Source organism: Bradyrhizobium sp. S3.12.5 (assembly GCF_040548225.1).
Classification (GTDB): Bacteria; Pseudomonadota; Alphaproteobacteria; order Rhizobiales; family Xanthobacteraceae; genus Bradyrhizobium; species Bradyrhizobium cytisi.
On record NZ_JBEPRF010000001.1, the window covers coordinates 168,268 to 224,148 of the forward strand.

Annotated in this window: 52 protein-coding genes, 1 tRNA gene and 1 pseudogene (2 of these 54 cut by a window edge); 29 read left to right on the forward strand and 25 right to left on the reverse strand. The window is 64.1% G+C overall.

The annotated features are described in order from the left end of the window. Positions 1-489 carry the start of an AAA family ATPase gene (locus tag ABIC09_RS00780; protein ID WP_354108112.1) on the reverse strand. It extends 1,830 nt beyond the left edge of the window, so 489 of the gene's 2,319 nt are visible here — the first part of the coding sequence; its start codon is at positions 487-489; the stop codon falls past the left edge of the window. Positions 490-716: 227 nt separating this feature from the next. Next, positions 717-1,022, reverse strand: a complete 306-nt coding sequence (rpmB, locus tag ABIC09_RS00785) for a 50S ribosomal protein L28 (protein WP_148751926.1) — start codon at positions 1,020-1,022, stop codon at positions 717-719. A 579-nt stretch (positions 1,023-1,601) separates the two neighbouring features. On the opposite strand from rpmB, the gene ABIC09_RS00790 reads away from it, so the two are divergent. The 5 genes and pseudogenes from ABIC09_RS00790 (at position 1,602) to ABIC09_RS00810 (ending at position 8,326) form a co-directional block, all read left to right on the forward strand. Next, positions 1,602-2,411, forward strand: a complete 810-nt coding sequence (locus tag ABIC09_RS00790; protein ID WP_354108257.1) for a DUF3108 domain-containing protein — start codon at positions 1,602-1,604, stop codon at positions 2,409-2,411. A 584-nt stretch (positions 2,412-2,995) separates the two neighbouring features. Further along, the gene (locus ABIC09_RS00795) at positions 2,996-6,388 is read left to right on the forward strand and encodes a helicase-related protein (RefSeq protein ID WP_354108113.1); all 3,393 of its coding nucleotides are present in this window, start codon (positions 2,996-2,998) and stop codon (positions 6,386-6,388) included. A 10-nt stretch (positions 6,389-6,398) separates the two neighbouring features. Continuing rightward, positions 6,399-6,665, forward strand: a pseudogene (locus tag ABIC09_RS00800) (RNA-binding S4 domain-containing protein); the annotation flags it as partial. A 136-nt stretch (positions 6,666-6,801) separates the two neighbouring features. Next, positions 6,802-7,140: a ferredoxin FdxA gene (gene fdxA, locus ABIC09_RS00805; RefSeq protein WP_148751923.1), complete on the forward strand. Its 339-nt coding sequence runs from the start codon at positions 6,802-6,804 to the stop codon at positions 7,138-7,140. A gap of 349 nt (positions 7,141-7,489) precedes the next feature. After that, positions 7,490-8,326 carry a CarD family transcriptional regulator gene (locus ABIC09_RS00810; protein WP_354108114.1) on the forward strand — a complete coding sequence of 279 codons (837 nt, stop codon included), beginning with the start codon at positions 7,490-7,492 and terminating at the stop codon, positions 8,324-8,326. A 119-nt stretch (positions 8,327-8,445) separates the two neighbouring features. Here ABIC09_RS00810 and ABIC09_RS00815 read toward each other — a convergent pair whose 3' ends face one another. From ABIC09_RS00815 to cyoA, 7 genes are read right to left on the reverse strand one after another with little or no spacing between them, the layout of a single operon-like run. After that, positions 8,446-8,979 carry a response regulator transcription factor gene (locus ABIC09_RS00815; RefSeq protein WP_354108115.1) on the reverse strand — a complete coding sequence of 178 codons (534 nt, stop codon included), beginning with the start codon at positions 8,977-8,979 and terminating at the stop codon, positions 8,446-8,448. Next, on the reverse strand, positions 8,969-10,354 hold the full coding sequence (locus ABIC09_RS00820) for an ATP-binding protein (protein WP_354108116.1): 1,386 nt from the start codon (positions 10,352-10,354) through the stop codon (positions 8,969-8,971). Before ABIC09_RS00820 ends, ABIC09_RS00815 begins: the two co-directional genes overlap by 11 nt. Continuing rightward, entirely contained in the window at positions 10,326-11,162 is an 837-nt protein-coding gene (locus ABIC09_RS00825; RefSeq protein ID WP_354085992.1) for an SURF1 family protein, read from the reverse strand. The genes ABIC09_RS00820 and ABIC09_RS00825 overlap by 29 nt, the downstream gene beginning before the upstream one ends. An 8-nt stretch (positions 11,163-11,170) precedes the next feature. Next, on the reverse strand, positions 11,171-11,551 hold the full coding sequence (gene cyoD / locus ABIC09_RS00830; protein WP_148751918.1) for a cytochrome o ubiquinol oxidase subunit IV: 381 nt from the start codon (positions 11,549-11,551) through the stop codon (positions 11,171-11,173). Next, entirely contained in the window at positions 11,548-12,177 is a 630-nt protein-coding gene (gene cyoC / locus ABIC09_RS00835; protein WP_200470509.1) for a cytochrome o ubiquinol oxidase subunit III, read from the reverse strand. Before cyoC ends, cyoD begins: the two co-directional genes overlap by 4 nt. After that, on the reverse strand, positions 12,178-14,175 hold the full coding sequence (gene cyoB / locus ABIC09_RS00840) for a cytochrome o ubiquinol oxidase subunit I (protein ID WP_354036419.1): 1,998 nt from the start codon (positions 14,173-14,175) through the stop codon (positions 12,178-12,180). Between the two features lie 25 nt (positions 14,176-14,200). Next, positions 14,201-15,361 carry a ubiquinol oxidase subunit II gene (gene cyoA / locus ABIC09_RS00845; RefSeq protein WP_354108117.1) on the reverse strand — a complete coding sequence of 387 codons (1,161 nt, stop codon included), beginning with the start codon at positions 15,359-15,361 and terminating at the stop codon, positions 14,201-14,203. 181 nt (positions 15,362-15,542) lie between these two features. On the opposite strand from cyoA, the gene ABIC09_RS00850 reads away from it, so the two are divergent. Beyond that, complete coding sequence (locus tag ABIC09_RS00850; RefSeq protein ID WP_148751914.1) at positions 15,543-16,871, forward strand: MFS transporter; 1,329 nt, start codon at positions 15,543-15,545, stop codon at positions 16,869-16,871. Positions 16,872-16,993: 122 nt separating this feature from the next. Here ABIC09_RS00850 and ABIC09_RS00855 read toward each other — a convergent pair whose 3' ends face one another. Beyond that, complete coding sequence (locus ABIC09_RS00855) at positions 16,994-18,493, reverse strand: M48 family metalloprotease (protein ID WP_488226223.1); 1,500 nt, start codon at positions 18,491-18,493, stop codon at positions 16,994-16,996. A 26-nt stretch (positions 18,494-18,519) separates the two neighbouring features. Next, positions 18,520-19,371 (reverse strand): thermonuclease family protein, encoded by an 852-nt coding sequence (locus tag ABIC09_RS00860; protein ID WP_148751971.1) that lies wholly within the window; start codon positions 19,369-19,371, stop codon positions 18,520-18,522. 259 nt (positions 19,372-19,630) lie between these two features. On the opposite strand from ABIC09_RS00860, the gene ABIC09_RS00865 reads away from it, so the two are divergent. From ABIC09_RS00865 to ABIC09_RS00875, 3 genes are all read left to right on the forward strand, one after another. Continuing rightward, entirely contained in the window at positions 19,631-20,836 is a 1,206-nt protein-coding gene (locus ABIC09_RS00865; RefSeq protein ID WP_148751913.1) for an ABC transporter substrate-binding protein, read from the forward strand. 138 nt (positions 20,837-20,974) lie between these two features. Next, positions 20,975-21,763: an enoyl-CoA hydratase gene (locus tag ABIC09_RS00870; protein WP_148751912.1), complete on the forward strand. Its 789-nt coding sequence runs from the start codon at positions 20,975-20,977 to the stop codon at positions 21,761-21,763. A gap of 2 nt (positions 21,764-21,765) precedes the next feature. Continuing rightward, positions 21,766-22,512, forward strand: a complete 747-nt coding sequence (locus tag ABIC09_RS00875; protein WP_354108118.1) for a VOC family protein — start codon at positions 21,766-21,768, stop codon at positions 22,510-22,512. A 57-nt stretch (positions 22,513-22,569) separates the two neighbouring features. Here the strand turns inward: ABIC09_RS00875 and ABIC09_RS00880 are convergent, their stop codons facing one another. From ABIC09_RS00880 to ABIC09_RS00890, 3 genes are read right to left on the reverse strand one after another with little or no spacing between them, the layout of a single operon-like run. Continuing rightward, positions 22,570-23,388 carry an enoyl-CoA hydratase/isomerase family protein gene (locus ABIC09_RS00880; protein ID WP_148751910.1) on the reverse strand — a complete coding sequence of 273 codons (819 nt, stop codon included), beginning with the start codon at positions 23,386-23,388 and terminating at the stop codon, positions 22,570-22,572. Positions 23,389-23,405: 17 nt separating this feature from the next. Next, complete coding sequence (locus tag ABIC09_RS00885; protein WP_354108119.1) at positions 23,406-24,566, reverse strand: acyl-CoA dehydrogenase family protein; 1,161 nt, start codon at positions 24,564-24,566, stop codon at positions 23,406-23,408. 16 nt (positions 24,567-24,582) lie between these two features. After that, positions 24,583-25,647 (reverse strand): acyl-CoA dehydrogenase family protein, encoded by a 1,065-nt coding sequence (locus tag ABIC09_RS00890; protein WP_354108120.1) that lies wholly within the window; start codon positions 25,645-25,647, stop codon positions 24,583-24,585. A 248-nt stretch (positions 25,648-25,895) separates the two neighbouring features. Between ABIC09_RS00890 and ABIC09_RS00895 the strand changes: the two genes are divergently transcribed. Next, positions 25,896-26,681 (forward strand): SDR family NAD(P)-dependent oxidoreductase, encoded by a 786-nt coding sequence (locus ABIC09_RS00895; RefSeq protein ID WP_354108121.1) that lies wholly within the window; start codon positions 25,896-25,898, stop codon positions 26,679-26,681. A gap of 123 nt (positions 26,682-26,804) precedes the next feature. Here ABIC09_RS00895 and ABIC09_RS00900 read toward each other — a convergent pair whose 3' ends face one another. Then, positions 26,805-27,077, reverse strand: coding sequence for a GlsB/YeaQ/YmgE family stress response membrane protein (locus ABIC09_RS00900; protein WP_187434924.1), 273 nt, complete (start codon positions 27,075-27,077; stop codon positions 26,805-26,807). A gap of 28 nt (positions 27,078-27,105) precedes the next feature. Then, positions 27,106-27,714: a YidB family protein gene (locus ABIC09_RS00905; protein WP_148751906.1), complete on the reverse strand. Its 609-nt coding sequence runs from the start codon at positions 27,712-27,714 to the stop codon at positions 27,106-27,108. A gap of 143 nt (positions 27,715-27,857) precedes the next feature. Here ABIC09_RS00905 and ABIC09_RS00910 point away from each other — a divergent pair, with 143 nt between their 5' ends. After that, complete coding sequence (locus tag ABIC09_RS00910; protein WP_354108122.1) at positions 27,858-28,862, forward strand: 2-dehydropantoate 2-reductase; 1,005 nt, start codon at positions 27,858-27,860, stop codon at positions 28,860-28,862. A gap of 371 nt (positions 28,863-29,233) precedes the next feature. Here the strand turns inward: ABIC09_RS00910 and ABIC09_RS00915 are convergent, their stop codons facing one another. Next, positions 29,234-29,842, reverse strand: a complete 609-nt coding sequence (locus tag ABIC09_RS00915) for a hypothetical protein (RefSeq protein WP_354108123.1) — start codon at positions 29,840-29,842, stop codon at positions 29,234-29,236. A gap of 209 nt (positions 29,843-30,051) precedes the next feature. On the opposite strand from ABIC09_RS00915, the gene ABIC09_RS00920 reads away from it, so the two are divergent. Both ABIC09_RS00920 and ABIC09_RS00925 read left to right on the forward strand, forming a co-directional pair. Then, a complete protein-coding gene (locus ABIC09_RS00920) occupies positions 30,052-31,080 on the forward strand; it encodes an alpha/beta hydrolase (RefSeq protein ID WP_354036435.1) in 1,029 nt (342 codons plus the stop codon). Between the two features lie 111 nt (positions 31,081-31,191). Beyond that, on the forward strand, positions 31,192-32,718 hold the full coding sequence (locus ABIC09_RS00925; protein WP_354108124.1) for an AMP-binding protein: 1,527 nt from the start codon (positions 31,192-31,194) through the stop codon (positions 32,716-32,718). Positions 32,719-32,845: 127 nt separating this feature from the next. Here the strand turns inward: ABIC09_RS00925 and ABIC09_RS00930 are convergent, their stop codons facing one another. Beyond that, entirely contained in the window at positions 32,846-33,196 is a 351-nt protein-coding gene (locus ABIC09_RS00930; RefSeq protein ID WP_354036409.1) for a VOC family protein, read from the reverse strand. Between the two features lie 161 nt (positions 33,197-33,357). Between ABIC09_RS00930 and ABIC09_RS00935 the strand changes: the two genes are divergently transcribed. The 3 genes from ABIC09_RS00935 (at position 33,358) to ABIC09_RS00945 (ending at position 35,535) form a co-directional block, all read left to right on the forward strand. Beyond that, positions 33,358-33,434, forward strand: a tRNA-Arg gene (locus ABIC09_RS00935). A gap of 133 nt (positions 33,435-33,567) precedes the next feature. Then, a complete protein-coding gene (locus ABIC09_RS00940; RefSeq protein ID WP_354108125.1) occupies positions 33,568-34,302 on the forward strand; it encodes a DUF2569 family protein in 735 nt (244 codons plus the stop codon). A gap of 93 nt (positions 34,303-34,395) precedes the next feature. Then, positions 34,396-35,535, forward strand: coding sequence for an amidohydrolase/deacetylase family metallohydrolase (locus tag ABIC09_RS00945; protein WP_148751899.1), 1,140 nt, complete (start codon positions 34,396-34,398; stop codon positions 35,533-35,535). Between the two features lie 36 nt (positions 35,536-35,571). On the opposite strand, the gene ABIC09_RS00950 is transcribed toward ABIC09_RS00945, so the two are convergent. Together ABIC09_RS00950 and ABIC09_RS00955 are read right to left on the reverse strand one after the other, a co-directional pair. Next, complete coding sequence (locus ABIC09_RS00950; protein ID WP_354108126.1) at positions 35,572-37,182, reverse strand: ABC transporter substrate-binding protein; 1,611 nt, start codon at positions 37,180-37,182, stop codon at positions 35,572-35,574. A gap of 195 nt (positions 37,183-37,377) precedes the next feature. Continuing rightward, entirely contained in the window at positions 37,378-38,103 is a 726-nt protein-coding gene (locus ABIC09_RS00955) for an alpha/beta hydrolase (RefSeq protein WP_354108127.1), read from the reverse strand. 158 nt (positions 38,104-38,261) lie between these two features. On the opposite strand from ABIC09_RS00955, the gene ABIC09_RS00960 reads away from it, so the two are divergent. The 5 genes from ABIC09_RS00960 (at position 38,262) to ABIC09_RS00980 (ending at position 43,361) form a co-directional block, all read left to right on the forward strand. Further along, a complete protein-coding gene (locus ABIC09_RS00960) occupies positions 38,262-39,242 on the forward strand; it encodes a helix-turn-helix domain-containing protein (protein ID WP_354108128.1) in 981 nt (326 codons plus the stop codon). Between the two features lie 279 nt (positions 39,243-39,521). Beyond that, positions 39,522-40,739 (forward strand): ABC transporter substrate-binding protein, encoded by a 1,218-nt coding sequence (locus ABIC09_RS00965; protein WP_354108129.1) that lies wholly within the window; start codon positions 39,522-39,524, stop codon positions 40,737-40,739. A gap of 114 nt (positions 40,740-40,853) precedes the next feature. Next, positions 40,854-41,465, forward strand: coding sequence for a helix-turn-helix domain-containing protein (locus tag ABIC09_RS00970; protein WP_354108130.1), 612 nt, complete (start codon positions 40,854-40,856; stop codon positions 41,463-41,465). A gap of 128 nt (positions 41,466-41,593) precedes the next feature. After that, positions 41,594-42,694 carry an Ldh family oxidoreductase gene (locus ABIC09_RS00975; RefSeq protein WP_354108131.1) on the forward strand — a complete coding sequence of 367 codons (1,101 nt, stop codon included), beginning with the start codon at positions 41,594-41,596 and terminating at the stop codon, positions 42,692-42,694. A gap of 10 nt (positions 42,695-42,704) precedes the next feature. Next, positions 42,705-43,361 carry a pyridoxamine 5'-phosphate oxidase family protein gene (locus ABIC09_RS00980; RefSeq protein ID WP_354108132.1) on the forward strand — a complete coding sequence of 219 codons (657 nt, stop codon included), beginning with the start codon at positions 42,705-42,707 and terminating at the stop codon, positions 43,359-43,361. A gap of 4 nt (positions 43,362-43,365) precedes the next feature. On the opposite strand, the gene ABIC09_RS00985 is transcribed toward ABIC09_RS00980, so the two are convergent. Next, entirely contained in the window at positions 43,366-44,511 is a 1,146-nt protein-coding gene (locus ABIC09_RS00985; protein WP_354086011.1) for an acyl-CoA dehydrogenase family protein, read from the reverse strand. 134 nt (positions 44,512-44,645) lie between these two features. Continuing rightward, positions 44,646-45,590 (reverse strand): SDR family NAD(P)-dependent oxidoreductase, encoded by a 945-nt coding sequence (locus ABIC09_RS00990; RefSeq protein WP_354086012.1) that lies wholly within the window; start codon positions 45,588-45,590, stop codon positions 44,646-44,648. 74 nt (positions 45,591-45,664) lie between these two features. On the opposite strand from ABIC09_RS00990, the gene ABIC09_RS00995 reads away from it, so the two are divergent. Both ABIC09_RS00995 and ABIC09_RS01000 read left to right on the forward strand, forming a co-directional pair. Further along, a complete protein-coding gene (locus tag ABIC09_RS00995; protein WP_354108133.1) occupies positions 45,665-46,321 on the forward strand; it encodes a TetR/AcrR family transcriptional regulator in 657 nt (218 codons plus the stop codon). 25 nt (positions 46,322-46,346) lie between these two features. Then, positions 46,347-47,024 carry an alpha/beta hydrolase family protein gene (locus tag ABIC09_RS01000; protein WP_354108134.1) on the forward strand — a complete coding sequence of 226 codons (678 nt, stop codon included), beginning with the start codon at positions 46,347-46,349 and terminating at the stop codon, positions 47,022-47,024. 3 nt (positions 47,025-47,027) lie between these two features. On the opposite strand, the gene ABIC09_RS01005 is transcribed toward ABIC09_RS01000, so the two are convergent. Further along, a complete protein-coding gene (locus ABIC09_RS01005) occupies positions 47,028-48,002 on the reverse strand; it encodes a ketopantoate reductase family protein (RefSeq protein WP_148751888.1) in 975 nt (324 codons plus the stop codon). A 171-nt stretch (positions 48,003-48,173) separates the two neighbouring features. Here ABIC09_RS01005 and ABIC09_RS01010 point away from each other — a divergent pair, with 171 nt between their 5' ends. Further along, the gene (locus ABIC09_RS01010) at positions 48,174-48,977 is read left to right on the forward strand and encodes an enoyl-CoA hydratase-related protein (protein WP_354108135.1); all 804 of its coding nucleotides are present in this window, start codon (positions 48,174-48,176) and stop codon (positions 48,975-48,977) included. A 17-nt stretch (positions 48,978-48,994) separates the two neighbouring features. Here the strand turns inward: ABIC09_RS01010 and ABIC09_RS01015 are convergent, their stop codons facing one another. After that, on the reverse strand, positions 48,995-49,879 hold the full coding sequence (locus ABIC09_RS01015; protein ID WP_148751886.1) for a LysR family transcriptional regulator: 885 nt from the start codon (positions 49,877-49,879) through the stop codon (positions 48,995-48,997). Between the two features lie 112 nt (positions 49,880-49,991). Here ABIC09_RS01015 and ABIC09_RS01020 point away from each other — a divergent pair, with 112 nt between their 5' ends. From ABIC09_RS01020 to ABIC09_RS01035, 4 genes are read left to right on the forward strand one after another with little or no spacing between them, the layout of a single operon-like run. Next, positions 49,992-51,356: an FAD-dependent oxidoreductase gene (locus tag ABIC09_RS01020; protein WP_148751885.1), complete on the forward strand. Its 1,365-nt coding sequence runs from the start codon at positions 49,992-49,994 to the stop codon at positions 51,354-51,356. A 33-nt stretch (positions 51,357-51,389) separates the two neighbouring features. After that, positions 51,390-52,394: an ABC transporter substrate-binding protein gene (locus tag ABIC09_RS01025; protein WP_148751884.1), complete on the forward strand. Its 1,005-nt coding sequence runs from the start codon at positions 51,390-51,392 to the stop codon at positions 52,392-52,394. Between the two features lie 16 nt (positions 52,395-52,410). After that, on the forward strand, positions 52,411-53,184 hold the full coding sequence (locus ABIC09_RS01030) for an ABC transporter ATP-binding protein (RefSeq protein WP_148751883.1): 774 nt from the start codon (positions 52,411-52,413) through the stop codon (positions 53,182-53,184). Continuing rightward, positions 53,177-53,998 carry an ABC transporter permease gene (locus tag ABIC09_RS01035; protein WP_187434919.1) on the forward strand — a complete coding sequence of 274 codons (822 nt, stop codon included), beginning with the start codon at positions 53,177-53,179 and terminating at the stop codon, positions 53,996-53,998. The genes ABIC09_RS01030 and ABIC09_RS01035 overlap by 8 nt, the downstream gene beginning before the upstream one ends. A 114-nt stretch (positions 53,999-54,112) precedes the next feature. On the opposite strand, the gene gtdA is transcribed toward ABIC09_RS01035, so the two are convergent. Continuing rightward, positions 54,113-55,153: a gentisate 1,2-dioxygenase gene (gene gtdA / locus ABIC09_RS01040; RefSeq protein ID WP_354108136.1), complete on the reverse strand. Its 1,041-nt coding sequence runs from the start codon at positions 55,151-55,153 to the stop codon at positions 54,113-54,115. A 139-nt stretch (positions 55,154-55,292) separates the two neighbouring features. On the opposite strand from gtdA, the gene maiA reads away from it, so the two are divergent. Then, positions 55,293-55,881 carry the 5' portion of a maleylacetoacetate isomerase gene (maiA, locus tag ABIC09_RS01045; protein ID WP_354108137.1) on the forward strand. Its footprint extends 44 nt past the window's final position, so the window shows 589 of its 633 coding nt (coding positions 1-589); it begins with the start codon at positions 55,293-55,295; the stop codon falls past the right edge of the window.

Below are 55,881 nucleotides of genomic sequence, written 5' to 3' on the forward strand. Positions count from 1 at the left end.
GTCAGGCTCGCTAGTTACTTCACCCCTTTTTGCCTTCTCCGCATCTGCGCGAGCGGAAAGGTACTCGCGTTGTAACTCTACCGCATCCTTGGGTTCAAAGCGTAGCCGCACGCCGAGCTGCCCGCCCTCCCAATCCAACGTGGGCAAGATTTTTTGGACATAGTGTACTTCATCGCTCTCAACATGGAGCCAGACGTCGAGCGTTGGAAGAAAATCGTTCCAGTTAGGCTCAGGAAGTGCCTCGTTGGCAGCTTCGGCCTTTTCCCAACTCGCGCCCATCGTCACGAGCGACGGCCAGTGAGAAACGGTGAAGTCGTTCAGTGTGAAGCTGGTTCGTTCGTGAGATACGAGGAAATATCGTAGTGCGACCATGGCGGAAGTCTTGCCGCTGTTGTTCGCGCCGACGAAGACTGTTTTGTCTCGTGCAAAGCTAACCCGAGTAGAACGAAGCTTCCGAAAGTTGGCAATTTCAATCGAATCAATATGCATCGGTTATCCTTTGACCGACACAAACAGATTCACACTAGGGCCGCAACTAAGGGCTGCACAATCGAGCGTACTCCCTTGTGCTAAGGAGCGCTCCAGTTTCGCTACTAGCCTACCGCACCAACAAAAAACGGCCGGATCTTCCGACCCGGCCGCAAACGCAAAACTCTACTTGGCTAAGCCTACGCCACGCGACGCAACCTAGCCCCCGCCCAACTCAAAAAATTCGCTTAGCTGGCCTTCTTGACCGGCGCGTCGCCGACCTTTTTCTGGATGGCGCGCTTCAGCTCGAGGGCGCGCGGCGACAGCACGTCGGCCTTGGCCTTGAGCAGGAAGGCATCTAAGCCGCCATTGTGGTCGACGCTCTTCACCGCGTTGGTGGAGACGCGCAGGCGCACGTTGCGCTCCAGGGCTTCGCTGATGAAGGTCACGTTGACCAGGTTCGGCAGGAAGCGGCGCTTGGTCTTGATGTTGGAGTGGCTGACCTTGTGGCCGACGAGGGGGCCCTTGGCCGTCAGTTCGCAGCGGCGAGACATGTCACTAATCCTCAGTTTCGAGCCCCCAACGAGTTGCGGCCGCCATCCGGGGCGCCACGGGGGCAAATTCTCTGTCCTTGCAGGGAGCGGCGGACGTATAGGGGGGAAGGCGCGGGTAGTCAAGGCGACGGGCCGTTTTGGGCCCGTCGTCCCGGGGCGGGCGGGAGCCCGAACCCGGGATCTCGATCGGCATATTCAGGTGTCATCGCCCGCGAAGGCGGGCGATCCAGTATTCCACCGGCAGCGCGGCTGGACCAGAGAGGCTGCGGCGTACTGGATGCCCCGGTCGAGCCGGGGCATGACAGCTGAGTGCGCAGGGCGAGGTGTGCGCCCCTGACGCATCCTCAATCACCAAAACGGCAATGTTTGAAAAGCCTTACCATCACATAAAGGGCGTATTCACCGCCGAAGAGTCCGGTGAGTTCCCGGCTTATCGTGCCCGGATACATTGCTTGCGGCCGTAACAGGCTTAAGTAACACCCACTCGCGTCCCGATTGGATCGTCTCGTGCACACCTCGCCCCTCTTTCTGCCCCGGCTGCAGTCGGCCGGCAGGCTGGCCTTTGTCGCCCGGCTGGCGCTGGCCGCTGTCGGCGTGCTGGTGCTGGTGTGGGCGGCGGAGCCTGCGGCGGCGCAGGGCAAGCTCGAGGCGCAGTATGAGGCGACGCTGTCGGGCATTCCGGTCGGACGCGGCGCCTGGAACATCGATATCCAGGACGACGTGTTTTCCGCGGCGGCCTCCGGCGGCACCACCGGCATCCTGAAATCGTTCGCGGGCGGGTCCGGCACCGGCGCCTCGCAGGGGCGCGTCGTCAACGGCGCGCTGGTCGCATCGGCCTACCAGGCCTCCACCACGACCTCGAAGAAGACCGAAGAGATCCACATCACCCTCGACAAGGGCAATGTGAAGGATTTCGGCATCATTCCGGAGCCGCCTGTCGATGCCGACCGCATCGTCGTCACCGACGCGCATCGCCGCGGCGTGTTCGATCCGATGACAGCCTCGCTGGTGCGCGTATCAGGTACCGGCGATCCCGTGTCGCCCGAAGCCTGCCACGGCAGCGCGCCCGTGTTCGACGGCCGCATGCGTTACGAGCTGAAGCTCGATTTCAAGCGCATGGAGACGGTGAAAGCCGAGAAGGGCTATCGCGGCCCGGTCGTGGTCTGCGCGCTGTATTTCGTGCCTGTCGCCGGCTACATCCCCGACCGCCCCGTGATCAAATACCTCGCCGCCCAGCGCAACATCGAGATCGCCTTCGCGCCGGTGGCGGGCACGCGGATCCTGGTGCCGTTCTGGCTGAAAGTGCCGACGCCGCTGGGCCCGGCGATGCTGGAGGCGACCAGCTTCATCACCACCGCCCAGCCGCCAAGGGTGGCAAAGACGCAGTAGCCGCCGCTGCGACGCTCCCCCTAATCATAACAATGACTTAGCTACTGTGCATGGGGTTGTTTTCGCGAAAATGAGGTGGGGGTCATCGTTTTCGGGAATCCATTTGACTCCTCCCCGATTCTGATTCGACTCCGCGCCATCCCCAACTTAACGAAATCCGCCACCACATCGTCGCTTGTGCGACAGCCCAAAACTCCATCTAGTGCGATGGAAACAAGCGTCCCGCGACATGTTGCGTGAACGGAACAGGACTCACCGGGGAGTCAGCGATTCGGCCGCGATTCGTTCTGGAGTCGTTCCGAAGCTTAAGGCCACAGGGAAAAGCGTCGCAAAGTGAGACAGTTGCGCGGGATTTTGGGAAGCTGCTCCCACACGATCGGTGTCATCGCCCGGCTTGACCGGGCGATCCAGTACGCCGAGGCGGTTGTGGTGGAGCGGACAGGCCGCGGCGTACTGGATGCCCCGGTCAAGCCGGGGCATGACAGCGGAGAATTTGGCCGCGTTCGGAGACATGGCTGACAGCACCTCGCCGCCCCAAACAGCACTGACATTCGCCCCAATCGCCACTACCTAATCATTCAGACATGGCCTTTTCCTCTTCCCCCTTCGCCTCCGAGCGCGCGCTTTCCGATCGCGTGCCTGGCGCCGGCGTCACTGCGGTGCTCGGGCCGACCAACACCGGCAAGACCCATCTCGCCATCGAACGGATGCTCGCGCATTCCTCGGGCATGATCGGCCTGCCGCTGCGGCTGCTCGCGCGCGAGGTCTATAACAAGATCGTCGGCCGCGTTGGCCCCGAGGCCGTGGCGCTGATCACCGGCGAGGAGAAGATCAAGCCGAAGAACCCGCGTTACTGGGTGTCGACGGTCGAGGCGATGCCGCGCGACCTCGACGTCTCCTTCTTCGCCGTCGACGAGATCCAGATTGCGTCCGATCTGGAACGCGGCCACGTCTTCACCGACCGCATCCTCAACCGCCGCGGCCGCGACGAGACGCTGCTGCTCGGCGCCGCCACCATGCGCCCGATCATCGAGCGGCTGCTGCCCGGCGTTTCCATGATCACCCGTCCCAGGCTGTCGCAGCTGGAATTCGCCGGCGATCGCAAGATCACGCGCCAGCCGCGCCGCACCGCGATTGTCGCGTTCTCGGCCGACGAGGTCTACGCCATCGCCGAGCTGATCAGGCGCCAGCATGGCGGCGCCGCCGTGGTGCTGGGATCGCTCAGCCCGCGCACCAGGAACGCCCAAGTCGAGATGTTCCAGAACGGCGACGTCGACTACCTCGTCGCCACCGACGCCGTCGGCATGGGCCTCAATCTCGACGTCGACCACGTCGCCTTTGCCTCCGACCGCAAGTTCGACGGCTACCAGTTCCGCCGCCTGACGCCGGCCGAGTTCGCGCAGGTCGCCGGCCGCGCCGGCCGCGCCACCCGCAACGGCACCTTTGGGACGACGGGACGCTGCGGCCCGTTCGAGCCCGAGCTGGTGAATGCGCTCCAGAACCACATCTTCGACCCCGTGAAGATGCTGCAATGGCGCAACGCGAAGCTGGATTTCTCCTCGCTCGGCGCGCTCCAGGTCTCGCTGAACCTCGGCCCCGGCCATGAGGTGCTGACGCGGGCACCCATTGCCGAGGACATGCGCGTGCTCGACCACGCCGCCCGCGACGTCGAGGTGCGCGATATCGCGCATGGCAAGGCCGCCGTGGAACGTCTGTGGGAGGTCTGCCAGGTCCCGGACTACCGAAAGCTGTCGCCGGCCGCCCATGCCGAGCTCGTCACCACGCTCTACGGCTTCCTGATGCAGAAGGGCTGCATCCCCGATTCCTGGTTCGCCGCCCAGGTCGACCAGGCCGACCGCATCGATGGCGACATCGACACGCTGTCGGCCCGGATCGCGCAGATTCGCACCTGGACCTTCGTCGCCAACCGCCCGGACTGGCTGAAGGACCCCGAACGCTGGCAGGGGATCGCGCGGGAGGTCGAAAATAAATTATCGGATGCGCTCCATGAACGCTTGACTGAGCGTTTCGTTGATCGCCGGACCAGTGTATTGATGCGCCGCCTGCGGGAGAACACGAGCTTGAATACGGAAATCGGCAAGACCGGCGAAGTCATCGTCGAAGGCCATGTCATCGGCCGCCTCGATGGCTTCACCTTTGCACCGGATGCGGCGGAAGCCGGCTCCGATGCGAAAGCCTTGCAGGCTGCTGCGCAAGCGGTGCTCGCCGGCGAGATCAACACGCGCGCCGAAAAGCTCGGCAATGCGCCGGACGATCAGTTCGTGCTGACCTCGGACGGCACCATCCGCTGGACCGGCGATGCGGTGGCGCGGCTGACCGCCGCAGACGAGGCGCTGCACCCGCGCATCCGCATCATCTCGGACGAGCGGCTGACAGGTAGCCCCCGCGAGAAGGTGCAGGCGCGGCTCGACCTCTGGCTCAAGACGCACATCGAAAAGCTGCTCGGGCCGATGTTCGAGCTGTCGAAGGCCGAAGACGTCACCGGCATTGCCCGCGGCATCGCCTACCAGCTCGTCGAGGCGCTCGGCGTGCTGGAGCGTCCCAAGATCGCCAACGAGCTGAAGGATCTCGACCAGCCCTCGCGCGCGACCTTGCGCAAATACGGCGTCCGCTTCGGCGCCTATCACATCTATTTCCCCGGCATCCTGAAGCCCGCCGCGCGTGCGCTGGCCGCGCTGCTGTGGGCGCTGAAGCAGGACAATGTTGATCTTTCGGCGCTTTCAGGTGCGCAGCATCTGGCATCGTCGGGTCGCACCTCGTTCCCGGTCGACAAGCAGCTGCCGCGCGATGCCTATCGCGTGCTCGGCTACAAGCAGGCCGGCGAGCGCGCCGTGCGCGTCGACATCCTGGAGCGCCTGGCCGACCTGATCCGCCCGGCGCTGGCTTGGCGCGAGAACGCGCCCGGCGAAAAGCCCGCCGGCGCGTTCGACGGCCGCGGCTTCGTGGTGACGCAGGCGATGACCTCGCTCACCGGCTCCGCCGGCGAGGATTTTGCCTCGGTGCTGCGCGCGCTTGGCTATCGCATGGAGAAGCGTGCGCCACTGCCGCCCAAGCCGGTCGCGCCTGCTGCCGAGACGCTTGCTGCCGAAGCTTCCGCAGAAACGCCCGCGACCGAGGAGGCCGCGGCGCCCGCAGATGCCGCGATCGAAGCCGTCACCGTCGAAGACGCGCCCGGCCTGGAGCCGCATGACGAGGGAGCGCACGAAGAGCCGGCGCTCGAAGCGTCGCCCGAAGCACCCGTCACGCCCGAAGATGCCCCCGGCATCGCGCCGCCGGCGGAAGAGGCTGCTGCGCCTGCGGAGGCTGCCACTGAAGCCGCTCCTGCCGAGATCGCTGCAACCGAAGCTGCCGCATCGCCCGATGCTGCTGCACCTGAGGCTGCGGCGGCGCCCGAGGCTGCTGCGGCGCCTGCCGAGCCGGAACTCGTCGAAGTCTGGCGTCCCGGTGGCCGTCACGAGGATCGCAAGCCGCGCCACGAGCGCCATCGTCATCAGCGACACAACAACCAGCGTCCGCAGGCCGGTGCTGAAGCGGGCGCCGCGCCGGCGGAAGGCGAAGCTGCGCAGTCGGCCGATGGCGAGAAGCGCGAGCAGCGTCATCGCCACGGCGGTCATCGCAGAGACGGGGCTAAGGACTTCCGCAAGCCGCGCGAAGGTGGTGCCGAAGGTGCGCCGCGTCAGGAAGGGCGCGACGACAGGAATCGCAGTTTCCAGGGCAAGGACCGCGACAACAAGGATCGCAACCGCGACAACAAGAAGTTCGGCGGTGATCGCGACAAGGGCCGCGACAATCGTGGCCGCGACCGCGACAAGGGCCGCGACCGTCAGGGTGGTCCGTCGCTGCGTCCTTACGCCTCGAGCGCGAACCCGCGCGAGCGCGATCGCCCCGTCGATCCGAACTCGCCCTTCGCCAAGCTCGCTGCGCTGAAGGAGCAGCTGTCCGGTCGCAAGGAGTGATCCCACGACCGAGCGGCAGCGCCTCGACAAATGGCTGTGGCACGCGCGGGTGGTAAAGGCGCGCACCTCCGCGGCTGAGCTCGTCGAGTCCGGCCATGTCCGCGTCAACGGCACACGCGAGAAATCGCCGGGCCACGCGGTCAAGGTCGGCGACGTCATCACCGTCGCGCTCGATCGCGCCGTACGTGTGTTGAAGGTGACCGGCTTCAATGCGCGCCGCGGCGATGCAGCCTCGGCGCGCGTGCTCTACGAGGAGCTCAGTGAACGCAAAGAGTAATTAATTGCGTTTTCGGTTCATTTCTTGGTCGATCAACCACACAAAGCCCTCATGATCGGGGCTTCCCGACCTTGCAGCGCCGGGCCATCCGCGCTACGCAAGCCGCGAGTTTTAAAAGAGCTTTTCGGAGCGTTGGATGACTTACGTCGTCACTGAAGCCTGCATCAAATGCAAGTACACCGACTGCGTCGAGGTCTGCCCGGTCGACTGTTTCTACGAGGGCGAGAACATGCTCGTCATCCACCCGGATGAGTGTATCGACTGCGGCGTGTGCGAGCCGGAATGTCCTGCCGACGCCATCAAGCCGGACACGGAACCGGGCCTGGAAAAGTGGCTCCAGGTCAACGCCGACTACGCCAAGAGCTGGCCGAACATCACCCAGAAGAAAGAATCACCCGACGACGCGAAGGAATTCGACGGGATGGAAGGGAAGTTCGAGAAATATTTTTCTCCGAACCCCGGCTCCGGAGACTAAATTCCGGCGCAAACTTAACCCTAATACCTTCGTCAGCGTCGAAAACCAGCCTCACGACCCCTAAATCATTGATTTTTGCGGGAAATGTGCTATATTGGGCACATTAACCCGAACCCCTCGTCAGCCCTGTTGGCTCCGCCGGGTTCCCGTGAAACCAGATGTCGAACAGGGGCGTGGCAGTTTCCGCGCGCAGGCTGTGTCACAGAAAACGCGTAAAAAGAGTACTTCAGCGAGGGCTTCCCATAAGGAGGCCAAAAAAGTCGCCGCGGCCAGCCGTAGCGCATCCAAGGGTCGGGCCGCTGCCAAGGCGCCGCCGGCTGCAAAGTCCTCGAAGAACAAAAGAAGCGCAATGCCTCACAAGACTGCCAAACCGGCCGCGAAAGCGACCGTTGCCAAGCCTGCTGCCGCCAAGGCTCCCGCTGCCAAGGCTCCCGCTACGAAGCCTGTTGCTGCCAAGACTCCTGCTGCCAAGCCTGTTGCTCTGAAGGCTCCTGTTGCTGCCGCCCCTGCCAAGGCTCCCGTTGCTGCTGCCAAGCCGGCCGTGAAGGCCGCTGCACCCGCGCCGAAGGTCGAGGAAAAGAAGGTCGTGACCCAGCGTCAGGGCTTCAGGGCCAATGAATTCGTCGTCTATCCCGCTCACGGCGTCGGCCAGATCCTGGCCATCGAGGAGCAGGAGATTGCCGGCGCGAAGCTCGAGCTGTTCGTCATCAACTTCATCAAGGACAAGATGACGCTGCGCGTTCCGACCGCCAAGGTGGCCAACGTCGGCATGCGCAAGCTGTCCGAGCCCGCGCTGGTGAAGAAGGCGCTGGAGACGCTCAAGGGCCGTGCCCGCGTCAAGCGCACCATGTGGTCGCGCCGCGCCCAGGAATACGAAGCGAAGATCAACTCGGGCGACATCGTCGCGATCGCGGAAGTCGTGCGCGATCTCTATCGCTCGGAGTCGCAGCCGGAGCAGTCCTACTCTGAACGTCAGCTCTATGAAGCGGCGCTCGATCGTCTCTCCCGCGAGATCGCGGTGGTGCAGCACTCGACCGAGACCGAAGCGGTCAAGGAGATCGAGGCCCAGCTCGCCAAGAGCCCGCGCCGCAACGCCAAGGCGGAAGCCGCCGAGGGCGAAGGCGAGGCGGATGCCGAGGGCGATACCGACGGCGACGACACCACCGTCGCCGACGAGGCCGCATAAGCCGCTCTCGCTTCTAACAGTTCAAAAGCCCGGTCGTTCGGCCGGGCTTTTGTTTTTGGATTTGTAGCTTCGTAGGGTGGTTAGCCTCACTAACCCACCCTCCGAAGTGAGGCGTCGGCTCATTTCACCGGCCGCTTCTCGAGCTTTCGTGCCAGCGTGCGCCGGTGCATGCCCAGCCTTCTCGCGGCCTCCGAGATATTGAAGTCCGTCTCGATCAGCGTCTGGTGGATGCGCTCCCATTCGAGCGTCTTGATCGAGGTCGGCCGCACGTCCAGCGCGACGTCAGCGTTACCTGCGGCCTTGTTGAAGGCGGCCTCGATGTCGTCGGTGTTGGAGGGTTTTGCGAGATAGTGGCAAGCGCCGAGCTTGATGGCCTCGACGGCGGTCGAGATGCTGGCGAAGCCTGTCAGCACCACGATCAGCATCTCCTCGTCGTGGGTATGCAGCAGCTCGACACAGGCAAGGCCGGAGGCGCCGCCGAGCTTGAGGTCGACCACGGCATAGCCGAAGGATCGGTCCGACAGAACGTTCCGGACCTCCTCGATCGAGGCGGCGAGCACGACCTCGTAGCCGCGGCGCTCGAATGAGCGCTTCAGCGTGCGCGCAAAACCATCGTCGTCCTCGACGACGATGAGCGAACGGTCAGGCGTCAAAGCTGCCTCCGATCGCGAGCGTGGCGAGCGGCAGCGTCAGGCGCACGGTGGCGCCGCGCTTCCGGTGGTTCTCGGCGGTCACGCTGCCACCCAGCTTGCGCACCACGTTGACCACCAGGAACAGGCCGAGCCCGCCGCCTGCGCGGCCCTTGCTCGACTGGTAGGGCTTTCCGAGCTGTGCCAGCATTTCAGGCGCGAAGCCCGGGCCGCGGTCGCTGATCGAGAGCACCAGATTATCGCCCTCGCGTTCGGCGAGCAGCTCCACCCACCCGCGCGAGATTTCATAGGCGTTGTCGAGGACGTTGAAGATCACCTGCTTCAGCGCGATGTCCGAGACGATCGCGACGTCCTCGCCAAAGGTATTGACGAAATACAGTGTGCGCGCCGAGCGGGCGTCGCGCCATTCTTCGACCAGTGCGGTGACGAAGGCGGTCACCGTCGTCGGCGAGGATCCCTCGCCGCGGGCTTCGCCGGCCGACACGAGAATGCCCGTCACGATCGTCTTGCAGCGTTGCAGCGAGGTTTCCATCTCCGTGAGGTCCTCGGCGAGCTCCTGATCGGCGGCGAGATTCGGCATGCGGCGCCAGTCGCTGAGGATGACCGAGAGCGAGGCGAGCGGCGTGCCGAGCTCATGCGCTGCACCGGAGGCGAGCAGGCCCATGCGGACGATGTGATCCTGCTCGGCGGCGTGCTGGCGCAGCGCCGCCAGATGCGCGTCGCGCTCGCGCAAATTCCTGTTGATGCGGGTGACGAACACGACCAGCAATACGGCGTTGAGGATGAAGCCCAGCAGCATGCCGGTGACGGTGAGCGTATAGGTCTCGCTCAGCGGATTCGGCGGCAGGTCGAGCGGCCGGTAGCCCATCGTCAGCCACACGAAGCTCGCGCAGCTCAGCGCCACCAGCGACCAGGTCGAGCGGGCATCGAGCAGCACCGCGCCGAGCGTGACCTGAAGCAGGAACAGCGAGGTGAAGGGATTGGTGGCGCCGCCGCTGAGATAGAGTTGCGCGGTCAGCGCGGCGACATCCAGCATCAGCGCGACCAAGAGCTCGTTGTTCGTGATCGCGGCGCGATGGCGCACCCAGACCAGGCTCGAGACATTGAGCAGCACCAGCGCGCCGATCACCGCGCCCATGCGGGTGAGGGGCAGCGGAATGCCGAGCCAGAAATGCACGCCGCCGATGGTGACGATCTGGCCGACCACCGCGGTCCAGCGCAGCTGGATCAGCAGCGCCATGTTCTTGCGGTTGGTCTCGTCGTCAGTGGGGGCCGCGCCGATCAGCTCGCTGCGCGCGTCCGCCTGCGATTGCAGCGTGACCGCCAGCTCGCCGTAAGTGTTCCCGTCGTCAGGTCGGTTCGACGATCGTTCCAGCATCTGATCCCGTCCTGCGGGCGGAGGCATCCGACCCGCCGGCCGTTTCGTGGACGAAGCGTTTGCGGCGGAACAGCCCGCCGCCGAATGTGACGAGAAGTCTACCGGCCAGCATGAAAGCCAGGGCAAACCACGTCAGCGCGTAGATCAGGTGGTTATTGGGAAAGCGGACCACGGTCAATCCGCCGATTGGACCGCTGCCGGATTGTGATCCGGCGTCGGCATCGACGAAGAACGGCGCAACGTTCTGGAGGTCGCGCGCGGCCGCGATCGCGGCGACATCCCGCGAGTACCAGCGGTTGTGCTGGGGCACGTTGTCCCTGAGAAAACCGCCTTTCGGCTCCGTGATGCGCAAGAGACCGGTGATTTCGACCTGGCCGTCCGGATTGCCGCCCTGGCGCGTCGATGCGTCGCGCCGCTCGGATGGCACGAAGCCGCGGTTGATCAGCACAAGCGTGCCGTCGCTGCGCTGGAGCGGCGTCAGCACCCAATAGCCAGGGCCGTCCTCGGTGACTGCCTGAACCAGGGTCTCGCGGTCGTGCAGGAAGCGGCCGGAGAGGTTGACGTGCCGGTATTCGTCGCCTGCGGCGGTGATCGCCAGCCAGGCTGCGCGCGCGGGGATCGGCTGAGCCGCGGCATGAACGCGCTGCTCGACGCGGTCGATCAGCGCGAGCTTCCAGGCACGGCGCTCGACCTGCCAGACGCCAAGGGCGATCAGAACAACGAAGGCGGAGAGCGAGGGAATCGTGAGCCATAGGGACGGACGCGCAGCCCCCGCGGCGCTGCGCGGTTCGTTATCCTCGGGTCTCACGGGATCGCTCACTTCATTCCCGTCATCTCGTGCATCGGCATCATGTTGCTGTTGAGGTGGTTCATCACCCACAGCGAGCCGGACAGCGCGATCACCACCATCACGATGGTGAATATCAGTGCCATCATGCTCCAGCCGTTCTCGGACTTGGGGCTCATGTGCAGGAAGTAGATCATGTGCACGACGATCTGCACGACGGCGAAGGCCATGATGACCAGCGCGGTGATCTGCTTGCTCGGCAGCGTCCCGCTCATCACCAGCCAGAACGGGATCGCCGTGAGCACCACCGAGAGCACGAAGCCGAGCATGTAGGTCGAGAACGTGCCATGGGCGTGGCCGTCGTCGTGGTGATGGTCGTGCGCGTGGGCGGCGTGGGTGTCGGTGTTCATCGCAGAACTCCCAGGAGATAGACGAAGGTGAAGACGCCGATCCAGACCACGTCGAGGAAGTGCCAGAACATCGACAGGCACATCAGGCGACGGCGGTTGGCCTCGATCAGGCCGAAACGCCAGACCTGCACCATCAGGGTCACCAGCCAGATCAGGCCGCAGGAGACGTGGAGGCCGTGGGTGCCGACAAGGGTGAAGAAGGCGGACAGGAAGGCGCTGCGCTGCGGCGTGGCGCCTTCATGGATCATGTGGGCGAACTCGGTGAGCTCGATGCTGATGAAAGCGACGCCGAACAGGCCGGTGATCAGGAGCCACATCTGCGTCTGGGCGATCTTGTTCTGCTGCATCGTCAGCATCGCAAAACCATAGGTGATCGACGACAGCAGCAGCATCGAGGTGTTCACCGCGACCAGGTTGAGGTCGAACAGGTCCTTCGGCGCAGGCCCGGCGGCGTAGTTGGCGCCGAGTACGCCGAAGGCGGCGAACAGCATCGCGAAGATGAGGCAGTCGCTCATCAGGTAGATCCAGAAGCCGAGCGAGGTGCTGTAGCCTTCCGGATGCGGATGTTCGTCGGCGAGGTAGAAGACCGGCTCGCCGGTTTGCGTGGGATTGACAGCGACAGTCATTTACTTGACTCCGGCGAGCAGCTTGGTGCGCGCATCCTCGGTCCGGATGACGTCGTCAGCCGGAATGTCGAAGTCGCGGTGATAGTTGAAGGTGTGACCGATCCCGACGGCGAGCATCGCGATGAAGCTCGCGGCCGCCAGCCACCAGATGTACCAGATCAGGCCGAATCCCATCGCGGTGGCGAAGCCGGCGAGGATGATGCCGGTGCCGGTGCCGCTGGGCATGTGGATCGGCTTGAACCCGGTGAGCGGACGCTGGTAACCGCGCCTCTTCATGTCCCACCAGGCGTCGTTGTCGTGAACGACGGGGGTGAAGGCGAAGTTGTAGTCCGGCGGCGGCGAAGATGTCGCCCATTCCAGCGTGCGGGCGTCCCAGGGATCGCCGGTGACGTCCTTGAGCTGCTCCCGCCTGAGGAAGGAGACCGCGAACTGCATCAGCATGCTGAGGATACCGAGGAAGACAAGGCCGGCGCCGATCGCGGCGATGACGAACCAGATCTGGAGCGAGGGATCGTCGAACACGCGCAGGCGGCGGGTCACGCCCATCAGGCCGAGCACATAGAGCGGCATGAAGGCCATGTAGAAGCCGGTGACCCAGAACCAGAACGACAGCTTGCCCCAGAACGGATCGAGCTTGAAGCCGAACGCCTTCGGGAACCAGTAGTTGATGCCGGCGAATGCGCCGAACACCACGCCACCGATGATCACGTTGTGGAAATGCGCGATCAGGAACAGGCTGTTGTGCAGGACGAAGTCGGCCGGGGGGACTGCGAGCAGAACGCCGGTCATGCCGCCGAGCACGAAGGTCAGCATGAAGGCGATCGTCCACAGCATCGGCAGCTCGAAGCGGATGCGGCCGCGATACATCGTGAACAGCCAGTTGAACATCTTCGCGCCCGTCGGGATCGAGATGATCATCGTGGTGATGCCGAAGAACGAGTTGACGCTGGCGCCCGACCCCATCGTGAAGAAGTGGTGCAGCCAGACCAGGTAGGACAGGATGGTGATGACGACCGTGGCGTAGACCATCGAGGTGTAGCCGAACAGCCGCTTGCCGGAGAAGGTCGAGGTCACTTCCGAGAAGATGCCGAAGGCGGGGAGAACCAGGATGTAGACCTCGGGATGGCCCCAGATCCAGATCAGGTTCACGTACATCATCGGGCTGCCGCCGAAATCGTTCGTGAAGAAGTTGGTGCCGACGTAGCGATCGAGCGAGAGCAGCGCGAGCACGACGGTCAGGACGGGGAAGGAGGCGACGATCAGGATGTTGGTGCAGAGCGCAGTCCAGGTGAACACAGGCATCTTCATCATGGTCATGCCGGGGCAGCGCAGCTTGACGATGGTGCAGATCAGGTTGATGCCGGATAATGTCGTGCCGACGCCGGCGACCTGCAGCGCCCAGATGTAATAGTCGACGCCGACATCAGGACTGTAGCCGATGTTCGACAGCGGCGGATAGGCGAGCCAGCCGGTGCGGGCGAATTCGCCGATGAACAGCGAAGCCATCACCAGCACCGCGCCGCCGACCGTCATCCAGAAGCTGAAATTGTTGAGGAACGGGAACGACACGTCGCGCGCGCCGATCTGCAGCGGCACGACGTAGTTCATCAGGCCCGTCACCAGCGGCATCGCCACGAAGAAGATCATGATCACGCCGTGGGCGGTGAAGACCTGATCGTAGTGATGGGCGGGGAGGAAGCCATCGGAGCCGCCGAACGCGAGCGCCTGCTGGGCGCGCATCATCAGCGCGTCGGCGAAGCCACGCAGCAGCATCACGATGCCGAGGATCATGTACATGATGCCGATGCGCTTGTGGTCGACAGTGGTGAACCACTCGCGCCACAGATAGCCCCAGAGGCGGAAATAGGTGACGCCGGCGAACAGCGCGCCGCCGCCAAGCGCGACCATCACGAAGGTAGCGACCAGGATCGGCTCGTGCAGCGGTAGCGAATCGAGGCCGAGACGGCCGAAGATGAGCTTGAGAAGATCAGGAGACATGCGAGCTCTCTTTAGGAGTCTGACGTCAGGAGTCTGACTTGGGACGTTGTCCGAGGAAGAAGGACGAGGACTTCAGCGGCGCGAAGGTCGGCCGCTTCAGGCCGGCACCTAGGAGCGGCGCGGTATCCAGCGGCGCCTTGATCGCGGCCGTGGTCTGGCCTTGCGGCGCATCCGGCGTGCAGGTGCCGGCGACGAAGGTCGGCTCGGGCCCGAGCACAGTGCCGCGGCGGGCGTACTTGTCGTAGGCCAGCGGCAGGGTGTTGTTCACGCCTTCATGGCCGAGACCGCCCTTGGCATCGATCGCCATCATTTCGCTCTGGCACATCTTGCCGGTCTCGACGCACATGTTGAGGATCAGGCGGTAGAGATCGGCATCGACCGTGCCGTAGCGGCGCACCGGCTCGTTCTCGCTCGGTTTCTCGAGCTGGAGATATTCGGCGCGGCCGAGCGAGCCGCCGGCCGATTTGGCCTGGGCGATCCAGGCGTCAAAGCCTTTGTCGTCGAGGCCGTGGAAGTTGAAGTGCATGCCGGAGAAGCCAGCGCCGCTATAGTTCGCCGAGAAACCTTTGTAGGTACCGGCGTGGTTGATCACGGCGTGGAGCGACGTCTCCATGCCCGGCATCGCGTAGATCTGTCCGGCGAGTGCGGGGATGTAGAACGAGTTCATCACCGAAGAGGCGGTGATGTGGAAGTTGATCGGGCGATCCACCGGCGCGGCCAGATCGTTGACGGTGGCGATGCCGTAATCGGGGTAGATAAAGAGCCACTTCCAGTCGAGCGCGACGACATCGACTTCGAGCGGAGCCTTGGACTGATCCAGTGGGCGTTCTGCATGGATGCGCCCGATGTTGCGATAGGGGTCGAGCAGATGCGTGCCCATCCAGGTCAGCGCGCCCAAGCAGACGATGATCAGCAGCGGCGCCGACCAGATCACCAGCTCGAGCTTGGTCGAGTGGTCCCAATCCGGCTCGTAGCGGGCCGAGCTGTTGGACTGGCGGTAGCGCCAGGCGAACAGCACCGTCAGCGCCATCACGGGGACGACGATCAGGAGCATCAGGACGGTGGAGATAATGACGAGGTCGCGCTGTTGCGCCGCGATATCGCCGGCTGGCGCTAGCACGACGTAGTTGCAGCCGCTTAGCGCAACTGCCAGGGGTAGCAGCGCCAGGATCTTGAAACGGGACACGGGCCGAGCCTTTGAGAATGAGTTTCCTTTGCGGGGCCAATGGGTAGCTGCGGCGCAGCAATCCGGACATTGGACAATTTGTCCAATGTTGCAGTGCGGGATGTTGGGCCAAACAAGGCAAGATTGGCTGGCGTTCCGCCGGGCGGTCGGCTTTGGTTTTCAGGACGTTAAGGGCGCACGCATGGCGACGGCACAGACCCCCGCAATGGCAGACCTCCACTCGGGCGAGCACGGCCACGACCTGGCCAGTCCTGGCGAGATCGCCATCGGCGTCATCATCGGCCGCACCTCGGAATTCTTTGACTTCTTCGTCTACGCGATCGCCTCGGTGATCGTGTTTCCGCGCCTGGTGTTCCCGTTCACGAGCGAGCTGACCGGCACCCTCTATTCCTTCATGATTTTCGCGCTGGCCTTCATCGCCCGGCCGGTCGGAACCGTGATTTTCATGACGGTCGACCGGGAGTACGGCAAGACGGCCAAGCTGGTCTCGGCACTGTTCCTGCTCGGCACCGCCACCGTGGCGCTCGCGTTCCTGCCTGGCTATCACGACATCGGCGTCGCCGCGATCTGGCTGCTGGCACTAGCGCGTATCGCGCAGGGTCTGGCGTGGGGCGGTGCCTGGGACGGTATGGCCTCGCTGCTGGCGCTGAACGCGCCGGCCTCCAAGCGCGGCTGGTACGCGATGGTGCCGCAACTCGGCGCACCGCTCGGGCTGATCGTGGCGAGCGCGCTGTTCGCCTATTTCGCAGGTAACCTCTCGGCCGACGATTTCTTCGACTGGGGCTGGCGCTATCCGTTCTTCGTCGCCTTCGCCATCAACGTCGTGGCGCTGTTCGCGCGCCTGCGCATGGTGACGACCGAGGAATACGCATCTTTGTTCGAAACCCGCGAATTGCAGCCCTCGCGCATCTCCGACACGGTTGCCCGCGAAGGCCACAACATCATGCTCGGTGCGTTCGCGCCGCTCGCGAGCTTCGCACTGTTCCACATGGTCACGGTGTTTCCGCTGTCCTGGGTGTTCCTGTTCACCCGCGAAAGCCCGGTGCGATTTCTGATCATCGAGATCGTCGCCGCCGTGTTCGGCGTCGCCGCGATCGTGGCCTCCGGCGTCATCGCCGACCGGGTCGGCCGCAAGTCGCTGCTGATGGGATCGGCGATCGCGATCGCGATCTACAGTGGCTTCGCCCCGCAGCTGCTCGACGCCGGCGCGTTCGGCGAGACCATCTACATGGTGATCGGCTTCATCCTGCTCGGCCTCTCCTTCGGTCAGTCGTCGGGCGCGATCGCCTCGAACTTCAAGCAGATGTACCGCTACACGGCGTCCGCGCTGACCTCGGACATGGCCTGGCTGTTCGGCGCCGGATTCGCTCCGCTGGTCGCGCTGCTGCTCGCCACCAATTTCGGCGTCATCGCCTCGGGTGCCTATCTGCTCTCCGGCGCGTTCTGGACCCTGCTCGCGCTCTGGCTCAGCGGCCAGCGCGAGGTGGGTGACATGGACGCGGGCGGCTAAGTACAAACAGCAGCTACAAGAGCTTTTGTAGGTGGGCAAAGGCGCCCTTGCGCCGTGCCCACCATCCCTCCTCCACTGCCGCAGAAGTGGTGGGGCACCCACCTACGGCAGCTCGGCGCGCCTCAATCCGTCACGATCTTCACGCGGTCACGCACCTTCACCTGCGCGGTGCGATCGAGGCCGTTCAGCACACGAAATCGTTCGGCCGGGTGATCGACGCCGGCCATGCGGTGAGACAGTGATTCCACGGTGTCGCCGGGCTGCACGGTGATGACCTTGATGCGCAGCGGACGGGCGGCCTGGATCTCCTCGAGGGTCAGGCGGCGGAACGAATTGACGGTCTCGCGCGCATTGCGATCGCTCTCGGTCGACTTCTGCCGCGTGGCGAAGATGAAGCGATAGACGTCGCTGCCGAAGCGCAGCGCATAGACCTTGAACTGCCACTGGTCGCCCTTGGCGGTGGCAGACGCGGCCGGAAAACCGTTGATGGTGATGTCCTCGGTGGACGCCTTCTCGACGCCCTCCATCCAGCCGGAATTGAGGTAGTCGCCCAGTGACTGCTCGGCCGGCACGCGCACGACGTCGAAGCGCATCGCCTGCGAGCCGCCCTCGCGTACGCCAATCACGGCCTGCGCAGTGTTGTCGAGCGTGAAATTGTCCGGCGCCTGGAAGGTGAAGCCGAGTTTTGGATGCAGGAAACGCCGGCCGCGGACAAAGCCTTCGCTGGGGTCCTCGCCATAGACGAGGTTGTCGATCGCGGCGAGATAGCTCTCGCGGTCGCGCTCGCCACCTTCTGGGGCGACATATTGACGAGCAATGGTCTGCGCATTCTGCACCCGCTCGGGCGTGGCCGGATGCGATGAGGTGAAATCCTGCGCGCGCGGATCGAGCGAGCTCTTGCCGGCCTTCAGCTCGGCATTGCGCTCCATCGCGGAGAGGAAGCGTGCGGCACCATACGGGTCGAAATGTGCCTTGGCGGAAATGCCGACGCCGATGCCGTCGGCCTCGAATTCCTGATTGCGCGAAAAGCTCGCCATGGTGAGCTTGGTCTTGGCGAGCGCGAGCGCGGTGAGATCGGGATCGGTGCTCATGTCGGTGACGACGCGGGTGACGATGGCGGCCTGGCGCGCCTGGTCCTCGCGCATCGCGGCGTGCTTCGACAGCACATGCGCCATCTCGTGGCTGAGCACGGAGGACAATTCGGAGGTGTCACTGGCCAGCGCGAGCAGCCCGCGGGTGACATAGAGTTGGCCGTTCGGCAGCGCGAAAGCGTTCACCGCGCCGGAATTGAGGATGGTGACCTTGTAGCCCTGGTCAGGGCGGTCGGATGCCGCGACGAGCCGGTCGACGGTCTTGCTGACCAGTGATTCGAGCCTGGGGTCGTCATAGGCCCCGCCATAGCTCGCCAGGATGCGCTCGTGCTCTTTCTCGGTGGCGGGGGTCTGGGCGACAGCCGGCTTCGGCTTGGGCAACGCGATGGTCGCCGGCGCCGCTGCGGTCTGGAACCGGCCCATATCGCCGCAGCCGGCGAGAGCCGTGCCCAGAACGAGGCAAAGCGCGGCCGGCGCAGCCCGAAGGCGGCGTCCTTCGCCCTTTTTGTGCTGTTCTAGCACCCCATTCACGTCGCTAACCCGTGCCTGGCCCCTGGTCAGGGCCTTACCCCAATCGGCTCGCTTGCGCCCAGCAACTCGACCTGTCCCACCCGGAGCACGTCGATACGCGGCCCCGCAGTCCCCTCAACCCAGCCCCTGACGCGAATGTACCTATTTTCCAGGGACTTAAGCGTCGTTCCAGCGCTTTCGAACGCCGGCACCATGCGCTTTGAAATAGTCGCGGCAAAGCCGTGTGTCCAGTTCCGTCCGAAGTTGAGGTAGGTCATTGCCCCAGCTTGCCGGACCGACAGGACTTTGCCCTCGACCACCACAAAGCGCCCTTTCCCGGCCAAAATATCGTCCGGACTTTCCGCGTTTTTTATGGCCGACGGGTCAGCCCAGTTGCCCTTTTTTTGGCGCCTCGCCTCGGCCTCTGACGACATCAGCGCGGTGGCGCACTCCTTGTCCGCGATCTCGGCCGAGACGAGGGCGTCGCCTTGGGCGAGCAGCATCGCCTGTACCGAGGTGTCGCTTTCGCCGATGAACAGCAGCGCGCCCTGGCGACCGTAGCGGTCGGGTGTGTCGTCCGTGCCGCGCAGCGTCACGTCGCGGCCGGCAAGCAACGAGGTCAGCGCCTGCCTGGTCGACGCAGTGGGCTCGATCCCGGTGAGGCGCACCTCACGGCCGTCGTCGAGACGCACACTGCGCGCATCGACGATTCCAACGACGCGGCCTTCGCCCTGTGTTTCGAATTGGCACGGCGCCGCGAACGCAGTGTGACCTGCGGCGAGAACAAATGCGACGATGAGGCGAAGCCGTTGCGTCACGAGACCCGGAGAGGTTGCGTTACGTGTCAATATTAACTCAAGCGCTGCGTGGCGCGAAGAGGCTTCCTCACACTCCGTCATTGCGAGCGCAGCGAAGCAATCCAAAGTCTTTCCACGGAGGGATTCTGGATTGCTTCGCTGCGCTCGCAATGACGTGGAGATATTTATCCATATGTCACCATTCCGCTTTGCGGAAAACATGAGGCCCGTCGAAAGACCCGCATCGCGCTTCTGCTTGCTGCGCTCTTGCGCGTGCGGCATGATTGCGGCAACAGCGTTTGCCAACAGCAATAATCAAGCCGCCATTCAAGAGTCAGGCGATCAAGGGAGGTCCTTTTCAATGAAGCATATTTTGTCCGGCATTTTTGCCGCCGCCTTGGCTCTCAGCGCGACTGTTGCGCAGGCCCAGGACAAGCCACCCTTGAAGATCGGCGGCATCCTCGACATGTCGAGCCTCTATGCCGACATCACCGGCCCCGGCAGCGAGACCGCAGCCAAGATGGCGGTGGAAGATTTCGGCGGCGAGGTGCTGGGGCGCAAAGTCCAGGTGATCGCGGCCGACCATCTCAACAAGGCCGACCTGTCCGCCAACCTCGCCCGCGACATGCTCGATAATCAGGGCGTCGAAATGATCTACGACGTCGCGGCGTCTGCGACCGCACTTGCCGCCGGCGAGATCGCGAAGGCGCGCAACAAGATCATCATGTTCAACGGCCCGGGCTCGATCCGTCTCACCAACGAGGCCTGCGGTCCCTACACCATCCACTATGTATTCGACACCTACGGCCAGGCCAACGTGACCGGCCTTGCGGCCGTGAAGTCGGGCCTCGACACCTGGTTCTTCCTCACCGCCGACTATGCCTTCGGCCAGGACCTGGAGAAGGACACTAGCGCAGTCGTGACCAAGACCGGCGGCAAGGTGCTCGGCAGCGTGCGCCATCCGCTCAACACGTCGGACTTTTCGTCGTTCCTGCTGCAGGCGCAGGCCTCGAAAGCCAAGGTGATCGGGCTAGCGAACGCCGGCGGCGACACCGTCAACGCCATCAAGCAGGCCGCCGAGTTCGGCATCACCAAGGGCGGCCAGAAGGTCTCACCGCTGCTCGCTTTCGTCTCCGACATCGACTCGATCGGTCTCGAGACCGCGCAGGGCCTGCTGCTGGCCGAAGCCTTCTACTGGGATCTCAACGATGAGACCCGCGCGTGGTCGAAACGCTTCATGGAGCGCACCAAGCGGATGCCGACCTCGGCGCAAGCCGGCGTCTATTCCTCCGTCATGCATTATCTGAAGGCGGTGAAGGCGGCCGGCACCACGGATTCGGCCGCGGTCATCAAGGTGATGAAGGATACGCCGATCAACGACTTCTTCGCCAAGAACGGCAAGATCCGCGAGGACGGCCGCATGATCCATGACATGTACCTGTTCGAGGTGAAGAAGCCGTCGGAGTCCAAGGGCCGCTGGGACGACTACAAGCTGGTCGCCACGGTGCCCGGCAGCGAGGCGTTCCAGTCGCTGGAGCAATCGCGCTGCCCGCTGGTGAAGAAATGACGCGAAGCGTCATCCCGGGGCGCGAAGCGAACCCGGGATCCATCTGGCCGCAGTGACGGTTGATCGATGGATTCCGGGCTCGCACCGAGTGGCGCGCCCCGGAATGACAGAACCTAACAACAACAAGGGAGACGTCCCATGAACGACATGGTCCTGCAAAAGCTCGAAGGCGGACTGCTCACGATCACCATGAATCGTCCCGAGCGGAAGAACGCGCTCAATCCCGAGATGGTCGCCGGTCTGGTCGAGGCGGCGCGGCGCGCCGCCGACGATCCGGAGGTGCGCGCGGTGCTGTTCAAGGGCGCCGGCGGCTCGTTCTGCGTCGGCGGCGACGTCAAGTCGATGGCGGCCGGCCGCGCGCCGCTGCCGTTCGAAGTGAAGATGGCGAATCTGCGTCGCGGCATGGAGGTTTCGCGCATCCTGCATCAGATGCCGAAGCCGGTGGTGGCGCAGCTCGATGGCGCGGCAGCCGGAGCCGGTCTTTCGATGGCGCTGTCGTGCGATCTCCGCGTTGCCTCCGAATCCTGCAAGATCACCACGGCCTTCGCCAAGGTCGGCTTCTCCGGTGATTACGGCGGCACCTATTTTCTCACCCAGCTGCTCGGCAGCGCGCGGGCACGCGAACTCTATCTGACCTCGCCCGTGCTGACGGCGAAGGAAGCGCATGCGATCGGCATGGTGACGAAGGTCGTGCCCGATGCAGAGATTGATGCTGCCGCGCACGAGCTGGCGCTGTCGCTGGCGCAGGGGCCGTCGATCGCGCTCGGCTACATCAAGCGCAACATCAACAATGCCGAGCATCTGCCGCTGGAAGATTGCTTCGACGGTGAAGCCATCCATCACACCCGCTGCAGCGACACCGACGATCACAAGGAGGCCGCGAAGGCTTTCGTCGAGAAGCGCAAGCCGGCCTTCAGGGGCGCATGACGATGGCGCCCTATATGCGGCTGCGGCAGATTTGTCTGGTCGCGCCGCAGCTCGCGCCTGTCATCTCTGATATCGCCGAGACCATGGGCCTCGCCGTCTGCTACCGCGACGGCAATGTCGCCAAATACGGCCTGGAAAATGCATTGCTCCCGGTCGACACGATCATGCTCGAGGTGGTCGCACCCTTCAAGGACGGCACCACGGCCGGCCGCTTTATCGAGAAGACCGGGGGGCGCGGCGGCTACATGGCGATCTTCTGCTGCAACGACCCGGACGAGCGCGGCCGGAATGCCAATGCGCTTGGCGTCCGCACCGCCAACGTCATCGACCACGCGCCCTATCACGGCGTCCAGCTCCACCCCCGCGACTGCCGCGCCGCCTTCATCGAGTTCAACCACACCGCAGGCAGCGACGATATTTTTGGAACGTATCCGCCCGCAGGCCCGGACTGGCAGAAGTTCGTCCGCAAGGAAGTGACGCAGGCGCTGACGGCAGTGGAGATGCAGAGCCCGGATCCACACGGGCTGGCGCAGCATTGGAGCAAGATCATCGGCGTGGCAGCTGATGGCTCTGAGCTGAAGCTGCCCAACGCAACCTTCCGCTTCGTCAAGGGCGCCAGCGAGATCATGAGTGCGCTCGAGTTTCGGGTGGCCGATGCCGCGCACGTGCTCCATGTCGCGAGGTCAAAGGGGCTGGCAGTGGCCGGGAACGAGTTTCTGCTCGGCGGCGTGATCTTCCGCGTCAGTTGACCCGAAGGAATCCGTCACAAGCTCTCATGACGACGGGGATGCAGCGCGGAGCTGCAATCACCGCCCCCTGAAATTCGCCACACGCCGCTCTTCCGTGGCCTTCACGCCTTCCTTGAAATCTTCCGTCGCGCGCAGGCGGGTCTGTTCGGTGAGCTCGTGATTGGTCGCGGCCATGACGCGATCGGCCAATCCGGCGCGCATCGTGGCGCGGGTAGAGAGCAGGCCGAGCGGGGAGCATTCGGCGATCTCGCCGGCGAGCTTCATCGCCTCCGCCTTCACCTGGTCCTGCGGCACCAGCACATTGGCGAGGCCCCATTTGACGGCTTCTTCGCCGGTGACGCGGCGGCTGGTGTAGAACATCAGCTCGGCGTTGTTCTTGCCGATCAGCTCGGGCAGCGTCGTCGTCAGGCCGAAGCCGGGATGGAAACCCAGCTTGGTGAAATTCGCGGAGAAACGCGCTTCGGGGCAGGTGACCCGGAAGTCGGCCGACACCGCAAGACCGAGGCCGCCGCCGATGGCTGCGCCCTGCACGGCGGCGACGATCGGCTTCTTGGCGCGGAAGATGCGCACGGCCTGGATGTAGAGATGATTGATTGCTCCGAGGCTGTCGGCCGGATCGCCCTTGGCAGCCTTATCGGCTTCGCGCGCTTCCTGCGCCTGCCGCGCCGGGTCCTGGAAATTCGCGCCGGCGCAGAACGCCTTGCCTTGCGCCGAGAGAACGGAGGCGCGGATCTCGATGTCGCGATCGAACTCGTCGAGCGCATCCGCGATCTGGTTGATCAGGGAGATGTCAAAGAAGTTGAGCGGCGGGCGGCGGATCTCGATGGTGCCGACATGCCCGACCCTTTCGACGCCGATATCTTTATAGGTGCTCATGATGATCCTCGATTGAATTAGCGCAAACCAAGTCCGCGGGCGATGATGCCGCGCAGCACTTCCGTGGTGCCGCCCTGGATGGTGAGTTTCGGCGCGGTCTTGATCGCGAAGTCGAGCTGCCGCTCCAGCGTCTCGCGGTTGGTCGCGGTCTCCTCGACGAATGCGGCAAGGTCGCGCACGCGGTGCGGAAGCTGTTGCTCCCAGACCGTACCGATGTCCTTGACGATGGAGGCCTCCACCACCGGCTCCTTGCCGGCCTGCAACATGCCGGCGACCGACACCGACATGCGCCGCATGGTGTGGAGCTGCGCGACGAGGCGTCCGATGCCTTCGGCGCTGCGCGTGTCAGGATTGGGACCGACCGCCCGGACCAGCTCGGTCAGCACGTAATAGGTCTCGAGGAAGCGCTCGGGGCCTGAACGCTCATAGGCGAGCTCTGAAGTCGCCTGTTTCCAGGCGCCGTCGACCTCGCCGAGCACGTGATCCTCGGGCACGAAGAAGTCGGTGAAGACGACCTCGTTGAACTCGTACTGGCCGGTGATCTGGCCGATCGGGTTCACCTTGATGCCCGGCTGCTTCATCTTGACCAGGAACTGGGTCAGGCCGTGACGGCGGTTTTCCTTGGTCGGCGGCGAGGTCCGGAAGATCGCGATCATGTAGTCGGCGATATGCGCCGACGAGGTCCAGATCTTGGTGCCGTTGATGAGATAGCCGCCATCGGTCCTGGTCGCGCGCGTCTTCGCCGCGAACAGGTCGGAGCCGGAGTTCGGCTCGCTCATGCCGATCGCAAAGCAGATCTCGCCACGGCAGATGCGCGGCAGGATATCCATCTTGATGTTTTCAGGCGCGTATTTCAGCAACACCGGCCCGCTCTGGCGGTCGGCGACGAAGAAGCGCCGTGTCGGGGCGTTGGCGACGCGCATCTCCTCGGTCACCACGTAACGCTCGAGGAAGGAGCGCTCCTGGCCGCCATATTTCTTCGGCCAGGTCATGCCGAGCCAACCCTTGGCGCCCACCCGGCGGGAGAATTCCGGCGCGTCGGTGTCTTCGCGGTTGGGCTTGTGCGGATCGAAGGTGCCGGCGGCGATCTCCTCGGCGAGGAAGGCCCGCACTTCCTTGCGCAGTTGCTCGCACTTCTCGGGCAGGCGGATCGGATCGAAACGAAGAGCAGCGGTCATGTGTTTCGTCTCCCGATCAGCGCGACGCTACGAGCGGCCACAATTCATCGGCGCCGCGTTTGGCGACGAGCTTGCCGAGCTCGACGGCCCAGTGGCTCTCCGAACCGAAATCGTCGCGCCAGGCCAGTGCCCGCAACGAGTACCGGTGCAGGATGTGCTCGTTGGTGAAGCCGATCGCGCCGTGCACCTGATGCGCGATGCCGCCACCTTTCTCTGCTGCCTCGGCGCAGCGGATCTTTGCAGAGGCGGCTTCGAGATAGACCTCGTCGTCGAACGACTTTGCGTTCGCGATCGCATCGGCGGCCGAGGTTGCAGCCGCGAGCGCCGCGGCGGATTCGCCGGCGAGGCGTGCGAGATTGTGCTGCACCGCCTGGAATTTCGAGATCTTCTTCTCGAAAGCGACGCGCTCGTTGGAGTAGCGCACGGAGATGTCAAGCATGGATTCCAGTGCACCGGCGATCTGAAGGCTGCGCGCGACGCCGCCCATCAGCATCAGCGTGGTCTGATCAACGCCCTTCGGCGCGGCCTTGGTGGTGACAGGCTGGACCTTGTCGAACGTCACGGTATCGCTATGGTCGTAGCCGACATTGAGCCCGGATTCGATCCGGCCCTTGCTTGCATCGACCAGCGCAATTGAGACGCCGTCCTTGCCATCCGCGAGCACCGCAAGATATTTTGCCGCTTTGGCAAACGGCACGCCGCGGCAGCGGCCGGAGAGTGCGCCGTCGGCATCCATCGTGAGCCGATCCTTCGGCGAGGCTGGCAGCACCGTCATCTCGCCTTCGGGCGAAGCGATCTTCGCCTGCGCCAGCAGCCAGCCCGCGAGCATCGTCTCGGCCAGCGGAACCGCGACCGCGAAACGGCCGGCGGCATTCAGCAAGGCAAAACCGTCGGCAAGGCTCGCGCCGGAGCCGCCGAGATCGTCGGGCACCCAGGATAACGGCAAGCCGGCTTCGCTCAGCGCCTGCCACAGCGGCGCCTGCCACGTATCCTTCTTGTCGTTGTTAATGGTCTGCGGATCGGCGAGATCGGCGAAGATCTTCTCCGCGGTCTCGACGACGATATTGTCACTCTCCGCCACAGCGTTCCCCGTGTTTTGCCATTGGCGCGTCCTGCCCGGTCAGTGCGGCGCGCGGTCTCTTCTTGCGCCCGATGATCCGAAAAAGCCATGGCCCTGACAAGCGTTGATCGCAGGCCTATCTGCGGCGCTAGCATGGGGGCAAGAACCAATCTGGGCTAATTCCGCTTAGCGGAGTTTGCTTGATTTGCAGGGCGCGGCAAACTCGTTAAACAGGGCTCCAGCAGTTTACAGAGGGAAGGAAATACCGGATGGCCAAGGACAGTTTGTGCGCAGTCGTGACGGGGTCCGCATCCGGTCTCGGTGCTGCGACCGCGGAAATTCTCGCGCGGAGCGGGGCGCGGCTCGTCATCAACTATTCGTCGAGCCAGAAGGAAGCCGAGGCCACGGCAGAGCTCTGCCGCAAGGCCGGCGCCGCGGAAGTTCTGGTCGCGCAGGGCGACGTCTCGAAGGATGACGATTGCCGCAAGATCGTTGCGGCCGCGAGCGGCTGGGGCCGGCTCGACATCCTCGTCAACAACGCCGGCACCACCAAGCACGTCGCCCATGCCGATCTCGACGGATTGTCGGCCGAAGATTTCCAGCGTCTCTACGGTGTCAACACGATCGGCCCGTTCCAGATGGTGCGGGCGGCGCGTAGCTTGCTGGAAGCCGGGTCGAAAGCGTCGGGACGCTCGTCCGCCGTGGTCAACGTGTCGTCGGTCGCCGGCATCAGCGGCGTTGGCTCGTCGATCGCCTATGCCGCGAGCAAGGGCGCGCTCAACACCATGACGCTGTCGCTGTCGCGCGCACTCGCGCCGCTGATCCGCGTCAACACGGTGTGCCCCGGTTATATCGACACGCCCTGGTTCACCAAGGGCCGCGGCGAAGCCGGCGCCAAGCAGGTGCGCGACAGCGTGGTGGCGAAGGTGCCGCTCAAGGTCGCCTCATCCGCCGAGGACATCGCCCAGCTCGTCTGCTTCCTGGCGATGCCGGCCTCGAGCAACATGACCGGCGAGGTCGTGCGCATGGATGCGGGGATGCATTTGATTACGTGACTCGTCATTGCGAGCGAAGCGAAGCAATCCAGATCGTCTCCGCGGGGACAGTCTGGATTGCTTCGTCGCAAGGGCTCCTCGCAATGACAGAGTACAGCGTGGGTCTATCTGACGCCTAGGCCGTCACCCCTTGATCACGCCGCTCGCCACCAGCCGGTGCCAGATGAATAGCACCACCACGGCACCGATCGTGGCCATGATGAATCCGGCGCCTTGATCCGGGCTGTAATGGCCGATGGCCTGGCCGACGAAGGTCGCCAGAAACGCACCGACGATGCCGAGGATGGTGGTCAGGATGAAGCCTGACGGGTTGTTCGGCCCCGGCGCCAGCCAGCGCGCGATGAGGCCGGCGATGAAGCCGACGACGATGATCCACAAGATGCCGCCCATGCTCATGTCAGTGCTCCCCTCGGTTTGACTAAAATCAGACTCTGTCTGAGATCTCGTTCTCGGTCGGCAACCGTCCGTCCGGCGTCAGGTGGTCGATCACCTGCGGCAGATACTGGCTGAGGCCGGAGAGCAGCTCGTCGCGCGACAGGCCGCTTTGGGCGGAGAGGCTTTGGATCTGGTCGGCGCCGAGTGCGTTGGCGAGATCGCCGGGTGCAATCGGCTTGTTCTCGCCCTTGCCGACCCAGGTGTTCGCGGTCTCGCCGTGGCCGCCCTGCTGGAGCTGGTTGAGGAGATCGCCAAGCCCGCCGCTCAGCACGCTGCCGGCCGCGCCGCCCGCGAGCAGGCCGCCGAGGCCACCCTTGAGCACGTCACCGAGGCCGCCGCCTCCGCCAAGAGCACCACCAAGCGCGCCACCCAGGCCTCCGCCCGGGCCCGCATTCACCGGTGGCATAGAGGCCGGCGCCGTCTGCGGCGCTGCGCCTGGCTGGCCCGCCGTCAAATGCTTGAAAGTCTTCCAGGCGAGCAGACCAAGGATCGCCATGGTCATGGGCGACATGCCGCCGCTGGATGAGGATTGTGAACTCGGCGCGCTTGGGCCGCGCGGGCCATTCTGCATGCCGTTGAGGACGTCGAGTAAACCCATGGCGTTCTCCTGCCGGTAACAAGCCCCTTTCCAAAACATATGAGGCTCTCATGACGGTTACAAGGCGATTGCGCCGCAACCGGGCGATGGGCAGCCGGCGTCAGCTCTGCTATCGAGGGCCGGTCATTCAGGGAGCAGGCCAGGTGGTTACGGATCGATCGATCGTGGTGGCCGGGGCGGGCGCCATCGGCTGTTTTGTCGGAGGCCAGCTGGCGGCTGCCGACCGTCGGGTCGCAATGCTGGTGCGGCCGCGGGTGAAGACCGAGATCGAGCAGTTCGGCCTGCGGCTGACGGATTTCGACGGTGCTGAGAAGAAGCTGGATGCGGGCCGGCTCGCGCTGTCGGAAGATCCCGCAATCTTCCACAGCGCCGGCATCGTGCTGGTCACGGTCAAGAGCGCCGACACGGCAGAGGTCGCGGACCAGATCGCGCAGCACGCGCCTCAGGATGCCGTCATCGTGTCGTTGCAGAACGGTGTCGGCAATGTCGCCGTGCTGCAAGAGCGGCTCGGTGGCCGGCGCGTGCTTGCCGGCATGGTGCCGTTCAATGTGGTGGCAATGGGGGAAGGACGCTTCCATCGCTCGAGCTCCGGCGACATCCATGTCGGTGAAGATGCGGACAACACGGCTGCGGCGATGTCTGTGCCGGGGCTTAATTTGCGCGCAAGCCGCGACATCGCCGGCGTGCAATGGGGCAAGCTGATCATCAACTTGAACAACGCGCTCAGCGCCCTGTCCGACATGCCGCTCGCTGCGCAATTGGCGAACCGCGACTGGCGAAGACTGTTCGCCGACCAGATGGCGGAAGGTCTGGCCGCGCTAAAGGCCGCCGGCATCACGCCGGCCTCGGCAACGCCAATCCCGCCGAACTGGACGCCGAGCTTGCTGAGATTGCCCGACATGATCTTCAACGCGATCCTGGGGCGGACAATGAAGATCGATCCCGAGGCGCGCTCCTCGATGTGGCAGGATCTGAAGCAGGGCCGCAAGACCGAGATTGACTATCTCCAGGGGGCGGTCATTGCCATGGCCGAGCAGAATAATGTCGATACGCCGCTGATGCGCCGCATTGTTGCGCTGATCAAGCAGGCCGAAACCGCCGGCAAGGGCCCGCCGGGACTCTCACCGCAGCAGATACGTGCCGGTTGATGGAGGAGCGCGATGAAGTATGTGCTGATGTTGGGGCTCGCGCTGTGCGGTGCCGTCACATTTGCTGAGGCCCGGCCGCCGACCGTCACGAATTCCCCGGGCTATGACGCGCGCTTGAAGGAGAGCCGGTCGGCGTTGGGCAATCCGCCGACAGTACAGGCTCCGGGGATTCCTCCGGTTACGTCACCCAAGCATAGCCGGAAGAAGCATACGAATTAAGGAACGGCATCCTCAGCCTTAACCGGGATAACGGTGCCAGGATAGCTCGCGACTGTATCAACGTCGTCGTTGCGAGCGCAGCGAAGCAATCCAGGCTGCCTCCGCGGAAAGACTCTGGATTGCTTCGCTCCGCTCGCAATGACGGCTGTGCCTCAGCCCTTCTTCGCCGGCTTGCTCGGCGTCGGGCTGAACAGCCTCTTCAGATCGCTCAGGCTTTCCGACAGCCGCGGCCATTCGCAGGAGAACGATCCCTTGGTGCAGGGCGCGCCCTTCTGTCGCAGCACCTTCGGCCGTTCCACGGGCACGGGCACGCGCTCGGCCTCGGTTCGCAGTGCGACCTGCTGAAGCTGCTGCACCTGTTGTTCCTGCTGCTCGCGCTGCTGCCGTGCCGTGGCCTGGGCCGCTTCATTGCTGCGGCGCTGATTGGCGAGATAGGCGGTGTAGGATTCGTCGATCTTCTTCTGCTCCTCCGGCGTCGGGTTCGGCCCGGCGATGTCGAAGGTGCGGTCCTGGAGGAAGTCGTAATAGGTGTAGCCGCCGCCCGCCTTGCGCCGGCCGGCGAATTTTGCGTTGCAGTCGGCAAGCGCTGCGGTCTTCTCGGCCTTGGTCGCGGATTTTTCGGCAGCGTCGGCGCATTCCTCGAAGTCAACCGGCGCGCGCTTCCACCATTGCGCGTGGGCATGCGACGCGATCAGCAGGAAAAATCCTGCTGCGGCAACGACAAACAGCGCCGCACGACGCGATACAACTAGGTCCGACATTCTACGAGAGCGTTCCCTGTAAAACTCAACCCAAACTGAGTCGGGCCTGATTTTTGCTCCATTATCGCCGCCTTGTCACCCGTGGAACCCGGGAAATTCACGGCTGGGTTGCTGACATTTTTTGCTTGACGTGGCGCGGGAGTCACAGCCGTGCGGCACATGATGCGCTTAGAGTTTTATCGGTTCGAGCTGGAAGGGAAATGTTCATCATGAGAGCGCTGAGCTGTTTCGCCGCAATCGCATTGTCGCTGGCTTGTGGCCGCGCGCTCGCCGCCGACGAGGATGCACCGAACCGCAAGCCCGTGAAGGTTGTTGCCGATGCGCGGCTGGCGGTCGGCGGCCAGGGGATGTTACCGCTCTATCTCTCCAGCGACTGGTCGATACCGCTGCCGGCGATCTCGCGCGCAATCATCGTGCTGCACGGACGCCTGCGTAATGCCGACGAATATTATATGTCAGCGCATACCGCGCAGGTCGCGGCAGGGGACGATGGCAAGAGCGCGCTGATGATCGTCCCGCAGTTTTTGGCTGAGATCGATATCGAGGCGCACAAGCTGCCCGCGGATACGCTGCGCTGGTCATTGGAAGGTTGGGAAGGCGGCGATGGCGCGCTTGCTCCGAACCCGGTGTCCTCCTTCGAGGCGCTCGACGCGATCCTGGCAAAGCTCTCCGACCGGCGCATCTTCCCGAACCTGAAGCAGGTCGTGGTCGCCGGTCATTCCGGCGGCGGCCAGGTCGCGCAGCGTTATGCCATTGCCGGCAAGGGCGAGGCGATGCTGTCGCGTCAGCACATCGACGTCCGCTACGTCGTCGCCAACCCCTCGTCCTATGCGTATTTCAGCGCGGAGCGGCCGGTGCCTGCCATCGCCGCATCCTGCTCGGGCTACAATAATTGGAAATACGGCATGGACGAGCGTCCGCCCTACCTTGCCGATGCGACGCCGGCCGCGCTTGAGCAGCGCTATGTCGACCGTGAGGTGATCTACCTGCTCGGCACCCTGGACACCAATCCGGAGCATCCTGCGCTGGACAAGAGCTGCATGGCCAAGGCGCAGGGTCCCTATCGCTACGCCCGCGGCCACGCCTATGTGGACGCGATAGCCAAGCGCGATCACGGCACGCCCAATCATCGCGTGTGGGATGTCGCCGGCGTCGGCCATGACGGCGACAAGATGCTGACCTCGAAATGCGGGCTTGCGGCGCTGTTCGATATTCCAGGCTGTGGCGCGGAGCGCTGATGCGAGCGCTTTGAATGCTTGTGCTTTGAAGGTCCAGCTGCTGCTGTTACACTTCGTCGCGCGGGCACCTCATCCTGAGGCGACGCCAAGAAGACGAAGTGGAAACGCCTGATGCTGCTGCCCCTGTCCGATGTGCCGCGCTGGTACGCTCAACGCAAACCCGAAGGCACCGTCGCCGTCCAGCATGGGCAGGATCGGCTGACCTGGGACCAGCTCGAGCGTGGCGCCAACCGGCGCGCGCGGGCATTTGCGGCAAAGGGCGTCAAGCCCGGCGATTTCGTCGCGATCGGATTGCCCAACGGCAATGCGTTCTTCGAGACCAGCTTTGCGGTCTGGAAATGCGGCGCGACGCCGACCTCGCTGTCGTGGCGGCTGCCGCGCGGCGAAGCCGCGGCCGTGCTTGAGATTCTCAAGCCCGCGCTGGTGGTCGGCGGCGAGGCCGACTGGAATGCGCCGAACCGGCTGCCTGCGGATTTCGTGCCGGAAGGTTTTTCCGACGAGCAGATCGACCCGCCGGTGGCGCGCTACTGGAAGGCCATGACCAGCGGCGGCTCGACCGGCCGTCCCAAGGTGATCCTCGACCACAATCCTGCGGTCGTCGACACGGTCACACCGCCGCCGCTCAACATGCCTTTCGGCGCCTCACTGCTCAATCCGGGCCCGCTCTACCACAATGCGCCGTTCATCGTGTCGCATTACGCGCTGTTCTACGGCGGCAAGCTCACCGGCCTCGTTAAGTTCGACGCCGAGGAGACGTTGCGGCAGATCGAGCGCGAGCGCGTGCAATGGGTCAATTTCGTTCCGACCATGATGCATCGGATCTGGGCACTGCCGGAGAACGTCCGTAATTCTTACGATGTGTCGAGCCTGCAGACTGTGTTCCACATGGCGGCGCCGATGCCGCCCTGGCTCAAGGAGAACTGGATCGCCTGGCTCGGGCCCGAGCGGGTGTGGGAGCTCTATGGCGGCACCGAGCGGCAGGGCGCCTGCATCATCTCCGGCACGGAGTGGCTGGCGCACAAGGGCTCGGTCGGCAGGATCGGCGAGACGGCGAAGCTCCGCATCATCGGCGAGGACGGCAACGACGTCGCGCCGGGGGAGACCGGCGAGATCTACTTCCTCAACAATGACGGCAAGGACGCCACCTACCACTATCTCGGCGCCGAGCCGAAGCGTCGCGCCGACGGCTGGGAATCGCTCGGCGATATCGGCAGGCTGGATGCCGAAGGCTATCTCTATCTCGGCGACCGCTTGGCCGACATGGTGCTGCGCGGTGGCGCCAACATCTATCCCGCCGAGGTCGAGGCCGCCGTTTCCGAATGTCCCGGCGTGCGGTCCTGCGTGGTGGTGGGCTTGCCAGATCCGGAATTGGGCCAGCGTGTGCACGCCATCATCGAGCCGGAGGCGAACGCGGACGGTCAGGCGATTGCGGATGGCATGGCGGACTTCCTGAAAGACAAGCTCAGCCGCTACAAGCATCCCGAGAGTTTCGAGATCGTCAGCACGCCGCCGCGCGACGATTCCGGAAAGGTTCGCCGCACGTTGCTGCGCGACGAGCGCGCGGCGTGGATGAAGGAGGGTCGTGCCTTCCGTATCATGCCTGCGAAGGCGCCGGCCGGTGCGCTCGCGCGGGCTTGAGCGTCAGAGCATCCTGCCGATGATCTTTTGTCATATCTGCTGCCGAAAACGCGCGCAGCGTTTCGGTGCGGACATTGCCGAGTGCGCTGAGACTAAGGCTGAGCGACATTGCGGCAGCCTCATCCGGTCAGGACAACGGCCGGGCAAAACTGAGCTCGTGACCATCGAGGTCAGTGAGATGAAAGTAGCGCTCGCCCCATTCGGCATCGCGTGGCGTGGTGCTCGGCTGCCATCCCGCTGCCAGCGCTCGCTCGTAGAGCGCGTCGACGTCGGCGACGTAGAAGATGACGCGCCCCCACCAGGACCAGCGCTTGTCCGGCTGCACAGTCAGATTGAGATACCCCGTGCCGGCGCGAAAGCTCGTGAATGGTGCAGCCTCACCGCCGTGCAGGATCTCGAATCCGAGCGAGCGGTAGAACTGCACAGCACGGTGCATGTCGTGGATGGCGAGAGTGATGGCGCTGATGCCCTCGATCATGATGGCGGCTCCTAACCAGAGTTTGGGCTTGGAGCCGATTGTACAGCCGCCAAGCGCAGGTTTACGATGAGCCGAGCGCCAGATTGCCGGTCCCGCCTTGCGGCTGGCGAACTGCATCCTGCTCTGCTATGAGGGGGCCGAACCCGCCGAGCGGGTTCCGCGGTCCCGTAGCTCAGCCGGATAGAGCGACGGTTTCCTAAACCGTAGGTCGGAAGTTCGAGTCTTCCCGGGATCGCCATTATTTCATTGGCTTAGGGCGTCTCGATCGGGCGGCCTTTGCTTTTGCCTCCTTTTTGGCTCCTTCGCCCTTTTTCGGTCGTGACGCGTGACCTGCACCCGATAGAATGGTTTCGGGAACGCGGGGGCGTTGCATGACGGATTTATGGTACTACGCCGAAGGCGGACAGCAGCGTGGCCCGCTATCTCTCGCCGAATTAATACCTCTCCTTGCGCGCAATAGCGACCCGCGGAACGTCCTCCTTTGGCGACATGGCTTCGAGGATTGGAAGCCGGTCGTTGAGGTGAGCAAGGTCGCTCAGCAACTCATTCGACCGCCACCTTTATGGCTCAACGCTCTGGCCGCTCCGTCCCTCCCACCCGTAATTCGAGAGCCCTCGGTTGGGATCGAGGACGCTGCAGAGTTAAAGAACGTGCAGCCGCCGCTTAAGGGGATCGGCGGCTGGCTGGCATTTGTCGCCTTCGGGCAGGTCGTCGGTATTCTCCGACTGATCGTTTCGGTCGGGCAGTACGTGCAGTCCGTCAGCGACGACGTATGGAAGCGTTTCCCAACGGCGGTCTGGGGCGACCTCGTGATGTACATCGCGCTCATCATCCTATGTATCTACACGGCATCACTGTTGTTCAGCCACTCCCGCCGCTTCCCGAAATTCTTCATTGCGGAGTTAGTGTGCGCGATCGTGTTGCCGATCATCGATCTCTTTTGGATCGCGGGCATTTTCTCGATCTCGCTGAACCGGCCAATGAGTGAATTCATGAAATTGGAGCCGCAGGTCGTCGACCAAATATTCTCTGGCGTCGTCGGCGCCGCGATCTGGATATCGTACGTGCTGCGCTCCCGACGGGTAGCGAATACATTTACCAGATGAAAAATCTCCCTGCATATGCGAGGACGTGCCGACGCATCTAGCCTGACCTGCGGCCGAGGGTCGCCACGCCTCACTGCCCATCCGGAGACGACAATGCCTTTCGACTTGATCCTGCGCGGCGGCCGTGTGGTCGACCCGTCCCAGAAGCTCGATGCCGTGACGGATGTCGCATTTTCGGGTGGCAAGGTCGCCGCCGTCGGCAGCGGGCTCAAGGCGGATCCGGCGACTGAGGTCCGCGACGTCTCGCAGCTCATCGTGACGCCGGGCCTGATCGATCTCCACACCCACGTTTATTGGGGCGGCACTTCGCTCGGCATCGATGCCGAGGAATTCTGCCGCGCCTCCGGCGTCACCACCTCGGTCGACACCGGCAGCGCCGGCCCCGGTAATTTCGCGGGCTTCCGCAAGCATGTGATCGAGCCGAGCCAGGTCCGCATCCTCGCTTATCTCCACGTCTCCCATGCCGGCATTTTCGGCTTCTCGCACCGGATCATGGTCGGGGAGAGTGAGGAATTGCGGCTGATGAATCCGATCGATGCGGCCAAGGTCGCGGATGCCAACCGCGATCTCATCGTCGGCATCAAGGTGCGCGTCGGACTGCACTCCTCGGGCACATCGGGGACCGTGCCGCTCGACATCGCGCTCCAGGTCGCCAACGAGGTCGGCATGCCTTTGATGGCGCATATCGATCATCCGCCCCCGACCTATGAAGAGGTGCTGGCCCGCCTGCGTCCCGGCGACGTGCTGACGCATGCGTTCCGCCCGTTCCCGAACACGCCGGCGACCGCGCAAGGCACGGTGAAGAAGGCGGTGCTGGACGCGCGCGAGCGCGGCGTCTTGTTCGATATCGGCCACGGCAAGGGCTCGTTTGCGTTCAAGACCGCGCGCGCCATGCTCGCCAACGGCTTCTATCCGGACACCATCTCATCCGACATCCATCAGCTCTGCATCGACGGGCCGGCCTTCGATCAGGTGACGACGATGTCGAAGTTCCTCTGCATGGGCATGTCACTGTCGGACGTGATTGCGGCGTCGACGGAGAACGCCGCAATGGCGCTGCGGCGGCCCGAGCTCGGCAGCCTCAAGCCGGGCAGCGTCGGTGACGCCACGCTGATCTCGGTCAAGCAAGGCCAGTTCGACTATGAGGACGTGGTCGGCGAGCACCTGATCGGCGATCGCAAGATCGTCTCCGAAGGCGTCGTCATCGGCGGCCGCTGGTGGCATCCGAATTAGGGCTTTGCCTCTTCCCGTGAGAACGGAGAGAGGAAACTACTCGTTCTTGTCCACATTCCAGAACATCGGCGTCGCCGGGCCGTCGATCACGCCGGTGAGCGATTTGCGCCATGCACTCGGCGCCTGGAACTGGCCGAGCGGAACGTAGATCACCTGATCGTAGGCCTCCTTCTGTATGTCGAAGGCGATCTTCTTTTGCTCTTCCGGTGAGGTGGCGCGGGCAAAGGAGTCGCGCAGCTCCTCGAGCTTGGGGTCCTCGGACCAGCCGTACCAGCCGCCACTCGTGCCCTTGCCGCCCATTGGGACGTTGACCAGCGGGTTCAAGGAGTCGGCCGCGCCCTGGTAGGTGAAGAACATGTTCCAGCCGCCTTCCTTCGGCGACTTCTGGTTGGCGCGACGGGTGACCACGGTCTGCCAGTCCATCGCCTGAAGATCGACCTTGAAGCCGGCCTCGCGCAGGAGCTGTGCGACCACGACTGGCTGCGCTTTCAGCAGGATCTGGTCGGTAGGCGCCAGGATCACCACGGGCGTCCCGTCATAACCGGCCTCGACCAACGCCTTCTTGGCGTCCGCCATGCCGTTGCCCTTGACCAGGGTCTCGCCGCCGGCGTCGCTGGCGAGCGGCGTGTCGCAGATGAAGAATGCGCCGCAGAACTTGTAGTATTTGGGATTGCCGATCTGCGCGTCGAGCACGTCCTTCTGGTTGATCGCAAGCATCGCGGCGCGGCGGATCTTCACATTGTCGAACGGCGGATGCAGGAAGTTCATCCGGCCGAACGACTGGAATCCGAACTTGTTCAGGATCGACACGTTGATGTCCGGATTGGATTCGAGCGCGGGCAGCATGTCGAACGGTGGCGTTTCAACGAAATCGACATCGCCTGATTGCAGCGCGTTGAGCGCGGTCTGTGCGTCCGGCATCGTCAGCCACTCGACGCGGTCGACCTTCACCACCTTGCCGCCCGATGTCCATTCCGCCGGCTCCTTGCGCGGCACATAGTCGGTGTTCTTTTCGTAAACGGCTTTCACGCCGGGCTGGAATTCGCTCGCGACGAACTTGAATGGGCCGGAGCCGATCTGCTCCGGAATCTGCTTGGTGATCGGGGTCTCCGCCAACCGCTTCGGCATCATGAAGGCGACAACGGCCGACGGCTTGGCGATCGTCTCCAGCACGAGGCCATAGGGCTCCTTCAGCTTGAGGACGATCGTCTTGCCGTCCGCGGCTTCGATGCCCGCGGTGAAGTCCACCAGCTTGCGCGCCATGCCGTCGACGCTCGTGCACCAGCGCTTCAGTGAGGCGACGCAATCCTCCGCCGTCACCGGCGCGCCGTCATGCCACTTCAGGCCGTCGCGCAGGGTGAAGGTGTAGGTCAGCCTGTCCGCGGACACCGTCCAGTCGGCCATCTGCGGCTGCACCTTGAAGCTGGAATCGATGCCGAGCAGCGTATCGTAGACCATGTAGCCATGGTCGCGGGTGATGATGGCCGTCGTGAAGCCGGGGTCGGTGACGCGGAGGTCCGATTGCATCACCGCAGTCAGGACTTTCTTTCCGCTCGCGGCCGATGCAGCCGACGACCAGGCCAGGGGAAGTGCCGATGGGGCAACGGCCGCAAGCTGAAGCAGTTTCCGTCGCGAGACGTGAACCATTCGCAATTCTCCCGATGCAAACGAGATCAGATGGCGGCTGTCGATGACGGGGCAGCGTATGGCGGGGAGCGAGGCGTGACAAGCAGGCTTGCTCCCACCAATCTGAAAATCGTTGGTAGACCGAGCAAGGGCTGTGCCGCCGAAGCCTGCGATGCAGCAATCGCCAAAAGTCGTCTTGCCTTGGACTGGCGCGCGTCAGTCGCGTCCTGCTTCCATGATCGCCTTGGCAAGGCGTGCTGGATCGGAGAAGCATAGTTCATGGCTTCCCGCCACCTGCACCAGGCGGAACAGGCCGAGCTTCTCCGAGAGCCGCGGATGCCAGCCATAGCTGTGCGGCAGCGCGGTGTCCTCGGTGCAGTTGATGTACGATTTGGCCAGCGGCATCTCGGCCGGGTTGGTCTTGAGCGCAATCTTGTCGCTGAAGGTCTTCAGCGGATGCGGATTGAGCACGTCGTAGGCGCGCTGCGCCGTCTCGAGATCCGCATCGTTGATGAAGGCTTCGCGCCAGATCGGGAACGGCAGCACCACCGAGCCGTCGCCGCGTTCGGCCGCGATCGCGTCGAACAGGCCGATATAGTGCGGCGGCACCATGTCGTTGAGCGACTCGCCATTGTTGGGCACGAAGGCGTTCCAGTAGACCAGGCGGCGGATGCGCTCGGGCGCGAGATCGGCGACGCCGGTAATGATCATGCCGCCATAGGAATGGCCGAGCAGGATGACGTCCTTCAGATTGTTCTCGGCGAGATAGTCGGCGATCGACTGGATCGCTTCCTTAAGCCCCGTCGTCTTGGCGTCACCCGGGCGGTTGCCCTTGATGGTCGGCAGGTAGACCTGATGGCCGGCGGCGCGGATCGGGGCCGCGACAGGCTCGAGCTCGGCACCGGTATGCCAGGCGCCGTGGACGAGAACGTAGGACGACATGTTGTGGCTCCTCCGCAGGATGTGGTTAGATCAACATGAATTGGGTCCTTTGCGGCGCTCGCGAGGCGCGGGAGACAATTCTTGTTGTGCGAAGCGTGAACCGGCGGGCCAATTTCCGCTTGGCTGGAAGTGAACCGGATTGGTCTCGGAGTGAACCGATGCAGCAGGTCGATCCTACAAGCCGGCCGCGGCACGTCATCTGGAACACCGCGGAGACGCGGCTGGACGAGCAGTTTTCCTATTACCGCGAGGCGATCTGCCAGGCCTTCATGAACCTGACGCCGGAATCGGCGACGACGTCACGCTTCCCGGCCAAGGTGGAGACGATCGGGCTCGGCGCCGGCGCGATCAACCGGGTGGTGTTTCCCGAGCACACCGTGAATCGTTCACGTGCCGACATCGCAGCCTCGCGCGAGAGCTGCTTCTATCTCAACTTCAAGCTCGCCGGGCGCTGCCGCATGCTTCAGGACGGCCGCGAGGTCAGCCTGTCGCGGGGCCAGGTCGGTATCGTCGACAGTGACCGCGAGGTGACGCTGTTGCACGATCGCGGTCCGACGCTGGAGGTCGCTTCGTTCTGGGTGCCGTCGCGTGCCTTGCGCGACCGGCTGCCGGCCTCGTTCGATTTCAGGGCCGAGCGCGTCTCCGACGATCCCCATGTCGGTCATCTCATCATCGAGACCGCGCGCTCCCTGAATGCCGGCGCATTGCGGATGGCGGAGGAGGACAGCGTTCGGCTGTTCGACGTGCTGCTCGACCTCGTTGCGCTCAGCCTGTCGCGACGTTCGCGGGCGCAGACGGCGGAAGCCGCAGACTTCGCGGATGCCACCGTACTGGCGCTACGCCGGGCCATTCACGAGCGGCTGCGCGAGCCTGGGTTGACGGTCGCGGCGGTCGCGGGCGCGGTCGGCATCAGCGAGCGCTATGTCCACAAGCTGTTCGAGCGCTCCGGCACGACGTTTTCGGACTATGTGATGGCTCGCCGCCTTGATGGCGCTGCGGCCGAGCTGAAGGATCCGGCGCTTGCCGGCCGCGAGATCGGCACGATCGCCTTCGATTGGGGGTTTTCCGATCTCTCCCACTTCGCCCGGCGCTTCAAGCAGCGCTTTGGATGCCGGCCGCGGGATTGGCGCAGCCGGTGAGGGCGCGGGTCAGCGGCGCCTAAACCTGCTCGCGATAGAATTGCAAAGGCGCGGCGCCTGCCGCCGACAGCCGGTCGGCCGCACTGGGTCCGTGCCCGTGAAATTTGCGCGGAGGATCTGCGCGAGCCGCTGATGCGGGGTGCCCCCGGACCGTCAAAATCCTGCCCAGCGCCATATCTTTGGACACGCCGCCCAAAAAATGTCCTTTGTGCAATTATGCATATAGTGCAAATTTGCAGCAAGAAGATGTTGTCCAGTGGGATAGAAAGGGATTGATCCATGTTCAGAACGAATTTCGCACGCGGCGCGGCCCTTGGAGGGCTGGCGCTGGTCCTGTCGGCCCCTCCGGCGTTTGCCGCGCCCGGCATATCCGACGATACCGTCAAGATCGGCATTTTGAACGATCAATCAGGGCCTTACGCCGACCTTTCCGGGCAAGGGTCGGTGGCGGCTGCACAGATGGCCATCGACGAATTCGGCGGAACGGTTCTTGGCAAGAAAATCGAGTTGCTGTCTGCCGATCACCAGAACAAGGCCGACATCGGGCTGGCCAAGGCGCGCGAGTGGTTCGACCGGGCCGGCGTCGACGTGGTCGCCGATTTCTCCAATTCGTCCGTGGGCTTCGCGGTTCAATCGCTGGCCAGGGATCGTGACAAGGTCACCCTGATCGCGGCGGCTTCGTCGGATTTCACTAGCAAGTCCTGCTCGGCGACATCAGCCCAATGGGTCTATACCAGCTACTCGAACGGATACGGACTGGCGAAGGCGCTCGTGAAATCGGGCTACAGCAGTTGGTTCCTGGTCACGGTGGATTATGCCTTCGGACAGGCATTTGCCGCCGATATCCGCAAGGCCGTCTCGGAAGGCAAAGGGCAGGTCCTGGGCGAAGTCCGGCATCCGCTCAATACCTCAGACATGAGCTCGTATTTGCTACAGGCGCAATCGTCGAAGGCAAAAGTCGTCGCTCTGGCGAGCGCGGGCGCGGATATGGCGACCGGCATCAAGCAGGCCGCCGAATTCGGCATCGCCGACCAATCGCTTGTCGCGCCGATCGTGTTCATCACCGACGTCCATTCGCTTGGCCTGGCGGCCGCCAAGGGCCTCAAATTCGTGACGGCGTTCTACTGGGACCGCAACGAGGAGACGCGGGCGTGGTCCAAAAAGTTCTTCGCAAAGCGGAACGCCATGCCGACCATGACTCAAGCCGGCGTGTACTCGGCGGTGCGGCATTATCTGCGAGCGGTCGAGGCGGCGCAGACCGACGAAGGACAGGCTGTGATGACCAAGATGAAGGAGCTTCCCGTTGACGACATCTTTTCGCGGAATGGGAAGGTCAGGGAGGACGGGCTGATGCTGCACGATATGTATCTCGTCGAGGTCAAGCAGCCGTCGGAATCCAAGGCACCCTGGGACTACTACAAGATTCTGGCGACAATTCCCGCGGATCAGGCGTTCCCGAGCCTTGAGCAGAGCGAGTGCCCGCTGGTTCGCAAATAACAGGCGACAACTGCCTGTGGCCGAAGATCCGTAGACGCCTCTCTAATCTTGCATGTCCGGCAAATTGCCTCTAGAGCCAACCTTGAGACGTTCCAAGAGGCTAGGGAGCGCGTGTTGGATCAGGCGCGATTTGTCGCGCGTCAGCTCGGACTTCGAATTCGAGAGGCGCGCCAACTTCGTAAACTCACGTTGCAGCAATTGGGGGCCGACACCAATCTGTCGGCCGCCTATCTTTCTCGAATCGAAAGAGGTGAGACCGCGACCTCCATCGCGAATCTCATCTCGATCGCGACCCGTTTGAACGTTCCTCTGCGGGACCTCTTCGAGGACACCAACGAGGCCTACGTCCCGAAGCATTATTCGGTGTCGAGGAAGAAGGACCGCAACGATTCAGAGCAAATGTCAGCAAATGGTTACGATTACCACTGGCTCTCTGGCGACCTGACTGAACCCAAGCTCAACGCCTTTCTGCTCGAGTTTCCGGTTACGTCGGAGATTGACGTCAAGCTCCTCTCGCACGAAGGCGAGGAAGTCCTCTATATCCTCGAGGGCCGGATCGAATTCCAGATCGGGTCCGATCGGCTGACGCTGGACGCGGGCGATTGCGTCCATCTGCTCGGCGACAAGCCTCACATGGGCAGGAATGTCGGCAAAAAGCCGGCCAAGATGCTTATGGTCGTGACCCCGTCCGACGTCATCGACATGGCGCCAGCCAAGTCCTCCTGATCACAGCCGACCTAAGCGGCCGCGCCTCGGGCAAATTGCCATAAGAATGAATTTGCATATTATGCAAATTTGTGGATAGTGACTTTTGTCGCCGGCTTGCTCTCCCGGCCGTCACACGGAGCTGGTTCATGCAAAATTTCGTTCAGATGTCGCTTGGCGAGGTCCACCGCTCGGCCAAGGCCGCTTTGCTGTCTCAGGGTTTCAGCGAAATCCACGCCCAGGCCATCGCAAACACCGTCACCGCGGCGGAACGAGATGAATGCCGTCACCACGGTCTGTTCAGGCTGCCGTTCTACATGAACGGCCTGCTGTCGGGGCAGGCCTCCGGAGATGCGGAGCCGTCGCTCGTCGAACTGACGCCCAGTGTGGTCAAGATCGATGCGAAATACGGTTTTTCCCCGTTGGCCCTCGAACGCGGTGACCAGCCCCTGGCCGATAGGGCGAAGGAGCACGGAATTGCCGTGCTCGCGGTGACGAACGCGCTCAACGTTGCCGCGTTATGGCCGGAAGTCGAGCGGCTGGCCGAACGCGGGCTCGTCGGCTTCGCCTTCGTCGCGGCCAGCCCGTACGTAGCGCCCGCCGGCGGGACGAAGCCGCTGTTCGGCACCAATCCGATGGCATTCGCCTGGCCGCGTCACGACAAGCGGCCGGTGGTCTTCGACCAGGCGTCGAGCGCCTCTGCAAGGGGCGAGATCCAGCTTCGATTGCGTGACGGGAAAGCACTGCCGGAAGGATGGGCCATCGGCCCCAACGGCAAGCCCACGACCGATCCGGCTCAGGCGCTTGCAGGAGCCCAACTGCCCTTCGGCGGCTTCAAGGGCTCGAACATCGCAATGATGGTCGAGCTGCTGGCCGGCCCGCTGGTTGGAGACGTGCTCAGCTTCGAGGCCGGCGAGCGCGACAAGGCGAACACCGGCGCTCCTTGCGGCGGTGAATTGATTATCGCCATCGACCCGGTCCGATGTGTCGAAAACGGCGATCGCGTTGCGCAGCTCAAGCATTCGGAGATGCTTTTCGCGCGTATGCTGGAACAGGACGGGGCCAGGCTTCCCTCTGATCGCCGATATGAAGCGCGCGAGCGGACCGTAAAAGAGGGCGTCACGGTGCCTGTGTCCCTCCATGACCGAATTCAAGCTTATATCGCCGGGAAGCGCGTCGACGAGCGAAACGACTACGAGGGCGATCACCTCACGCACAACAAGCCCATGATAGCCCATCAGCTCGCGTAGGAGGTCCGTCGTGACGACCATCGCCCCCACGGAGAAGACTCGCGTGCGCCGGCGCCCCGAGCGCGCAGCCTATGATCGCCAGGTCATCTACGACATTCTCGACGAGGCACTGGTGTGCCACATCGGCGTCGCCACCGAGAGCGGGCCGCGCGTCATCCCGACGGCGATCATCCGTGTCGGCGAGCATGTGTATGTTCACGGCAGTCCGAACAACCAGCTTCTCACCGCCTTGGCGGATGGCGCGCCGGCCTGCATCACCGTCACGCTGGTCGATTCAATCGTGGCCGGCAGGTCCGGATTCGGAATGAGCATGGATTATCGCTCTGTCATGATCTTCGGCACAGCGGAGAAGATCGTGGACAACGACGAAAAGGAGCGCCTGGTCGCAGCCTTCGTCGAAGATATCATGCCGGGCCACATCGTTCGTCCGGCGAAGAAAAAGGAGCTGGCCGCAACGGTCTTTCTCCGCTTTTCCATTGCTGAGGCTTCGGCGAAGATTCGGAATCACGGCGTAGTCGATCCCGACGAAGACCATGCCCTGGACGTCTGGGCCGGTGTCGTACCGCTGAAGCTGATGGCCGGCGAGCCTCGGAATTGCGGAGATCTCAAGCCGGGCATCTCCACGCCGGACTATGCGAAACGCTACAAGAGGCCATCGACGAAATAGCCGACTACAGCGACCTTGCAATGAGCAGCTTCATGATCTCGTTGGTGCCGCCATAGATCTTCTGGATGCGGGAATCGATGAAGATACGCGAGATCGGGTATTCCTGCATGTAGCCATAGCCGCCGAACAGCTGGAGGCACTCGTCGGCGGTCTGGACCTGCTTGTCCGAGCACCAGTATTTCGCCATCGACGCGGTGACGGTGTCGAGATCCCCGGCGACCAGGCGCTCGATGCACCAGTCGACGAAGACGCGCGCGATCATCGCCTCCGTCTTGCGTTCGGCGAGCGTGAAGGCGGTGTTCTGGAAATCCATCAACGGCTTGCCGAACGCCTTCCGTTCCTTGGTGTATTCGGTGGTGAGCTTGACGGCGCGCTCCATCGAGGCGACGGCGCCGACCGCGAGCGCAAGGCGCTCCTGCGGCAGCTGCTGCATCAGCTGCGCAAAACCCTGGCCTTCTTCCTTGCCGAGCAGGTTTTCCGGGGCTACCTGCACATTGTCGAAGAACAGTTCCGACGTATCGGAGGCGTGCAGGCCGATCTTGTCGAGGTTGCGCCCGCGCTTGTAGCCGTCCGCGCCCGCGGTCTCGACCACGAGCAGCGAAATGCCCTTGGCACCCAGCTCGCCGGTGCGGGCGACCACGATGACGAGATCGGCGGCCTGGCCGTTGGTGATGAAAGTCTTCTGGCCGTTGATGACGTAGGAATTGCCCTGCTTCTTCGCTGTGGTCTTGACGGCCTGAAGGTCCGAGCCGGTGCCGGGCTCGGTCATGGCGACGGCGCCGACCATCTCGCCCGAGGCCATCTTCGGCAGCCAGCGCTTCTTCTGCTCCTCCGAGCCGTAGTTGAGGATGTAATGAGCGACGATGGCGCTGTGCACGGAGACGCCGGTGGTCAGCTCCGGCACGGTGCTTTCGAGGTCGTCCAGCACGGCTGCGTCATAGGCGAAGGTCGCGCCCAGGCCGCCATATTCCTCCGGGACGCTCGCCAGCAGCGCGCCCATTTCACCAAGCCCGCGCCAGGCGAAGCGATCGACCATCTTCTGCTCGCGCCATTTCCCGGCATGCGGCGCCAGATCCTTGGCGAGATATCTCCGGAACTGGTCGCGGAAGACGTCGAGCTCTTCGGTCATCCAGGAGGAGCGGTAGGACATGGCGGCCTCGGTCGTTGATGGCGATGCGCTCGCCCAGCCGTGCCACAAGGCCAGCGGCGGGCGCAAGCCCGCCGCGTTGCTACGCCAGCGGCGGCCGCCCATGATTGTGTCTTGAGGCTGCGCCGGCCGTTGGCCTATCCTGCCTGCGCGGTTTTGCCGCCGTCGATGATGAATTGGCCGCCGGTCGCGTAGGGATGATCGTCCGAGGCGAGCATGAGTGCGAACGCCGCGACCTCCTCCGCGCTCGCCACGCGCTGCATTCCCGGAACATGGCTTTTGGCCCATTGCGCGATGGCCACGTGCCAGGCAGCATCGGGAAGATTTTCCATGCCGGCGAGCCGGCGGATGAACGGGGTATCCGTGGTGCCGGGGATCAGGGTGTTGATGCGGATGCCGTATTGGGCATATTCGAGTGCAGCGGCCTGCACCATGCCGACAAGCCCGCGCTTGGCCGCGGAATAGGCGGAGCGGTTCGCCGTCGTGGCGATGGCGTTGGACGACGAGGTGACCACGATCGATCCGCCGTTCTGCAGCATGTGCGGAATCTGGTACTTCATGGACAGGAAAACGCCGCGCAGGTCGGTATTGATCACGTCATCGAACTCGGCAGCGCTGTACTGATGCAGGGGCTTTTCGATGGAGATGCCCGCATTGTTGAAAGCGACGTCGAGGCGGCCATGAAGATCGATCGTCTTGTCGACCAGGGCCTTGACCTCGGCCTCGTTGCGGACGTCGGCCCGGACGAACGACGCGTTGCCACCGCCCGCCTTGATCTCCTCCTCGACCCGGGCCCCGCGTTCGACATTGCGTCCGCAGAACACGACCCTGCCGCCTTCGGCGGCGAACATCAACGCGGCGGCGCGGCCGATGCCCGAGGTGCCGCCGGTCACGATGATGGTCTTGTCGGCGAAGCGGCGCTTGCCGCTTGGCTTCTGCTGCGGCAGCGTCGCGCCCTGGCCAAGCGCCATGCCGCCGGCAAGGCCGCCGATGGCACTCGCCAGCATGCCGAGTGCGGCCCCGCCGACCAGATGACGCCGCTTTACGCGGGAGGTTGCGGTGCTATGCTGCATTTCGGTCATTTCGAACTCCCGGCCGCTCCATCTAAACAGTGTTAAGATAGATAGCCCGCAATCTGAACAGTGTCAAGTTAGGCATGACGAAACCGAATGCGCCCGCGCGCGCCAAGCCGAGCCCCAGGGTTCCGAAGCTTGAGGCCGGCTATCATCATGGCGAGCTTCAGGAGGCCCTGATTGCGGCGAGCGAGGCCATTCTTGCCGAGCACGGCGCCGAAGGCTTTACGCTGCGCGAAGCCGCCCGCCGTGCCGGCGTATCTCCGGCCGCACCGTCACATCATTTCGGCAATGCGCAGGGCCTGCTGACGGAGGTGGCGATCCGCGGCTATGACGCGCTTGCCGGCGCGCTGCGGGATGCTGCGTCTCGCAAGCAGGGCGCGCGCGAAAAGCTCCATGCCCAGGGCCTCGCCTATGTTGAATTCGCGCTGAAGCATCCCGGTCGTTTCCAGATGATGTTTGCCAACAAACGCCTTGTCGCGGACGATTCGCGCCTCAGGCAGGCGAGCAGGACGGCCGGCCGCGAGTTCGAAACCATCATCGCCGAACTCGTCGGCGGGACGCCGAAAGAGGCGAAGACCGCGGCCGCGGCGGCCTGGTCAACCGTCCACGGTTTTGCCAAGCTTGCGCTGGAGGAGAAATTCGGCTCGCTGAGCAGCGAGACCGGATACCGCGAGATCATGACGACGCTCAATCACGTCCTGAACTATCTCTGGCCGGCGGGCGACGCACGCCGCTAGATGCAGATCGAGGGGTGAACGCATCATGACGGCCAAGGCGACAGAGCTCAAGCTCGACATCGAACGGATCGGGACGGTCTCGGCGACATTGATGCAGCCAGCCAATGCGCGCGCCTGTTACGTCCTGGCACACGGCGCGGGCGCCGACATGCGGTATTCCTTCATGGAGAAGGTCGCGGCGGGGCTCGCGGACCGTGGCATCGCCACGTTCCGCTTCAATTTTCCCTACATGGAAAACAAGCAGGGCCGTCCCGACCAGCCGGTGGTCGCGCACGCCACCATCCGCGCGGCGGTCGAGGAGGCGGCGCGGCTGTGCCCCGGCGTGACGCTCGTTGCCGGCGGAAAATCGTTCGGCGGACGCATGACGTCGCAGGCGCAAGCGAAGACGCCGTTGCCCGGCGTGAAAGGGCTCGCCTTCCTCGGCTTTCCTCTGCATGCCAACAAGAAGCCCTCGACGGAACGGGCCGAGCACCTCGCCCAGGTTGAGATTCCTATGCTGTTCCTGCAAGGCACGCGCGACGGGCTCGCCGATCTCGGCCTTCTCAGGCCCGTCGTTGCGGCGCTCGGCGCGAAGGCGACGCTGCATGAGGTCGAAGGCGGCGACCACTCCTTCGCGGTGCTGAAGAAGTCCGGCCGCACCAACGATGAGGCGCTCACAGAGGTGCTCGACACGCTCACGGCCTGGATTGACCAACTCGCCTGAGGCTCAGGCCGAATAAAGCCCCTTGTCGCGCGCCTTCTGGATTGCGAGTGCAGCGATCAGGTCGAGCGTCGGGGTCGACAGGCCCGCGGTGCGCGCGAAGGCGGCGGGCGCCTTCACCAACACGTCGATCTCCATGGCGCGGCCGAGCTCGTAATCCTGCAGCAGCGATGGCTTGTGATTGGGGGCGGGGCCGCTGCGTGTGACGCGCTTGACCTCGGGGATGAAGTGCTGCGCGATGTCGTTCGCCTCGTTCAGCATGCGCGGAATGACCTCGGCGAAGGCGGGGTCGTCGCGCACGCCGCGCGCGGTCTGTCCGGTCAGCAGGCACAGCACCGACAGCGACATGTTGGTCAGCAGCTTTGACCAGATCGCCTCGCGGATTTCGGCCACTGGCGGCGATTCCAGCCGGGCGTCGTTGAAGACGCCGCGGAGTTTCGTGATGCGTTCGCAATTGCGGTCGTCGCATTCGCCGATCAGGAGGCGGTTGCGGTCCGGCGTCAGGTTCTGCACGACGCCGGGCGCGGTCACCTCGTTGGAGGAGAACACCACCCCACCGATGATCCGCTCCTTCGGGATGCAGGCGCGCAGACGTCCACCTGGATCGAGGAAGGAAATGTCCGGCGGCGTCGGGTGTCGCGGCGGCAGGCCGATACCGTACCACCAGGGAATGCCGTTCTGGGCGAATACGATGGCGGTGTCGTCCTGGAGCAGCGGCTTGATGCTGGAGACCAGTCCGGTCAGCGCCGTGGCCTTGAGCGTCGAGATCACCACATCCTGCGGGCCGAGCTGGGCCGGATCGCCCGAGGCGTTCACCTTGGCCGAGACCTCGGAATCGCCGACGCGCAACTTCAGGCCATTGGCGCGCACCGCCTCGAGATGCGCGCCGCGCATCACGCATGAGACTTCGTGGCCGGCGCGCGCCAGCCTGACCGCGAGATGGCTTCCGACGGCACCCGAGCCGAAAATGCAGATGCGCATGTATATGTCCCGTCCCTGATCGCTTTGCCTGGTCTCTCGGTCGTCGCCCGGCCGCAGCATGACACAAGCCGCCATGCGATGGGCGCGGCCGCCCCACGCCGGAAAGATATGGATCGGGGTCTACAGCCTCGTCCATAGTGCGCGGCAACCAATAAGACCGGAGGATCGCCGATGACTGCCAGCCCTGTCCTGTGGACCCTCGACGAGCGCGGGGTTGCGACCGTCACGCTCAATCGCCCGGAGGTCAACAACGCCTATGACGGCGCCCTGATCGCCGGTGTGCTCGGGGCCATGGACGATCTCGGCAAAAAGCCCAACCTCCGTGTTGTCGTGCTCCGGGGCAACGGCAAGCACTTTCAGGCCGGCGCCGACCTCAAATGGATCAATGGCGTGCGGCCGCAATCGCCTGATGCGAACGAGGCGGCGTCCCGGGCGACGTTCGAGGCCGTGCAGCGGCTCAACACGCTGCCGATCCCGACCATCGCGTTGGTGCAGGGCGGCTGCTTTGGTGGCGGCACCGGCGTGATTTCGGCCTGCGATGTCGTGATCGCCGCCGACAACGCCCTGTTCTCCATCACGGAGGTGCGCTGGGGTCTGACCGCCGCGATCATCATCCCGCAGCTCTGCGACGCCATAAGTGTACGGCAAGTCCGCCGTTACGCGTTGACCGGCGAACGCTTCGGCGCCGAAGACGCCCGCCGCATCGGCCTCGTCCATGACGTCGTGCCGCTCGCCGATCTCGAAGCCGCCGGTGCCAAGGTGGTCGAGCAGCTGCTCGCCAACGGACCGGAGGCCGTGGCCGAGACCAAGCGGCTGGCGCTGGAGAGCTCGTTCGGCGGAATGGCCGTGGACGATGCGGCGTACGCGCGGCTCGTGCAACTGCATTCGCTCAAGCGCCAGAGCCCGGAGGCGGCGGAGGGGCTGGCTTCGTTCGCCGAGAAGCGGGCGGCGAACTGGGGCGGCGGGAAGACGTGACGGTTGCGCGGCCAGCCTCACAGCGACGTAGCGAGTGACGTCTTGAGGAGCGCCAGCAGCGCCTGCACTGCCGCCGCATTGCGCCGCCGCTCGGGGATCGCGGCCTTCACCCACAGCTCGGGAATTGGAAAATCGCGCAGCACGGGCTTGAGCGTGCCGTCGCGCAAGGCATCCGCGACGAGATAGTGCGATATCAGCGCGATGCCGTTGCCGGCGATCGCGCTGCGCGCCAGCACATGTCCCTCGTTGGAGGACAACAGCGGGCTGACCTGGATGCTGATGCGGCCGCGCGGTCCGTCAAAGATCCATTCCGGACCGGTCGGCAGGAAGCTGAGGCAGCGATGCTCGACGAGGTCGCGCGGATGCTTTGGCGTGCCGTGCTTCTTCAAATAGGCCGGTGAGGCGCAGAGCAGCCGCTTCAGCGCGCACAGCGGCTCGTCGACGACACCGCCGAAGGAATGCGGAAAGGCGCCGATCGCGATGTCAAAGCCTTCGGTGACGGGATCGACCGGACGATCGATCAGCACGATCTCGAGCTTTAATCGCGGGTTCTGGGTCTGGAACGCGCTGAAGGCATCGGCAAGCCGCGCCACCGTCAGCGAGGTCGGTGCCTTGATACGGAGATGATCGACGAGATCGTGGCCCTTCTCGCCCATGCGCGAGAGCAAATCGGTGGCGTCGGTGACCACGCCGCGCGCGCGATGCACATAGCGTTGGCCGGCGTCGGTCAGCCGCAATTGCCGGGTCGAGCGGTGGAACAGCGGCGTGCCGATCCGCGCTTCCAGCTGCGTGACGCGCTTGGCCACCACAGAGGTCGAGACACCGAGTTTTCGGGCGGCCGCGGAGAATCCGGCTGCATCTGCCGTGGCGAGGAACGCTTGGAGGTTTACCAGGATATCCATGTCGACCTTTCTCGATTCGAGAAAGCTGATCGCGTATATTGGTGGATTGTAGCCTGCCTCGCGTTAATTCATAGTCGGGCCAAGCAAGAGATTTTCAGGGATAGGACGCGCCATGCGGGCCACGACGATCGAAGAACCAGCGCGCCAGGTGCCGCTTTACGGCGAATACGAAGTCGTCGTGCTCGGCGGCGGCCCGGCCGGCATTGTGGCGGCGGCATCCGCAGCGCGTGCCGGACGAAAGACGTTGTTGATCGAGCGCTATGGCTTTCTCGGCGGCATGGGCACCGCGGCAGGCGTCACCAATTTCTGCGGTCTGCATGGCAATGTCTTTGGCCAGGCCCACCGGCTGGTGCAGGGCATGGCGTCTGACCTGCTGGCGCGGATCGATCATCTGAACGGCCTCAACACGCCACATCTGATCCTCGGCAAGGTGTTTGCCCAGGCCTATGACACCGCGGCCTACAAGATCGCAGCCGACGAGCTGCTTGTGAGCCACAAGGTTCACATCCTCTTCCACGCACTCGGCGCGGGCGTTGTGATGGGCGATGACCGCCGCATCGACGCGCTGATGGTCGAGACCAAGGCGGGCCGGCAGGCGGTGCGCTCAGAGATCTTCATCGATTGCTCCGGCGACGGGGATCTCGCAGTCTGGGCCGGCGCGCCGTTCGACATCGGCGATGAGCACGGCCATCCGATGTACCCGTCGATGATGCTTCGTCTCAACGGCATTGACCCCGCAAAGGCCGGCGATGCCTGGCGGACCATCCCGCAATTGATGGAACAGGCCACCGCCGCCGGCACGCACAAATTCCCGCGCAAGAGCGCGATCGTGCGGCCGCAAAAATCCGGCATCGAATGGCGGGTGAATTTCACCCAAATCGCGCGCGAGGACGGCCACGCCATCAACGGCGTCGAGCCCGACGATCTCACCCGCGGCGAGATCGAGGGCCGCAAGCAGGCGCTCGCAGCCTTTGAATTCCTGCGCACTGTGCCGGGGTTTGAAAAATCCTACATCGTCGATCTGCCGCCGCAACTCGGCATCCGCGAGACCCGCCGCATCAAGGGCGGCTACCAGCTCAGCGGCGAGGACGTGCTCGGCTGCGCCTCGTTCGAGGATTCCATCGGCGTCAATGGCTGGCCGATCGAGGCCCACGTCCCCGGGGACGTCGTCTTCACCTTCCCGCCGATCCCGGAATCGCGCGGCTATAACGAGCTGCCGTACCGGATGCTGGTGCCGGAGGGCGTCGATAACCTCCTGGTCGCCGGCCGCTGCGCCTCGATGACCCATGAGGGGCAGTCGGCGGCGCGGGTTTCCGGGGCCTGCTTCGTGATGGGGGAGGCAGCCGGTTCCGCAGCCGCCCTGGCGCTGTCCGGAAACCGGATTCCACGAGAAATCCCGGTTGAAATATTGCAGGAAACGTTGAAACAACAGGGCGCCTTCATCGGGCGGGACCAGCCGGTGCCCGAGGGCCTGTAACGGACTGCAAGAAGAACCATTGGAGGAAGCGGGATGATCAGGATTGCGCGGCTTGCCGCAGCTGGCCTTTTGGCGATGATGGCGATGGGCACGGCCCGGGCCGAAGACGCACTGAAGGCCAGGATCGGCGTGCTCCGCCTGTCGTCCTCCGCGCCGGTCTTCATCGCGCAGGACAAGGGCTATTTCCGCGAAGCCGGCCTCGACGTCGAGCTGAAATTCTTCGACGCGGCGCAGCCGATCGCGGTCGCCACGACCTCGGGCGACGTCGATTTCGGCGTCACGGCTTTTACCGCCGGCCTCTACAATCTCGCCGGCAAGGGCGTGCTGAAGGTGATCGGCGGCATGAGCCGCGAAAGGGCCGGCTATCCCCTGATCGGCTATTTCGCCAGCAACAACGCCTATGCGAGCGGCCTGAAGACGCCGAAGGACCTCGCGGGCAAGCGCATCGCGGTGACCCAGGTCGGATCATCCTTCCATTATTCGCTCGGCCTGCTCGCCGACAAATACGGCTTCAAGCTCGCCGAGGTGAAGATCGTGCCGCTGCAGTCATTGTCGAACGCAGCCGCCGCGCTGAAGGGCGAGACCGTCGACGCGGCGCTGCTGCCGATCTCCACCGCGCGAAAGCTGATGGATGAAGGCGGCGCGAAATTCCTGGGCTGGGTCGGCGACGAGACGCCCTGGCAATTGGGCGCTGTATTCGCCTCGCCGAAGACGCTGACCAACAAGGTGCTGGTGACGAAATTTCTCGATGTGCTCGCCAGGGCCGATCGCGAATATCACGACGTCATCCTTGCCGCGATGAAGGACGGTGTTGCCCCGATCAACGACAAGACAAGGCCGCTGTTGGAGATCATCGCCAAATACACCAACCTGCCGGTCGAGCAGGTGGTCGGCAACTGTGCCTACATCGATCCGGACGGCAAGCTCGACGTCAAGAACGTCGATAACCAGATCAAATGGCTCCAGGAGCAGGGCTTTGCTGACAAGGGCTTTGATGCCAATACGATCATCGCCAAGGATTTTGTGAAGGCGGATTGAGAGTAGAACATCGCAGATGGACCTGATCGCCAACCACATCTCCCACCGCTTCGGCGATCTCGCCGTGCTCGACGACGTCTCCTTCACCGTCGGCGCCGGCGAGGTGGTGGCGATCGTCGGTCCCTCGGGCTGCGGCAAGAGCACGCTGCTGTCGATCCTCGGCGGGCTGCTGCAGCCGACGTCGGGCGCACCCGAGTTGCGCGGCGCGCCGCCGGCGGACAGTCTCAATCCGCTGACCTTCGTGTTCCAGGATTTCGCGCTGCTGCCCTGGGCGACGGTCGAGGAGAACGTCGAATTCCCGCTGCTGCACACGCAGGTCTCAGCCACGCAGCGCCGTGCGCTGGTCGAGGATGCGCTGCGCCGCACGGGACTGACCGATTTTCGCAAGACCTACCCGAAGCAGCTTTCCGGCGGCATGCGCCAGCGCGTCGGCATTTCGCGCGCGCTCGCGGTGAGGCCTGCCATCCTGCTGATGGACGAGCCGCTGTCGGCGCTGGATTCGCAGACGCGCGAGCTGCTGATGGAGGATTTCGTCCGCCTGCTCGCCGATGGCGGCATGGGCGCGGTCTATGTCACGCATAATCTCGAAGAGGCGGCGCGGCTGGCCGACCGCATCGTGGTGCTGTCACGGCGACCGGGGCGCATCCGCGAGGTCGTGAGCGTGCCGATGACGCGCGCCGAACGCGGCGAAATCGCTGCGCGCGAGAAGCTGCTCGCGCTGCAGAACCAGATCTGGTCGCTGATCCGCAACGAGGCGATCGATGCCGAGCGCGAGGTCCAGCATGCTTGATCGCGCGACGGAGCCATCAACCAAGGACGCCGTGACGCGCCGCGTCCGCTTTCGCGGCGCAGGCTTCGTGCCGGCCTCCAGCCGTTTCGGCGGCTGGATCGCGCTCGCGCTGGTCATTGCGATCTGGCAAGCGGCAGGCAGCACCGGTCTCGTCAATCCGCTGTTCCTGCCGGCGCCGTCGGCAATCGTGCGCGCGATCTACGAGCTCGCGCTGTCGGGCGCGCTCTGGCAGCATCTCTCGGCGTCGCTGCTGCGCATCGGCGTCGGCTGGCTGCTGGGGACGGCGGCCGGCATTGCGGTCGGCTTCGCCATCGGCCTGTCGCGGCTGGCGCGCAGCGTCGGCATCACCTTCATCTCGGCGCTGTTCCCGATTCCGAAGATCGCGCTGCTGCCGCTTCTGATCCTCTGGCTCGGCATCGGCGAAGAGCCGAAGATCGCGACCATTGCGCTCGGGGTGTTCTTCTCGACCGCGATCTCGGTCTATAGCGGCGTCGATGCGGTGCCGCGCAACCTCATCCGCATGGCGCAAAGCTTCAACGTTCCGTTCGCCACCATCGTGCGCAAGGTGGTCTGGCCGGGCGCGCTGCCCGCGATCCTCGCCGGCTTCCGCATCACGGCCTCAGTGGCGCTGCTGCTCGTGGTCAGCGCCGAGATGATCGGCGCCCAGTACGGCATCGGCGCTTTCGTGCTCCAGGCCGGCAATTTGATGCAGACCGATCAGCTGCTCGCGGGCGTGGTGATCCTGTCGGCGTTCGGGCTTGTGGTGGGCAGGGTGATCAATTGGCTGGAGACGCGGCTGTTGCACTGGCGGTAGCCACAGCCGTCATTGCGAGGAGTACTTGCGACGAAGCAATCCAGAATCCCGCCGCGGAAAGATTCTGGATTGCTTCGCTGCGCTCGCAATGACGGATGTGGTTAGTCGTGATCCTCACGCGCTCCCGCGGTCCTCGCGAAACAGATCCAGCTTTTGCTGCACCGGCCGGTCCGAGAAGCTGAACAGCACGGCATCCTCATCCGCCTCGTGCGTCACCCACTGCCAGCTCGGCACCACGAACAGATCGCGCGGGCCCCACTCGAAAACCGCATCGCCAATGCGGCTGCGGCCCCGGCCTTCGATCGGGCAGAACACGGTCGCATCCGTCGCGCGGTAGCGTGCGGTCTTGAAACCCTTGGGCAGCAGCTGAATGAAGGTCCCGATGGTCGGCATGGCGAAATCGCCGGTCTCGGGGTTGCTGAACCTAAGCTTTAGCCCGTGGCAGGCGTCCCATTCCTGGCTCGTGCGTGCTTTCTCCAGCGCCTCGCGGGTGTAGGCATAGGGGTAGCTGAAGATCGGCGAGGTCTTCGATGACCGCTTCACGTCGACCGGCAAGAGATTGTGGCCGTAGCGGGCAAAGCTGTCGCCGGCCGGCTTTGTGATCTTCTGCTGGTCTTCCCTGGAGCCTTCCGCGAAGGAGCAATCGAAGAACTGCACCAGCGGAATATCGAGGCCGTCGAGCCAGAACATTGGCTCGCTCGTCTCGTTGGAATGATCGTGCCAGGTCATCGACGGCGTGATGATGAAATCGCCGGGCTCCATCGCGGTGCGCTCGCCGTCGACAGCGGTGTGGGCGCCCTTGCCTTCGAGCACGAAGCGCAGTGCCGACTGGCTGTGCCGGTGCGCGGGCGCCACGTCGCCGGGCACCACCATTTGCACGCCGGCATAAAGCGATGTCGTGATCTTGGACTGGCCGCGCAGGCCCGGGTTCTCCAGCACCAGCACCCGCCGCTCGGCTTCCTTGGCGGTGATCAGCTTGCCCGCTTCGGTCATGTAGTCACGGATGACGTCGAACCTCCAGAGGTGCGGCCGGCAGGCGCTCTTCGGCTCCGGCGTGATCAAATCGCCCATCACCGTCCACAGCGCGGTGAGATTTTCGCCGTCGATCCTCTTGTAGAACGCCTCGCGTTCCGGCGTCTTGGTCACGGCTTCCATGGTGCGGCTCCCGTCGTTTTGTTATTTGACAGTATACTTACAGTCTGGGTAGCGTCAACTTGACGAACGACATACAAGGTCGTCGTCATTCCGGGCTCTCGCTTCGGGAGCCCCGGAATGACAGACAGGGAGGGTTCCAATGAAGCTGCACGGCTATTTCCGCTCCAGCGCAGCCTATCGCGTGCGGATCGCGCTGAATCTCAAGGGCCTCGGTGCAGAGCACTTGCCGCATCATCTTCGCAAGGGCGAACAATGCGCGCCCGCCTATCTCGCCATCAACCCGCAGGGCTTGGTACCGGCGCTGGAGAACGACGCTGGCGCGGTGCTGACGCAATCAGTCGCCATCATCGAATGGCTCGACGAAACGCACCCCGAGCCGCCACTGCTGCCGAAGGATGCGTTGCAGCGCGCCAAGGTGCGGGCTTTCGCGCTGGCGATCGCCTGCGACACTCATCCGGTTCAGAATCTGAAAGTGCTGGCGCGGCTGCGCGAGCTTGGGTTGCCCGAGGAGAAAGTCCAGGATTGGGCCGCCTGGGTCAATCGCGAGGGACTGTCGGCTTGCGAGACGCTGATCAAGGGTGAACCAGGGCCGTTCTGCTTTGGCGATACGCCGACGCTCGCCGATCTCTGCCTGGTGCCGCAGCTTGCCAATGCGCGCCGCTTCGGCGTTGACGTCGCGGCGTATCCGCGCCTGCTCAAGGCCGAAGCCGCCGCCAAGGCGCTGCCCG

What these genes read in the sequence shown, in the direction of transcription:
- ABIC09_RS01020 (WP_148751885.1), top strand. Translation starts at nt 49,992, where the DNA reads ATGCGGGCCACGACGATCGAAGAACCAGCGCGCCAGGTGCCGCTTTAC.
- gtdA (WP_354108136.1), bottom strand. Translation starts at nt 55,153, where the DNA reads ATGGAAGCCGTGACCAAGACGCCGGAACGCGAGGCGTTCTACAAGAGG.
- cyoB (WP_354036419.1), bottom strand. Translation starts at nt 14,175, where the DNA reads ATGTCTCCTGATCTTCTCAAGCTCATCTTCGGCCGTCTCGGCCTCGAT.
- ABIC09_RS00820 (WP_354108116.1), bottom strand. Translation starts at nt 10,354, where the DNA reads ATGCTGGAACGATCGTCGAACCGACCTGACGACGGGAACACTTACGGC.
- ABIC09_RS01025 (WP_148751884.1), top strand. Translation starts at nt 51,390, where the DNA reads ATGATCAGGATTGCGCGGCTTGCCGCAGCTGGCCTTTTGGCGATGATG.
- ABIC09_RS01005 (WP_148751888.1), bottom strand. Translation starts at nt 48,002, where the DNA reads ATGCGCATCTGCATTTTCGGCTCGGGTGCCGTCGGAAGCCATCTCGCG.
- ABIC09_RS00860 (WP_148751971.1), bottom strand. Translation starts at nt 19,371, where the DNA reads ATGACGGAGTGTGAGGAAGCCTCTTCGCGCCACGCAGCGCTTGAGTTA.
- ABIC09_RS00960 (WP_354108128.1), top strand. Translation starts at nt 38,262, where the DNA reads ATGCAGCAGGTCGATCCTACAAGCCGGCCGCGGCACGTCATCTGGAAC.
- cyoD (WP_148751918.1), bottom strand. Translation starts at nt 11,551, where the DNA reads ATGAACACCGACACCCACGCCGCCCACGCGCACGACCATCACCACGAC.
- ABIC09_RS00975 (WP_354108131.1), top strand. Translation starts at nt 41,594, where the DNA reads ATGCAAAATTTCGTTCAGATGTCGCTTGGCGAGGTCCACCGCTCGGCC.
- ABIC09_RS00930 (WP_354036409.1), bottom strand. Translation starts at nt 33,196, where the DNA reads ATGATCGAGGGCATCAGCGCCATCACTCTCGCCATCCACGACATGCAC.
- rpmB (WP_148751926.1), bottom strand. Translation starts at nt 1,022, where the DNA reads ATGTCTCGCCGCTGCGAACTGACGGCCAAGGGCCCCCTCGTCGGCCAC.
- ABIC09_RS00900 (WP_187434924.1), bottom strand. Translation starts at nt 27,077, where the DNA reads ATGAGCATGGGCGGCATCTTGTGGATCATCGTCGTCGGCTTCATCGCC.
- ABIC09_RS00995 (WP_354108133.1), top strand. Translation starts at nt 45,665, where the DNA reads ATGACGAAACCGAATGCGCCCGCGCGCGCCAAGCCGAGCCCCAGGGTT.
- ABIC09_RS00915 (WP_354108123.1), bottom strand. Translation starts at nt 29,842, where the DNA reads ATGTCGGACCTAGTTGTATCGCGTCGTGCGGCGCTGTTTGTCGTTGCC.
- ABIC09_RS01000 (WP_354108134.1), top strand. Translation starts at nt 46,347, where the DNA reads ATGACGGCCAAGGCGACAGAGCTCAAGCTCGACATCGAACGGATCGGG.
- ABIC09_RS00950 (WP_354108126.1), bottom strand. Translation starts at nt 37,182, where the DNA reads ATGGTTCACGTCTCGCGACGGAAACTGCTTCAGCTTGCGGCCGTTGCC.
- ABIC09_RS01015 (WP_148751886.1), bottom strand. Translation starts at nt 49,879, where the DNA reads ATGGATATCCTGGTAAACCTCCAAGCGTTCCTCGCCACGGCAGATGCA.
- ABIC09_RS00885 (WP_354108119.1), bottom strand. Translation starts at nt 24,566, where the DNA reads ATGACCGCTGCTCTTCGTTTCGATCCGATCCGCCTGCCCGAGAAGTGC.
- ABIC09_RS00945 (WP_148751899.1), top strand. Translation starts at nt 34,396, where the DNA reads ATGCCTTTCGACTTGATCCTGCGCGGCGGCCGTGTGGTCGACCCGTCC.
- ABIC09_RS01030 (WP_148751883.1), top strand. Translation starts at nt 52,411, where the DNA reads ATGGACCTGATCGCCAACCACATCTCCCACCGCTTCGGCGATCTCGCC.
- ABIC09_RS00795 (WP_354108113.1), top strand. Translation starts at nt 2,996, where the DNA reads ATGGCCTTTTCCTCTTCCCCCTTCGCCTCCGAGCGCGCGCTTTCCGAT.
- ABIC09_RS00875 (WP_354108118.1), top strand. Translation starts at nt 21,766, where the DNA reads ATGGCGCCCTATATGCGGCTGCGGCAGATTTGTCTGGTCGCGCCGCAG.
- ABIC09_RS00990 (WP_354086012.1), bottom strand. Translation starts at nt 45,590, where the DNA reads ATGACCGAAATGCAGCATAGCACCGCAACCTCCCGCGTAAAGCGGCGT.
- cyoC (WP_200470509.1), bottom strand. Translation starts at nt 12,177, where the DNA reads ATGACTGTCGCTGTCAATCCCACGCAAACCGGCGAGCCGGTCTTCTAC.
- ABIC09_RS00920 (WP_354036435.1), top strand. Translation starts at nt 30,052, where the DNA reads ATGAGAGCGCTGAGCTGTTTCGCCGCAATCGCATTGTCGCTGGCTTGT.
- ABIC09_RS00955 (WP_354108127.1), bottom strand. Translation starts at nt 38,103, where the DNA reads ATGTCGTCCTACGTTCTCGTCCACGGCGCCTGGCATACCGGTGCCGAG.
- ABIC09_RS01010 (WP_354108135.1), top strand. Translation starts at nt 48,174, where the DNA reads ATGACTGCCAGCCCTGTCCTGTGGACCCTCGACGAGCGCGGGGTTGCG.
- ABIC09_RS00925 (WP_354108124.1), top strand. Translation starts at nt 31,192, where the DNA reads ATGCTGCTGCCCCTGTCCGATGTGCCGCGCTGGTACGCTCAACGCAAA.
- ABIC09_RS00810 (WP_354108114.1), top strand. Translation starts at nt 7,490, where the DNA reads ATGCCTCACAAGACTGCCAAACCGGCCGCGAAAGCGACCGTTGCCAAG.
- ABIC09_RS00880 (WP_148751910.1), bottom strand. Translation starts at nt 23,388, where the DNA reads ATGAGCACCTATAAAGATATCGGCGTCGAAAGGGTCGGGCATGTCGGC.
- fdxA (WP_148751923.1), top strand. Translation starts at nt 6,802, where the DNA reads ATGACTTACGTCGTCACTGAAGCCTGCATCAAATGCAAGTACACCGAC.
- ABIC09_RS00905 (WP_148751906.1), bottom strand. Translation starts at nt 27,714, where the DNA reads ATGGGTTTACTCGACGTCCTCAACGGCATGCAGAATGGCCCGCGCGGC.
- ABIC09_RS00940 (WP_354108125.1), top strand. Translation starts at nt 33,568, where the DNA reads ATGACGGATTTATGGTACTACGCCGAAGGCGGACAGCAGCGTGGCCCG.
- ABIC09_RS00865 (WP_148751913.1), top strand. Translation starts at nt 19,631, where the DNA reads ATGAAGCATATTTTGTCCGGCATTTTTGCCGCCGCCTTGGCTCTCAGC.
- ABIC09_RS00850 (WP_148751914.1), top strand. Translation starts at nt 15,543, where the DNA reads ATGGCGACGGCACAGACCCCCGCAATGGCAGACCTCCACTCGGGCGAG.
- ABIC09_RS00985 (WP_354086011.1), bottom strand. Translation starts at nt 44,511, where the DNA reads ATGTCCTACCGCTCCTCCTGGATGACCGAAGAGCTCGACGTCTTCCGC.
- ABIC09_RS01035 (WP_187434919.1), top strand. Translation starts at nt 53,177, where the DNA reads ATGCTTGATCGCGCGACGGAGCCATCAACCAAGGACGCCGTGACGCGC.
- ABIC09_RS00965 (WP_354108129.1), top strand. Translation starts at nt 39,522, where the DNA reads ATGTTCAGAACGAATTTCGCACGCGGCGCGGCCCTTGGAGGGCTGGCG.
- ABIC09_RS00895 (WP_354108121.1), top strand. Translation starts at nt 25,896, where the DNA reads ATGGCCAAGGACAGTTTGTGCGCAGTCGTGACGGGGTCCGCATCCGGT.
- ABIC09_RS00870 (WP_148751912.1), top strand. Translation starts at nt 20,975, where the DNA reads ATGAACGACATGGTCCTGCAAAAGCTCGAAGGCGGACTGCTCACGATC.